Annotated in this window: 51 protein-coding genes and 1 riboswitch (2 of these 52 cut by a window edge); of the genes, 14 read left to right on the forward strand and 37 right to left on the reverse strand. The window is 63.9% G+C overall.

What is annotated here, in order from left to right:
• From hflC to K4A76_RS21240, 9 genes are all read right to left on the reverse strand, one after another.
• Positions 1-786: the 5' portion of a protease modulator HflC gene (gene hflC / locus K4A76_RS21200; protein ID WP_182389567.1), read on the reverse strand. The gene continues 84 nt to the left of window position 1, outside the view; 786 of the gene's 870 nt are visible here — the first part of the coding sequence; its start codon is at positions 784-786; its stop codon lies off the left edge, out of view.
• Complete coding sequence (gene hflK / locus K4A76_RS21205) at positions 786-1967, reverse strand: FtsH protease activity modulator HflK (RefSeq protein ID WP_009681304.1); 1182 nt, start codon at positions 1965-1967, stop codon at positions 786-788. The genes hflC and hflK overlap by 1 nt, the downstream gene beginning before the upstream one ends.
• Before the next feature lie 96 nt (positions 1968-2063).
• Positions 2064-3365: a ribosome rescue GTPase HflX gene (hflX, locus tag K4A76_RS21210; protein WP_009681305.1), complete on the reverse strand. Its 1302-nt coding sequence runs from the start codon at positions 3363-3365 to the stop codon at positions 2064-2066.
• Between the two features lie 12 nt (positions 3366-3377).
• Entirely contained in the window at positions 3378-3638 is a 261-nt protein-coding gene (gene hfq / locus K4A76_RS21215) for an RNA chaperone Hfq (RefSeq protein ID WP_003258160.1), read from the reverse strand.
• A 94-nt stretch (positions 3639-3732) separates the two neighbouring features.
• Positions 3733-4704 (reverse strand): tRNA (adenosine(37)-N6)-dimethylallyltransferase MiaA, encoded by a 972-nt coding sequence (gene miaA, locus K4A76_RS21220; RefSeq protein ID WP_274411086.1) that lies wholly within the window; start codon positions 4702-4704, stop codon positions 3733-3735.
• Between the two features lies 1 nt (position 4705).
• Positions 4706-6604, reverse strand: coding sequence for a DNA mismatch repair endonuclease MutL (gene mutL, locus K4A76_RS21225; RefSeq protein WP_274411087.1), 1899 nt, complete (start codon positions 6602-6604; stop codon positions 4706-4708).
• Complete coding sequence (locus K4A76_RS21230; protein WP_009681308.1) at positions 6601-8031, reverse strand: N-acetylmuramoyl-L-alanine amidase; 1431 nt, start codon at positions 8029-8031, stop codon at positions 6601-6603. Before K4A76_RS21230 ends, mutL begins: the two co-directional genes overlap by 4 nt.
• 11 nt (positions 8032-8042) lie before the next feature.
• Entirely contained in the window at positions 8043-8516 is a 474-nt protein-coding gene (tsaE, locus tag K4A76_RS21235) for a tRNA (adenosine(37)-N6)-threonylcarbamoyltransferase complex ATPase subunit type 1 TsaE (protein WP_009681309.1), read from the reverse strand.
• Positions 8504-9364, reverse strand: a complete 861-nt coding sequence (locus K4A76_RS21240; RefSeq protein WP_009681310.1) for an NAD(P)H-hydrate dehydratase — start codon at positions 9362-9364, stop codon at positions 8504-8506. Before K4A76_RS21240 ends, tsaE begins: the two co-directional genes overlap by 13 nt.
• A gap of 65 nt (positions 9365-9429) precedes the next feature.
• On the opposite strand from K4A76_RS21240, the gene queG reads away from it, so the two are divergent.
• Positions 9430-10494, forward strand: a complete 1065-nt coding sequence (gene queG, locus K4A76_RS21245; RefSeq protein ID WP_274411088.1) for a tRNA epoxyqueuosine(34) reductase QueG — start codon at positions 9430-9432, stop codon at positions 10492-10494.
• A gap of 481 nt (positions 10495-10975) precedes the next feature.
• Here the strand turns inward: queG and K4A76_RS21250 are convergent, their stop codons facing one another.
• Together K4A76_RS21250 and orn are read right to left on the reverse strand one after the other, a co-directional pair.
• Positions 10976-11587: a trimeric intracellular cation channel family protein gene (locus K4A76_RS21250; RefSeq protein ID WP_003249516.1), complete on the reverse strand. Its 612-nt coding sequence runs from the start codon at positions 11585-11587 to the stop codon at positions 10976-10978.
• Between the two features lie 91 nt (positions 11588-11678).
• Positions 11679-12221, reverse strand: a complete 543-nt coding sequence (gene orn, locus K4A76_RS21255; protein WP_274411089.1) for an oligoribonuclease — start codon at positions 12219-12221, stop codon at positions 11679-11681.
• A 152-nt stretch (positions 12222-12373) separates the two neighbouring features.
• Here orn and rsgA point away from each other — a divergent pair, with 152 nt between their 5' ends.
• A complete protein-coding gene (rsgA, locus tag K4A76_RS21260) occupies positions 12374-13405 on the forward strand; it encodes a small ribosomal subunit biogenesis GTPase RsgA (protein ID WP_009681313.1) in 1032 nt (343 codons plus the stop codon).
• A gap of 76 nt (positions 13406-13481) precedes the next feature.
• Here the strand turns inward: rsgA and motB are convergent, their stop codons facing one another.
• Together motB and motA are read right to left on the reverse strand one after the other, a co-directional pair.
• On the reverse strand, positions 13482-14504 hold the full coding sequence (gene motB / locus K4A76_RS21265; RefSeq protein WP_054912833.1) for a flagellar motor protein MotB: 1023 nt from the start codon (positions 14502-14504) through the stop codon (positions 13482-13484).
• 3 nt (positions 14505-14507) lie between these two features.
• Positions 14508-15359, reverse strand: coding sequence for a flagellar motor stator protein MotA (motA, locus tag K4A76_RS21270; RefSeq protein WP_009681315.1), 852 nt, complete (start codon positions 15357-15359; stop codon positions 14508-14510).
• A 130-nt stretch (positions 15360-15489) separates the two neighbouring features.
• On the opposite strand from motA, the gene K4A76_RS21275 reads away from it, so the two are divergent.
• The 3 genes from K4A76_RS21275 to asd are packed head-to-tail and all read left to right on the forward strand — an operon-like array spanning position 15490 to position 18752.
• Positions 15490-17025 carry an HDOD domain-containing protein gene (locus K4A76_RS21275; RefSeq protein ID WP_029887863.1) on the forward strand — a complete coding sequence of 512 codons (1536 nt, stop codon included), beginning with the start codon at positions 15490-15492 and terminating at the stop codon, positions 17023-17025.
• A 44-nt stretch (positions 17026-17069) separates the two neighbouring features.
• Positions 17070-17879 (forward strand): rhodanese-like domain-containing protein, encoded by an 810-nt coding sequence (locus K4A76_RS21280; RefSeq protein ID WP_274411090.1) that lies wholly within the window; start codon positions 17070-17072, stop codon positions 17877-17879.
• A 9-nt stretch (positions 17880-17888) separates the two neighbouring features.
• Positions 17889-18752 (forward strand): archaetidylserine decarboxylase, encoded by an 864-nt coding sequence (gene asd, locus K4A76_RS21285; RefSeq protein ID WP_274411091.1) that lies wholly within the window; start codon positions 17889-17891, stop codon positions 18750-18752.
• A 129-nt stretch (positions 18753-18881) separates the two neighbouring features.
• Here asd and serB read toward each other — a convergent pair whose 3' ends face one another.
• A complete protein-coding gene (serB, locus tag K4A76_RS21290) occupies positions 18882-20096 on the reverse strand; it encodes a phosphoserine phosphatase SerB (RefSeq protein ID WP_009681320.1) in 1215 nt (404 codons plus the stop codon).
• 134 nt (positions 20097-20230) lie between these two features.
• Between serB and K4A76_RS21295 the strand changes: the two genes are divergently transcribed.
• A complete protein-coding gene (locus tag K4A76_RS21295) occupies positions 20231-21697 on the forward strand; it encodes an AhpA/YtjB family protein (protein WP_274411092.1) in 1467 nt (488 codons plus the stop codon).
• A gap of 147 nt (positions 21698-21844) precedes the next feature.
• On the opposite strand, the gene K4A76_RS21300 is transcribed toward K4A76_RS21295, so the two are convergent.
• From K4A76_RS21300 to K4A76_RS21340, 9 genes are all read right to left on the reverse strand, one after another.
• Positions 21845-22555 (reverse strand): PqiC family protein, encoded by a 711-nt coding sequence (locus K4A76_RS21300; RefSeq protein WP_009681322.1) that lies wholly within the window; start codon positions 22553-22555, stop codon positions 21845-21847.
• Between the two features lie 172 nt (positions 22556-22727).
• Positions 22728-24986: a DNA topoisomerase IV subunit A gene (gene parC, locus K4A76_RS21305; RefSeq protein WP_274411093.1), complete on the reverse strand. Its 2259-nt coding sequence runs from the start codon at positions 24984-24986 to the stop codon at positions 22728-22730.
• A gap of 10 nt (positions 24987-24996) precedes the next feature.
• Positions 24997-25515, reverse strand: a complete 519-nt coding sequence (locus K4A76_RS21310) for a retropepsin-like aspartic protease family protein (RefSeq protein ID WP_009681325.1) — start codon at positions 25513-25515, stop codon at positions 24997-24999.
• On the reverse strand, positions 25512-26498 hold the full coding sequence (locus K4A76_RS21315) for an esterase-like activity of phytase family protein (RefSeq protein WP_274411094.1): 987 nt from the start codon (positions 26496-26498) through the stop codon (positions 25512-25514). The genes K4A76_RS21310 and K4A76_RS21315 overlap by 4 nt, the downstream gene beginning before the upstream one ends.
• Positions 26495-28399 carry a DNA topoisomerase IV subunit B gene (parE, locus tag K4A76_RS21320; protein ID WP_009681328.1) on the reverse strand — a complete coding sequence of 635 codons (1905 nt, stop codon included), beginning with the start codon at positions 28397-28399 and terminating at the stop codon, positions 26495-26497. The genes K4A76_RS21315 and parE overlap by 4 nt, the downstream gene beginning before the upstream one ends.
• 35 nt (positions 28400-28434) lie before the next feature.
• Positions 28435-29043 carry a YqiA/YcfP family alpha/beta fold hydrolase gene (locus K4A76_RS21325; protein ID WP_274411095.1) on the reverse strand — a complete coding sequence of 203 codons (609 nt, stop codon included), beginning with the start codon at positions 29041-29043 and terminating at the stop codon, positions 28435-28437.
• A 275-nt stretch (positions 29044-29318) separates the two neighbouring features.
• Positions 29319-30116, reverse strand: a complete 798-nt coding sequence (gene cpdA, locus K4A76_RS21330; RefSeq protein WP_274411096.1) for a 3',5'-cyclic-AMP phosphodiesterase — start codon at positions 30114-30116, stop codon at positions 29319-29321.
• A gap of 1 nt (position 30117) precedes the next feature.
• Positions 30118-30570 (reverse strand): DUF1249 domain-containing protein, encoded by a 453-nt coding sequence (locus K4A76_RS21335; protein ID WP_009681331.1) that lies wholly within the window; start codon positions 30568-30570, stop codon positions 30118-30120.
• Positions 30561-31178 (reverse strand): NUDIX domain-containing protein, encoded by a 618-nt coding sequence (locus tag K4A76_RS21340; RefSeq protein WP_274411097.1) that lies wholly within the window; start codon positions 31176-31178, stop codon positions 30561-30563. Before K4A76_RS21340 ends, K4A76_RS21335 begins: the two co-directional genes overlap by 10 nt.
• A gap of 186 nt (positions 31179-31364) precedes the next feature.
• Between K4A76_RS21340 and K4A76_RS21345 the strand changes: the two genes are divergently transcribed.
• The gene (locus tag K4A76_RS21345) at positions 31365-32111 is read left to right on the forward strand and encodes an RsiV family protein (RefSeq protein WP_009681333.1); all 747 of its coding nucleotides are present in this window, start codon (positions 31365-31367) and stop codon (positions 32109-32111) included.
• On the opposite strand, the gene cytX is transcribed toward K4A76_RS21345, so the two are convergent.
• Positions 32080-33363, reverse strand: coding sequence for a putative hydroxymethylpyrimidine transporter CytX (gene cytX / locus K4A76_RS21350; protein ID WP_274411098.1), 1284 nt, complete (start codon positions 33361-33363; stop codon positions 32080-32082). The two genes, K4A76_RS21345 and cytX, sit on opposite strands and share 32 nt — an antisense overlap.
• A gap of 137 nt (positions 33364-33500) precedes the next feature.
• Entirely contained in the window at positions 33501-35381 is a 1881-nt protein-coding gene (thiC, locus tag K4A76_RS21355; RefSeq protein WP_274411099.1) for a phosphomethylpyrimidine synthase ThiC, read from the reverse strand.
• A gap of 156 nt (positions 35382-35537) precedes the next feature.
• Positions 35538-35644, reverse strand: a riboswitch (TPP riboswitch).
• A gap of 161 nt (positions 35645-35805) precedes the next feature.
• Here thiC and K4A76_RS21360 point away from each other — a divergent pair.
• On the forward strand, positions 35806-37242 hold the full coding sequence (locus K4A76_RS21360) for a TolC family outer membrane protein (RefSeq protein ID WP_125854904.1): 1437 nt from the start codon (positions 35806-35808) through the stop codon (positions 37240-37242).
• 153 nt (positions 37243-37395) lie between these two features.
• Here the strand turns inward: K4A76_RS21360 and waaA are convergent, their stop codons facing one another.
• Together waaA and K4A76_RS21370 are read right to left on the reverse strand one after the other, a co-directional pair.
• Entirely contained in the window at positions 37396-38667 is a 1272-nt protein-coding gene (gene waaA, locus K4A76_RS21365; protein WP_274411100.1) for a lipid IV(A) 3-deoxy-D-manno-octulosonic acid transferase, read from the reverse strand.
• A gap of 11 nt (positions 38668-38678) precedes the next feature.
• Positions 38679-39569 carry a LysR family transcriptional regulator gene (locus tag K4A76_RS21370; RefSeq protein ID WP_009681339.1) on the reverse strand — a complete coding sequence of 297 codons (891 nt, stop codon included), beginning with the start codon at positions 39567-39569 and terminating at the stop codon, positions 38679-38681.
• Between the two features lie 85 nt (positions 39570-39654).
• Here K4A76_RS21370 and K4A76_RS21375 point away from each other — a divergent pair, with 85 nt between their 5' ends.
• The 4 genes from K4A76_RS21375 to K4A76_RS21390 all read left to right on the forward strand — a co-directional run bounded on the left by K4A76_RS21375 (position 39655) and on the right by K4A76_RS21390 (position 43114).
• The gene (locus tag K4A76_RS21375; protein WP_009681340.1) at positions 39655-39987 is read left to right on the forward strand and encodes a DMT family transporter; all 333 of its coding nucleotides are present in this window, start codon (positions 39655-39657) and stop codon (positions 39985-39987) included.
• Positions 39988-40108: 121 nt separating this feature from the next.
• The gene (locus tag K4A76_RS21380; protein ID WP_009681341.1) at positions 40109-41284 is read left to right on the forward strand and encodes an NAD(P)/FAD-dependent oxidoreductase; all 1176 of its coding nucleotides are present in this window, start codon (positions 40109-40111) and stop codon (positions 41282-41284) included.
• Entirely contained in the window at positions 41281-42093 is an 813-nt protein-coding gene (locus tag K4A76_RS21385) for an aldo/keto reductase (protein ID WP_029887211.1), read from the forward strand. The genes K4A76_RS21380 and K4A76_RS21385 overlap by 4 nt, the downstream gene beginning before the upstream one ends.
• Positions 42094-42145: 52 nt before the next feature.
• Entirely contained in the window at positions 42146-43114 is a 969-nt protein-coding gene (locus K4A76_RS21390) for a metal ABC transporter ATPase (protein WP_274411101.1), read from the forward strand.
• Positions 43115-43269: 155 nt separating this feature from the next.
• Here the strand turns inward: K4A76_RS21390 and hldE are convergent, their stop codons facing one another.
• Positions 43270-44691, reverse strand: a complete 1422-nt coding sequence (gene hldE, locus K4A76_RS21395; protein WP_009681344.1) for a bifunctional D-glycero-beta-D-manno-heptose-7-phosphate kinase/D-glycero-beta-D-manno-heptose 1-phosphate adenylyltransferase HldE — start codon at positions 44689-44691, stop codon at positions 43270-43272.
• 130 nt (positions 44692-44821) lie between these two features.
• Positions 44822-46630 (reverse strand): lipid A export permease/ATP-binding protein MsbA, encoded by a 1809-nt coding sequence (msbA, locus tag K4A76_RS21400; protein WP_009681345.1) that lies wholly within the window; start codon positions 46628-46630, stop codon positions 44822-44824.
• Between the two features lie 215 nt (positions 46631-46845).
• Between msbA and K4A76_RS21405 the strand changes: the two genes are divergently transcribed.
• Positions 46846-47451 (forward strand): hypothetical protein, encoded by a 606-nt coding sequence (locus K4A76_RS21405; RefSeq protein WP_009681346.1) that lies wholly within the window; start codon positions 46846-46848, stop codon positions 47449-47451.
• Positions 47452-47537: 86 nt separating this feature from the next.
• Here K4A76_RS21405 and K4A76_RS21410 read toward each other — a convergent pair whose 3' ends face one another.
• The 8 genes from K4A76_RS21410 to putP all read right to left on the reverse strand — a co-directional run bounded on the left by K4A76_RS21410 (position 47538) and on the right by putP (position 57259).
• Positions 47538-48311, reverse strand: a complete 774-nt coding sequence (locus K4A76_RS21410) for a glycosyltransferase family 2 protein (RefSeq protein WP_274411102.1) — start codon at positions 48309-48311, stop codon at positions 47538-47540.
• Positions 48312-48376: 65 nt separating this feature from the next.
• Positions 48377-49333, reverse strand: coding sequence for a glycosyltransferase family protein (locus K4A76_RS21415; protein ID WP_029887216.1), 957 nt, complete (start codon positions 49331-49333; stop codon positions 48377-48379).
• Between the two features lie 37 nt (positions 49334-49370).
• Positions 49371-50774 (reverse strand): PIG-L deacetylase family protein, encoded by a 1404-nt coding sequence (locus tag K4A76_RS21420; RefSeq protein WP_274411103.1) that lies wholly within the window; start codon positions 50772-50774, stop codon positions 49371-49373.
• A complete protein-coding gene (locus tag K4A76_RS21425) occupies positions 50771-51667 on the reverse strand; it encodes an antimicrobial resistance protein Mig-14 (RefSeq protein WP_009681351.1) in 897 nt (298 codons plus the stop codon). Before K4A76_RS21425 ends, K4A76_RS21420 begins: the two co-directional genes overlap by 4 nt.
• Positions 51667-52797, reverse strand: a complete 1131-nt coding sequence (locus K4A76_RS21430) for a glycosyltransferase (RefSeq protein WP_029887218.1) — start codon at positions 52795-52797, stop codon at positions 51667-51669. Before K4A76_RS21430 ends, K4A76_RS21425 begins: the two co-directional genes overlap by 1 nt.
• Positions 52781-54538 carry a carbamoyltransferase family protein gene (locus K4A76_RS21435; protein ID WP_054906200.1) on the reverse strand — a complete coding sequence of 586 codons (1758 nt, stop codon included), beginning with the start codon at positions 54536-54538 and terminating at the stop codon, positions 52781-52783. Before K4A76_RS21435 ends, K4A76_RS21430 begins: the two co-directional genes overlap by 17 nt.
• A 237-nt stretch (positions 54539-54775) precedes the next feature.
• Entirely contained in the window at positions 54776-55612 is an 837-nt protein-coding gene (locus K4A76_RS21440; protein ID WP_054914014.1) for a 23S rRNA (adenine(2030)-N(6))-methyltransferase RlmJ, read from the reverse strand.
• Between the two features lie 168 nt (positions 55613-55780).
• The gene (putP, locus tag K4A76_RS21445; protein WP_274411104.1) at positions 55781-57259 is read right to left on the reverse strand and encodes a sodium/proline symporter PutP; all 1479 of its coding nucleotides are present in this window, start codon (positions 57257-57259) and stop codon (positions 55781-55783) included.
• Positions 57260-57616: 357 nt separating this feature from the next.
• Between putP and putA the strand changes: the two genes are divergently transcribed.
• On the forward strand, positions 57617-57671 hold the 5' portion of the coding sequence (gene putA / locus K4A76_RS21450; protein ID WP_274411105.1) for a trifunctional transcriptional regulator/proline dehydrogenase/L-glutamate gamma-semialdehyde dehydrogenase. 3899 nt of this gene lie beyond the right edge of the window; 55 of the gene's 3954 nt are visible here — the first part of the coding sequence; the start codon lies at positions 57617-57619; its stop codon lies beyond the right edge, outside the window.

A 57671-nucleotide genomic window follows, 5' to 3' on the forward strand; every position in this document is an offset into this window, starting at 1 on the left:
GCGGTACGCCTGCAGGCTACGGTAGAACGCATAGAAGTCCGCGTCCTGGGTGTAGGCCTTGGCATAGATGGCGGCCGCCTGGGCGTCACCGTCACCGCGGGTTTCTTCCGCTTCGCGGTACGCTTCGGCCAGCAGCACACGGCGCTGGCGGTCGGCGTCGGCACGAATACCTTCGGCCAGCTCGTTACCCTTGGCGCGGTGCTCGCGGGCTTCACGCTCACGCTCGGTACTCATGCGGTCGAACACGCTGCGGTTGACTTCCTTCGGCAGGTCGATGGCCTTGACGCGCACATCGATCACCTCGATGCCCAGCTCCTTGTTGGCCATGCGGTTCAGCGATGCGGTGATGTCAGCCATCAGTGCGTCGCGTTCACCGGAAACCACTTCGTGCAGGGTACGTTTACCGAACTGGTCACGCAGGCCGCTTTCCAGGCGACGCGAAAGCCGCTCGTCGGCGATCTGCTTCATGCCCGACGTGGCGGTATAGAAGCGCTCGGCGTCCTTGACGCGCCACTTCGCGTAGGCGTCGACCATCACCGCTTTCTTCTCCAGGGTCAGGAACCGCTGGGTCGGGGCGTCGAGGGTCATCAGGCGGGCGTCGAACTTGCGTACCTGGTTCACGTACGGGATCTTCACGTGCAGGCCTGGCTCAACATCAGCCTGGACCACCTTACCGAAGCGCAGCAGCACTGCACGCTCGGTCTGGGACACGATGTAGAAGCTGTTCCAGGCCACGATGGCCAGGACCACGGCGGCGATCAGGGCGATCAGCGATCTGTTGCTCATCAGCGGCTCTCCCTAGTGCGCAGCGGCTGCTGTTGCTGTTGCATGTCCTGCGCCGCACGCGCGGCCGCATCGTTGGCCGATGGCGATACGCTGGTGGTTGGCGCGGACGCGTTGCGGCTGCCTTCGACCATTTTGTCCAACGGCAGGTAGAGCAGGTTGTTCTGCCCATCCTTGGTTGCCACCATGACCTTGCTCGAATTGCTGTAGACCTCTTGCATGGTCTCCAGGTACAGACGCTGGCGGGTCACGTCAGGTGCCTTGCGGTACTCACCGAGCAACTTGCTGAAGCGATCGGCCTCACCCTTGGCGCGGGCGATGACTTCGTCGCGGTAGCCGTTGGCATCTTCGATGATGCGCTGCGCCTGACCACGGGCTTCCGGCACCACGCCATTGGCATAGGACTCGGCCTGGTTGCGGGCGCGCTGCTCGTCTTCACGGGCACGGATCACGTCATCGAAGGCTTCCTGCACTTCACGCGGGGCTGCCGCGCTCTGTACGTTGACCTGGGTAACGGTGATACCCGTGCGGTAGTTGTCGAGGAAGCGCTGCAGGCGCTCGCGGATATCCACGGCCATCTGCTCACGGCCTTCGGTCAGCACCTGGTCCATCGAGGTGGAACCCACCACGTGGCGCAAGGCACTGTCGGTGGCGTGCTGCAAGCTCACCTCAGGCTGGTCGACGTTGAGCACGAAGTCCTGCAGGTTGCTGATCTTGTACTGCACGGTCAGCGGCACCTCGACGATGTTCTCGTCTTCGGTCAGCATCTGGCCCTGCTTGGTGTAGGCACGCTCACGCGTGACGTTCTCCATGTACTTGCGATCGATTGGCGGGAAGTAGATGTTCAGGCCGGGACCGACCGTTTCATAGTACTTGCCGAAGCGCAGCACCACGGCCTGCTCCTGCTCGTCGACCACATACACGGCGTTGTACAGCCAGATGGCAGCCAGCACCGCCAGGCCGATGCCCAGCAGACCGAAGCCACCGCCCTTGCCGATGTTGCGGTCACCGCCGCCACGTTTCTTCTTGCCGCCGAACATGCCATTGAGGCTGTCCTGCAGTTTGCGGAAGGCCTCGTCCAGATCCGGCGGACCTTTCTTGTCACCACCGCCGCCACCGCCACCACGGCGGCCGCCCCAGGGATCCTGATTGTTCGAGTTGCCACCCGGCTCGTTCCAAGCCATAGCGCTCTCCATCTGATAAAGCAAAGACGCGCCCACGGCGCGCCGTCCAATGCTACAGAATGCCTGTCACTGCTGCCCGGCGACCTCGACGGGCATTTATTGCAAAGTGTGTTGCTCGACAAACACTTGCGGCTCCATGCCTTCGCGGCTGACCAGGCGATTCAGTTCGACCATGGGCAGTCGCACGCTCAGCAGGCTGCGCCCTTCTTCATCATGCTCTTCACTCTGCACCGCACCCAAGGCAAAGAATTGCGCGCGCAAGCGGGCAAAACGCTGCTCCAGGCAAAGGGTACCGACAAACAGATCTTCCCCCAGCAACTCGGCAATCGCCTGGCCGACCAGCTCCAGGCCACGCCCATCGCGTGCCGATACCCAGACCCGTTCCGGCTTGCCATCGGCATTGCGCTGGATCTGCGGCTCGACATCTTCGAGCAGGTCGAGTTTGTTATACACCTCGAGGATCGGCAAGCCTTCGGCGCCAATCTCGCCCAGTACCGCCAGCACTTGCTCGATCTGTTCCATGCGCTCGGGCTCATGTGCATCGATCACATGCAGCAACAGGTCGGAGTTGCTCGACTCTTCGAGCGTAGCGCGAAATGCCTCGACCAGCTTGTGCGGCAAATGGCGAATGAAGCCCACGGTGTCGGCCAGCACGATCGGGCCAAGGTCGTTGAGCTCGAGCCGGCGCAAGGTCGGGTCGAGGGTAGCGAACAGCTGGTCCGCGGCGTACACCTCGGATTCGGTCAGGGCGTTGAACAGCGTGGACTTGCCGGCGTTGGTGTAACCCACCAGCGACACCGAAGGGATGTCTGCACGCTTGCGCCCGCGCCGTGCCTGCTCGCGCTGGCTACGGACCTTTTCCAGGCGCGACTTGATCTGGCGGATGCGCACGCGCAACAGGCGCCGGTCGGTTTCCAGCTGGGTTTCACCCGGGCCGCGCAGGCCGATACCACCTTTTTGCCGCTCCAGGTGAGTCCAGCCACGCACCAACCGCGTGCTCATGTGCTCCAGCTGGGCCAGTTCGACCTGCAGCTTGCCTTCATGGGTACGCGCCCGTTGGGCGAAGATATCGAGGATCAGCCCGGTGCGGTCGAGCACACGACACTCGAACACGCGTTCAAGGTTGCGCTCCTGGCTGGGCGTGAGGGTGTGATTGAAAATCACCAGGTCTACCTGTTCGGCATGGACCAGGTCGTGTAGCTCTTCGACCTTGCCACTGCCAATCAGGTATTTGGCGGAAGGCTGATGCCTTGTCACCGTGACCAGCGAAATGATGTCGGCACCGGCCGACAATGCCAGTTCCTGAAACTCCTGCGGGTCTTCGCGCGCCTCAGGGTTCTGACCTTCCAAGTGAACGAGCAACGCCCGCTCACCACCACCGTGGCGCTCAAAGAACAATGCAGGCTCCTATCAGGCGTTGCCTGGCTCGCTGTCACCGTGCTCGGAATCGGACGGGCTTGGCAGGCGAACCGGACGGGCTGGCACCACGGTCGAAATGGCGTGCTTGTAGACCATCTGGCTCACGGTGTTCTTCAGCAGTACCACGAACTGGTCGAACGACTCGATCGAACCCTGCAGCTTGATGCCGTTGACCAGGTAAATGGAAACCGGGACCTTCTCTTTTCTCAAAGTGTTCAGGTAAGGGTCTTGTAGCGAATGCCCTTTTGACATATGCCGCACTCCTGTAAGGATAAATAATAGAAAATCAATGAAATCGATAAATTAGGCCGCCCCTTCGCAAGAATAGACGGCAATCAGCAGGGACTCAGCTCAATATGGAGATGGGCCCCAGGTATTTCAAGGTGCGGGACAGATTGTCGCAGGCCAGGCTGTCTAGCCAGTGTACGTCAGGCCAGCCACGCAACCAGGTGAACTGCCGTTTGGCCAGCTGCCGGGTCGCGATGATACCGCGTTCACGCATTTCACTCTCTGACAGCTTGCCGTCCAGGTAATCCCAGACTTGCCGATACCCCACTGCCCGTATAGACGGTAACCCGGCGTGCAAGTCACTTCTGGCTCGCAGTGATCGGACCTCGTCGATAAAGCCCTGTTCCAGCATCTGCGAAAATCGTAACGCAATTCGCTGATGCAAAATGTGACGATCTGTAGGAGCAATCGCCAAGCTGGCGACAGTATAGGGCAAATGCCCGCCAGCGCCTGCGTCTGCGCCGCGACTTTCAGCGAATTGACGTTGCCGGTGAGCCGTCATGCTCTCACCGCTCACCCGGTAGACCTCCAGGGCGCGGATCAACCGCTGCGGGTCGTTGGGGTGAATGCGCGCCGCCGACACCGGGTCGACCTCGGCCAGTTGGCGGTGCAACTCGCCCAGCCCCAAGGCCGCCGCCTGGGCTTCAAGCTCGGCACGCACACCCGCATCGGCCGCTGGCATGTCGGCAAGGCCGTCGACCAACGCCTTGTAATACAGCATGGTACCGCCGACCAGCAGCGGGATTTTGCCGCGCCCGCTGATCTCGGCCATGGCCTGCAGTGCGTCGGTGCGAAACTGCGCGGCCGAGTAGCTTTCGGCCGGGTCGCGGATGTCGATCAAGCGATGCGGGTGGGCGGCAAGGACTGCTTTCGACGGTTTGGCCGAGCCGATGTCCATGCCGCGGTAGATCAGCGCCGAATCAACGCTGATCAGCTCGCACGGCAGCACGCTGGTCAGTTCGATGGCCAGGTCAGTCTTGCCGGCGGCCGTCGGACCCATGAGGAATATCGCTGGGGGCTTGCCGCTCATTTCATCGACCGCGCAGGAAAAGTTTGTCCAGGTCGTCCAGGCCCATCTGGGTCCAGGTGGGACGGCCGTGGTTGCACTGGCCGCTGCGCTCGGTGTTTTCCATATCGCGCAGCAGGGCGTTCATCTCGGGAATGGCCAGGCGCCGGTTGGCGCGTACCGCGCCGTGGCAGGCCATGGTGCCGAGCAGCTCGTTGAGGTGGGCCTGAATACGGTCGCTGGTGCCGTATTCCATCAGGTCGGCCAGCACATCCTGCACCAGGCGGTTGGCCTCGGCCTGCTTGAGCAAAGCCGGGATCTGGCGGATGGCCAGGGTTTCCGGGCCCAGGCGCTGCAGTTCGAAGCCCAGGCGCTGGAACCACTGCGCGTGCTCTTCGGCGCAGTCGGCTTCGCGCTGGCTCAGGGCCAGGGTTTCCGGCACCAGCAGCGGCTGGCCGCTGAGGCCCTCGCTGGCCATGGCTACCTTCAGGCGCTCGTACATGATGCGCTCGTGGGCGGCGTGCATGTCGACCAGCACCAGGCCGACAGCGTTCTCGGCCAGGATGTAGATACCCTTCAGCTGCGCCAGGGCGTAACCCAGCGGCGGAATGTCGCCCTGGCTTTCCGGCAGGGTGGCTGCCGGGGCGGCGCCATTGTCCAGCGGCTTGTAAAACTCGCGGTACACCGCTTGCGCCTCGGCCGCCGGCAGCGGTGGCGAGGGCCGCGGGGTGTACTGGTACTGGTAACCGGCACCACTGCCGCCATTGCTGGCCGTGTGTTGCGGTGCACGTGGCTGCTCGAGCACGGGCGAAGCCAGGCGCATTTCCCCCTGCGGGCCGAACTCACCGGCCTGCTGGCCAGTGGCGCGAATCGCTTCAGGCATCGCAGCCGGGGCGGCCAGTTGGTCTTCCGGGCGCACATCGGCCAGGGCCCGGTGCAGGGTGCCGTACAGGAAATCGTGCACCGAACGCCCTTCGCGGAAGCGCACTTCATGCTTGGTCGGGTGCACGTTCACATCGACGCCGTTGGGTTCCAGTTCAAGGAACAGCACAAAGGTCGGGTGCCGGCCGTTGAACAGCACGTCACGGTAGGCCTGGCGCACGGCGTGGGCCACCAGCTTGTCGCGCACCGCACGGCCGTTGACGAAGAAGTACTGCAGGTCGGCCTGGCTGCGCGAGAAGGTCGGCAGCCCAACCCAGCCCCACAGGCGCAGGCCGTTGCGCTCGACGTCGATCGGCAGCGCCTGCTCCATGAAGCCCGGGCCGCAGATGGCACCCACCCGCCGCGCACGCGCCACTTCATCATGGGCCTCGTGCAGGCTGAGGATGCTCTTGCCGTTGTGGCGCAAGTGGAAGCCGACGTCGAAACGCGCCAACGCCAGGCGCCGGATGACCTCCTGCAGGTGATCGAACTCGGTTTTCTCGGCCTTGAGGAACTTGCGCCGCGCCGGGGTATTGAAGAACAGGTCACGCACTTCGACCGAAGTACCCACCGGGTGGGCCGCCGGCTGCACCCGCGGGAGCATGTCGCGGCCTTCGGTTTCAACCTGCCAGGCTTCTGTGGCACTGGCGGTACGCGAGGTCAGGGTCAGGCGCGCCACCGAGCTGATCGAGGCCAGGGCTTCGCCACGGAACCCCAGGCTCAATACGCCTTCAAGGTCTTCCAGCTCACGGATTTTGCTGGTGGCATGACGGGCCAGCGCCAGCGGCAGGTCGTCGGCAGAAATACCGCTGCCATCATCCCGCACCTTCAGCAGCTTGACGCCGCCCTGCTCCACTTCTACATCGATGCGCCGGGCACCGGAGTCCAGGCTGTTTTCCAGCAGTTCCTTGGCTACCGAGGCCGGCCGCTCGACCACCTCGCCAGCGGCGATCTGGTTGGCCAGCCGCGGGCTGAGCAGCTGGATGCGCGAACCACCACTCATTGCGAAGCCAATGTGGTGGCAGGGATATCCAGACGCTGGCCGACCTTCAGCTCATCGGACTTCAGGCTGTTGGTGTTGCGCAAGCTGGCCACACTGACCTGGTAGCGCACCGCCAGCATTGCCAGGGTTTCGCCTGGGCGCACCGTGTGCTCACGTGGGCCGGCGGCAATCTTGCCGGTGTCGCGCAGCCAGGCGATATAGGTGCCAGGCGGCGGGTTCTGCTGGAAGAACTGGCGCACCCCGGTATGAATCGACCGCGCAAGCGCTTGCTGATGGCTGCGACTGGCCAGCTTGGCCGCCTCGCTGGCGTTGGAGATGAACCCGGTCTCTACAAGGATCGACGGAATATCGGGCGACTTCAGCACCATGAAGCCAGCCTGCTCCACACGCTGCTTGTGCAGCGAGGTGATGCGGCCCATGTTGCCCAGCACTTTCTGCCCGACATTCAGGCTGGAGCTGAGCGTGGCCGTCATCGACAGGTCGAGCAGCACACCCGCGAGCATGCGGTCCTTGTCGTCGAGGCTGACGTTGCCGGCGCCCCCGATCAGGTCGGAACGGTTTTCCGTGTCTGCCAGCCAGCGTGCGGTTTCGGAAGTAGCGCCACGGTCGGACAGGGCAAACACCGATGCGCCGAACGCAGCCTTGGACGGCGCGGCGTCGGCGTGGATCGAAACGAACAGGTCGGCGCCCTTCTTGCGGGCGATTTCGGTGCGTTTGCGCAGCGGAATGAAGTAGTCACCGGTGCGGGTCAGCTCGGCGCGGAAGCCCTTTTCCGTGTTGATCTGGCGCTGCAACTCCTGGGCAATCTGCAGCACGATGTCTTTTTCATGCTGGCCGCGCGAGCCGGAAGCACCCGGGTCCTCGCCGCCATGACCGGCGTCGATGGCAATGACGATGTCGCGCTTGCCGCTAGGTACCGGCGGCAGCTTGATGGCTGGCTGGGTCGGCGTGACCGGGACCGCTGGCGTGGTGGCAGGCGTTTGCACCGGGGTCGGTGGTGGGGTTGGCGCCGTGGCCGCGATGGCATCGGCTTCCTGGTCGTACAAGTCGACCACCAGGCGGTTGCCGTACTGGGCATTGGGCGCCAGGGTAAAGCTCTTGGGGGTGACCGACTTCTTCAGGTCAACGACCACACGCAGGTCGGTCGGCGTGCGCTGGGCCGAACGCACGCTGCTGATCGGCGTGTTGGAAGTCGCCACTTTCAATGGCGCCGCCAAGGTCGCGCCATTGATGTCGATAACCAGGCGATCCGGTGCGCTCAAGGTGAAGACGCTGTGCTGCACGGGGCCAGACAGGTCGAAGACCAGCCGCGTGTTGTCTGGCGCGCGCCACAGGCGCACGCTCTTGACTTGAGTGACGGCCAGAGCGTCAACGGTCACCGTTGTCAGCAGCAGCCCAACGATGGCGACCAGTGCGCGTATGCGCATACCTACCCCACTTACTGTTTATAGTGTTTGGCCAGTGCCACGCACCAGGCCTCGCCGCGAGCCCCCTGCGGCGACAGGTTCAGCGAGCGTCCGCCCGCTTGGGGGCTTATGGTAATGGTCAGGTCGGGCTTTGGCAAAACGCCCGCACCCTTTTGTGGCCACTCGAACAGGCACAACGGGTCGCCCTCGAAATAGTCACGAATCCCCATGAACTCCAGCTCCTCCGGATCGACCAGCCGATACAGGTCGAAGTGAAAAGCTCGGACAGCGCCGATCTCGTAGGGTTCGACCACGGTGAACGTCGGGCTTTTCACTGCACCAGTATGGCCCAGGCCACGGATCAGGCCACGCGAGAGCGTGGTTTTACCCGCCCCCAGGTCGCCTTCCAGGAAAATGACACCGCGACCACCGGTCACTTCGGCCATTTTTGCACCAAAGTCGACTGTAGCCGCTTCATCGGCCAGAAACAGATTTAAGCCACACACGCAGAATGCTCCTCCAACAACGCTCGAATGACCGGCGCCAGATCGCTGGCCGCCAGGCCCCTGCCTTCAACCCCCAGACGCTCACCGGCACAGGCGTGAAGCCAGGTACCCAGGCAGCCGGCACTCCAGGCGTCCAGCCCCTGGGCCAGCAACGCCGCCAGCACCCCGGTCAGCACATCGCCCAAGCCCGCGCCGGCCATCGCCGGGTGCCCGCGCTCGCACAGCATCAACTGGCCGGACGGGTGCGCCACCAGGGTACCTGCCCCTTTGAGCAGGCACACACTGTTGTAGCGCCGCGCCAGCTTGCGCGCAGCGCCCGGCCGGTCGGCCTGCACCGCTTCGGTGGAAATGCCTAGCAGCCGCGCCGCTTCCCCGGGGTGAGGGGTGAGAATGCTACCGCTGGGCAGGGCCAATGGGGTGCCTGCCAGCAAATTCAGGGCGTCGGCGTCCCATACCTGCGGGCGCTCGGCGTTCGCCACTGCCGACAACAGGCTCCGGCCCCAGGCAGCCTGCCCAAGGCCGGGGCCCACCACCAGTACCGTGGCGCGCTCCAGCACGCCGACCAACTGGTTGGCCGACTGTACCCCCAGGCACATCACCTCAGGCAGGCGGGCCAGGCTCGCGGGTAGATGTTCGGGCCGGGTCGCCACGCTGACCAGGCCGGCGCCGCAGCGCAAGGCGGCTTCGGCGCTGAGCAGCACAGCGCCACCGGTGCCCAGGTCGCCGCCCACTACCAGCACATGGCCGAAGTCGCCTTTGTGCGCATGCGGGTGCCGTGCCGGCAGGTGTGCGACAGTCACGCTGCTGAGCAGTTGTAGGGTGTTGCCAGGGTGTTTGGTCTGCGGCATGGGGTCAAAGGCTCCAATGTCTGGCAGAATTATACGCACCTGAGCCCGTATTGCCTTGCCCATCCATGCCTGCCTCTACACCTGACCTCGCCCAACTGGCCCAATCGATCAAGATATGGGGCCAGGAACTCGGTTTTGCCCACGTCGGCATCGCCGGGGTCGACCCCGGCGAACACGAACAGCACCTGCAACGCTGGCTAGACGCCGGTTACCAGGGCGAAATGGAGTACCTGGGTGCCCATGGCAGCAAACGGGCGCACCCCGACCAACTGATCCCCGGCACGGTACGCGTGGTCTCGCTGCGCATGGACTACCTGCCCGGCGATACGCAGATGGCGCAACGCCTGGCGCAACCGGAAAGAGCCTACGTGTCACGCTACGCCCTGGGCCGTGACTACCACAAGCTGGTGCGCAAGCGCGTGCAATTCCTGGCAGACCGTATCCAGCAAGCCATCGGCCCGTTCGGCTACCGCGCCTTCGTCGACAGTGCCCCAGTGCTGGAGAAGGCCCTGGCCGAGCAGGCCGGGCTGGGCTGGATCGGCAAGAACACCCTGCTGCTCAACCGCAAGGCCGGCAGTTACTTCTTCTTGGCCGAACTGTTCGTTGACCTGCCGTTGCCGGTGGACGAAGCCACCACCAGTGAACACTGCGGGCGTTGCCAGGCGTGCCTGGACATCTGCCCGACCCAGGCGTTCGTCGGGCCCTATGTGCTGGACGCGCGGCGTTGCATCTCGTACCTGACCATCGAGCTGAGAGGGCCGATTCCTGTCGAACTGCGCTCGATGATGGGTAACCGTGTATTCGGTTGCGACGACTGCCAGATCGTCTGCCCGTGGAACCGCTTCGCCAAGCACAGCCAGGAGCAGGATTTCCAGCCGCGGCATGGGTTGGAGAATGCCGAGCTGGCCGAGATGTTCCTGTGGGATGAGCGTACTTTCCTGCGCAAGACCGAGGGCGGGCCGCTACGCCGGGCAGGCTATGAGCGGTTCTTGCGCAACCTGGCCGTGGGCTTGGGCAATGCGCCGCCGACGATACCGGTGATCGAGGCGCTGAAGGCGCGGCGCGAGGATGCGTCGGAGCTGGTGCGCGAGCATGTCGAGTGGGCGCTGGCCCGGCACGGCATTCAATAGCTACTCGGCCCACTGTGGGAGCGGGCGCGCCCGCGAAGCAGGCAACTCGGTGGCTGGCACCGGCTGCGCCGGTGTTCGCGGGCATGCCCGCTCCCACAGGGACCGCGCCGGGCCTGGGGCAGGTTTACTGCTGGTGGGAGCGGGCGCGCCCGCGAAGCAGGCACCGCGGTGGGTGGCACCGGCTGCGCCGGTGTTCGCGGGCATGCCCGCTCCTACAGCGACCGCGCCGGGCTTGGGGCAGGTTTACTGCTGGTGGGAACGGGCGCGCCCGCGAAGCAGGCACCGCGGTGGGTGGCACCGGCTGCGCCGGTGTTCGCGGGCATGCCCGCTCCTACAGGGACCGCGCCGGGCTTGGGGCAGGTTTACTGCTGGTGGGAGCGGGCGCGCCCGCGAAGCAGGCAACGCGGTGGCTGGCACCGGCTGCGCCGGTGTTCGCGGGCATGCCCGCTCCTACAGGGACCGCGCCGGGCTTGGGGCAGGTTTACTGCTGGTCGTTGTAGTGGAACTTGGGCATTTCCCAATGGAAACGAATCGCCAGCAAGCGCACCAGGAACCCACCAAAGAGGGTCAGCAGCATCGCCTGCTCCGCCGGCACCTTGAAATACACGCAGCCGAGGTAGAACCACGCCGCGGCGAACGACACGCTGGCGTAAAGCTCGCGGCGGAACACCAGCGGGATGTCGTTGCAGAAGATATCGCGCAAGATCCCACCGAACACCCCCGTGATCACCCCGCTGATCGAAGCCACCAGCATGCCCTGCCCCATTTCCAGCGCCGTCATGCAGCCAATCAGGGTAAACGCCACCAGCCCCAGTGCGTCTAGCACCAGGAACAGCGAGCGCAGGCGGCGCATCATTGGCGCGATGAAAATGGTCAACAGGGCAGCAAAGCTGGTCAACACCAGGTACTCAGGGTGTTTCACCCAGGTCAGCGGGTAGTGCCCGAGCAACACATCGCGCACCGACCCGCCACCCAGGGCGGTAACACAGGCGATCAGCACCACGCCGAACCAGTCCATGCCGCGACGTCCGGCAGACAACGCACCGGTCATGGCTTCGGCAGTGATGGCAATGAGGTAGAGCATCAGCAACATGGTGCGGGTCCGTGCGGGAAAGGCGCGCAGTCTAACCAGTTGCCCAAGGCACCAAAAGGGGGCGCAGCCAGAATATCTGCGCCGTAACGGTTCACACCTTGATGAAATGTTCGCGGTAGTGGCGCAACTCGGCAATCGATTCGCGAATGTCGTCCAGCGCCAGGTGCGTATTGCCCTTCTTGAAACTGTCACGCACGTCCGGGGCCCAGCGCGCTGCCAGTTCTTTCAGCGTCGAGACATCCAGGTTGCGGTAGTGGAAGTATTTTTCCAGGTTGCGCATGTGCCGGTAGAGGAAGCGACGGTCCTGGCAGATGCTGTTGCCGCAGATCGGCGATTTGCCTTTGGGCACCCACTGTTCGAGGAATGCAATGGTCTGGGCCTCGGCCTCGGCCATGCCGATCTTGCTGTCGCGCACACGCTGGGTCAGGCCAGACGCGCCATGGGTGCGGGTGTTCCACTCGTCCATGCGGGCCAGTACTTCATCGCTGTGGTGGATGGCGATCACCGGGCCTTCGGCCAGGGTGTTCAGCTCGCTGTCGGTGACAATCGTGGCCATTTCGATGATGACGTCGCTGTCCGGATCGAGGCCGGTCATTTCCAGGTCGATCCAGATCAGGTTCTGTGGGTTTTGCATGCAGAAGCTCCTCATATAGCCCGTCATATTAGCCTAGTGGCCCAGCCACGCCCATTCACCGCCACAAGGTAAGGGCAATGGTGCAACGCCTGGCGTGCTAAACTGCCTGCCGTTTTCAATGCCCTGACCCGGGCCCTTCTCACGGAATGTTCATGGCCAAACGCCAGCTCAATCGCCGCCAGAACTGGCGCATCGAAAAAATCCAGGGCGAGCGTGCTGCTCGCGCGGCCAAACGCGAGCAGCATGTGCTGCAGGAACTGGAAGGCGGCGACCTGGGGCCGGAACAACTGGGCCTGGTGATTGCCCACTTTGGCGTGCAGGTCGAGGTGGAGGCCCAGGATGGCGACGTTGCAGGCCAGGTGTTCCGCTGCCACTTGCGCGCCAACCTGCCAGCACTGGTCACTGGCGACCGCGTGGTATGGCGTGCAGGCAACCAGGGCATAGGCGTGATCGTGGCGCAGATGCCACGCAGCACCGAACTGTGCCGGCCAAACAACCATGGCCAGTTGAAACCGGTCGCAGCCAACGTCGACCTCATCGTGATCGTGTTTGCCCCGGCCCCGGAACCGCACCCGAACCTGATCGACCGTTACCTGGTCGCTGCCGAGCATGCAGGCCTGCGCCCGCTGCTGCTGCTGAACAAGGCCGACCTGATCAACGCCGAGAACGGCCCCGGCCTGCAGGCGCTGCTGGAGGTCTACCGCGAGCTGGGCTACCCGCTGCTGGAGGTATCTGCCCACCACGGTGATGGCATGCAACGCCTGCAGCAACAACTTGACGGGCACATCAGCGTGTTCGTCGGCCAGTCGGGTGTGGGCAAGTCTTCGCTGGTCAACAGCCTGCTGCCAGAGGCCGGCACCCGCGTCGGCGACCTGTCGGAATGGTCGGGCCAGGGCACCCACACCACCACCACCGCGCGGCTGTACCATTTCCCCAATGGCGGCGACCTTATCGACTCGCCGGGCATCCGCGAATTCGGCCTTGGCCACGTCAGCCGCAGCGATGTGGAGGATGGCTTCATCGAGTTCCGCGACCTGTTCGGCACCTGCCGCTTCCGCGATTGCAAACATGACCGCGAGCCAGGCTGCGCGTTGCTCAAGGCGCTGGACGATGGCCGGATCTCGCAGCAACGCATGAACAGCTACCGCTCGATCATCGCCAGCCTGACGGAAGACAGCTACTGACCGGGCTGTAAGCCTTCCTCCGCGCTGAGGCCCACCTGCACGGCCCTGCAAAACGCCGTGCAAGGTTCCGCGGGGCCTACTGCTCCTTGCTCTCGTCCATCTTCAGCGTGCCATCCTCGAAGATGTTCAGCTTCTGGCGCAGTTCACGTGGTTGCATCGGCGCCTGATCGGCCCCGGCACCGGGCGCCGCGCCACTGGCCGGCGGGGCCGCAGGCGGGGCTGCCGGCGCTTGCGGTGCACCCTGTTCGCCCTGCTCACCCTCGATGTTGCGCTGGGCCTTCTTGGTCAGCACGATGATGTCGATGCGGCGGTTTACCGGGTTGAACGGGTTCTTGCGGTCGAACAGCGATGACGATGCATACCCCACCACCCGAGCCACCTGGCCGTCCGGGTACCCACCTGCCACCAATGCCCGGCGTGCGGCATTGGCGCGGTTGGCCGACAGCTCCCAGTTGCCGAACTCGCCAGTGCCGGCATACGGTTTGGCGTCGGTGTGGCCGCTGATGCTGATCTTGTTGGGCACTGCCTTGATGGTATCGGCCATGGCCAACAGAATGTCTTCGAAATATGGCTGCAGGCGCGCACTGCCGATATCGAACATCGGACGGTTCTCGGCGTCCATGATCTGGATACGCAGGCCATCCTGGGTGATCTCGAACAGGATCTGGTCCTTGAACTTCTGCAGTTGCGGGTTCTCTTCGACCTTGTTCTGCAGCTCCTGCAACAGCAATTCAAGGCGCTCGCGCTCGACCTGCTCGGCCATGGTCTCCACCTGGTCCTTGTCCAGCTGGGTAGGCGACGGCTGCGTGGGCTCGGTTTTCACTTCCGGGTTGATGGTTTTGTCCGGCGCCATTTCGGGGGAACCACCCAGGTCGATGACGTAGGGCGTACCACTTTCGGAGAACCCGATCGGGTCCTGGAAGTAACCGGCAATGGCGATCTTCTGCTCAGGCGTGGCCGTGGACAACAGCCACAGCACCAGGAAGAACGCCATCATCGCCGTGGCGAAGTCGGCAAAGGCGATTTTCCAGGCGCCACCGTGATGGCCGCCGCCAAAGCGCTTGACGCGCTTGACGATGATGGGCTGATTGTTCTCCATGAATCAGCGACCGCGAACCGCTTGTTCCAGCTCGGCGAAGCTTGGGCGGTGCTTGGGGTACAGCACCTTGCGCCCGAACTCGACCGCCAGCGACGGCGGCATGCCCGAAGCCGAGGCCACCAGCGATGCCTTGATCGACTCGTACAGGTTCAGCTCTTCCTTGGCGTCGTGCTCCAGGCACTTGGCCAGCGGGCCGAAGAAGCCGTAGGCCGCGAGAATACCGAAGAACGTACCGACCAGCGCCGCACCCACGTGCATGCCGATGGCCGCCTGGTCCCCATCGCCCAGCGAGGCCATGGTCACCACGATACCCAGCACCGCCGCTACGATACCGAAGCCGGGCATGCCATCGGCGATGCCGGTCACCGCATGGGACGGGTGCTCAAGCTCTTCCTTCATGCTCAGCAGCTCCATGTCGAACAGGCCCTCGAGCTCGTGCGGGGCCATGTTGCCGGTAGACATGATGCGCAGGTAGTCGCAGACGAACGCGGTCATGCGCTCATCGGCCAGTACCGTGGGGTACTTGGCGAAAATCGGGCTGGCGGCGGCGTCTTCGATGTCGGCCTCGATGGCCATCATGCCTTCGCGACGGCTCTTGTTGAGGATTTCGTACACCAGCCCCAGCACTTCAAGGTAGAACGCATGGCTGAAGCGCGAGCCGAACATCTTCATCGACTTCTTGATGACGTGCATGGTCATGTAGCCAGGGTTGGCCTGCAGGAATGCACCAAAGGCCGCACCGCCGATAATCAGTACTTCGAACGGCTGGATCAGCGCCGCGATCTTGCCGTGGGAAAGCACGTAGCCGCCGAGCACGCTCGCGAATACGACGATGATGCCGATAATTTTAGCCATAGGTTCAAAGCACTTGCTGTCGTGGTCAGGGGAAGAGACGAGAGCTGTAAAACTCTTCTTCTACTTATCGGCAGAACTGCGCCAGACTATAGCCACACAATGCGAAAAGCCAGTTCGGACTGATGTCAAAATGCCAATTGAAACCAAGGTGCCCGCTCAGGCTCCGCGAACGCTAGAGGCCTGGGTCAAGCTGCTCGAGAGTGTTCGCATCCCGGTGCCGAAGCACAGCTACGACCGGGTCATGGCGGCCATCCACGATAGCCGCCGCTCGCTGCGCGACATCGCCGAACTGATGCAAGATAGCCCGGCGCTGGTGTTGTCGGTGATGCGTGAGGCCAACCACGCCACCAACGCCAGCATGGCCGAACCGGCCGAAAGCCTTGAAGTGGCCCTCAACCGGCTCGGCCTGGAGCGCAGCGAGCTGTTGCTCAAGCGCCTGCCGGCAGTGCCTGTTGAAGAAATCCCGCCGGTTCTGTGCCAGTTCCAGATGATCAGCCAGCACGCAGCGCAGCAGGCCAGCGGCCTGTTCGCCAGCCGCCTGGCGCGGCTGTGGCAGGAAATCCACTGGGGTAGCCTGCTGTTCCTGTCGCCCCTCTGGCCGCTGGCACTGGCCTACCCGAAGCTGCTCGACACCTGGGAGCTGCGGGTGATCCACAAGGGTGAAGAGGCCGCCCATGTCGAGGAAGAACTGTTTGGCGTGCGCATAATGGCGCTGTGCCAGACCATGGCCGAATACTGGCGCCTGCCGCAATGGGTGACCCAGGGTTACCGCCTGCTGCTGGAAGAGCGCGAGCAACTGGCCCAGGTGCTGAGCATCGCCCGCGACGAAGACCTGCTCAGCCAGCAACACCGCCTGGACGCAGAGCCCGGCCTGCGGCGCTGGTTCAACCAGCCGGCCAATACCGTATTGCTGGCCAACAACCTGGCCCTGGCGGCGCAGGTCGGCTGGGACAACCCGCACTTGTTACGCTGGCAGCTGCTGACCGCCCTGTACCTGCAGACTTCGCTGGAAGACGTGCAGCAGCAAGTTCACCAGCAGGCGGCCGCCAGCGCCCGTCGCCATGCCCGGCATGCACTGTTCCACCCGGCCGAGGCGCTGATATGGCCGTGGCACCAGCGCCGCCCGCACCCGGACATGCTGGCGGTGCCACCGCCCAGCAGTGAAGAGTTGGCGCGCTGGCGCACACTGTGCCAGCACCTGCTGGCGCAACCCAGCCCGTTCACCAATACCGTGCACCTGGCCACCCAGGCACAAGAGGCCCTGCTGGCCTGCGGCATGCAACGCATCATGCTGCTGAGCCTGGACAAGAGCACCGACACCCTGCGCGTGCAGCAGACCGCCGGTTTGCCCAAGGAAGCCGGGGGCCTGGCCCTGCAAGTGGCGCAGAACAAACTGCTGCAAAAACTGATGAGCCAGGCCGGGCAGCTGCGCATCACCCCGCAGAACCACAGCCAGTTCGCCGCGCTGCTGCCAGCCCCGCTGCGCGCCCTGTTCCGCAGTGAGCATGTGCTGCTGCGCTCGCTGGCAGTGAACGATCAGGTGCTCATGCTGCTGGTGGCCGACCAGGCTTGCAGGCCCATGGCCGACATCAGCGTGCAAGCCTTCGGCAAAACCGTGCAATGCATCGAGCGGGCACTGTCGCTGTTCGCCAACCGCAAAGCCTGAGCCTTGCGCTACAATCGCTCCTCTTTCCACTCTGGAGACCGTGGATGACCGACTTTTCCGGCCTGCCCCTGGTGATCGAAGCTGCAGACCTGCTGCCGCGCCTGGATTCACCGCAGTTGATCCTGGTCGACCTGAGCAGCGCCAACCGCTATGTCAGCGGGCATATCCCCGGCGCCCGCTTTGTCGAGGGCAAGCGCACCCAGCTCGGCCAGCCACCCGCCCCTGGTCTGCTGCCGCCCCTGGGCGAACTGGAAAAACTGTTCAGCGAACTCGGCCACCGTGATGATGCCGTCTACGTGGTGTATGACGATGAAGGCGGTGGTTGGGCGGGGCGTTTCATCTGGCTGCTCGACGTGATCGGCCATACGCGCTACCACTACCTCAATGGCGGTATCCAGGCCTGGCCAGCCGACAAGCTGTCCACCGAAGTGCCTGCACCCAGTACCGCCCCGGTGCACCTGCACCTCGACACTGCACCTACAGCCACCCGCGAGTACCTGCAAAGCCGCCTGGGCGCCGAAGACCTGGTGATCTGGGACGCCCGCGCCCCACAGGAATTCAACGGCGAAAAAGTGTTGTCGGCCAAGGGCGGTCACATCCCTGGTGCGGTCAACTTCGAGTGGACCGCCGGCATGGACCTCAACGACCACCTGCGCATCCGCAAGGATATCGCCGAAGTGTTGCAAAGCCTGGGCATCACCCCCGACAAGGAGGTGGTTACCCATTGCCAGTCCCACCGCCGCTCCGGTTTCACCTATTTGGTGGCCAAGGCCCTCGGCTACCCACGCGTCAAGGCTTATGCCGGCTCGTGGAGCGAATGGGGCAACCACCCGGACACGCCTGTAGAAGTTTAAGGAACCTGCATGAAATCCCGTCTGTTCATCATCAGCCAGTACCTGCTGCCGCACCACCTGCTGTCGCGGTTGGCCGGCTGCGTCGCCGAGTGCCGCGTGCGCTGGTTCAAGAACGCCTTCACCGCCTGGTTCGCCAAGCGCTACCAGGTCGACATGAGCCAGGCGCTGGTCGAAGACCTGAGCGCCTACGAGCACTTCAACGCATTCTTCACCCGCGCCCTGAAGCCGGGCGCCCGCCCGCTGGATGAAACCCCGGGGGCCATCCTGTGCCCCGCCGACGGCGCCGTGAGCCAGCTTGGCCCGATCGAGCATGGCCGCATCTTCCAGGCCAAAGGCCACGGTTTCAGCGCGCAGGAGCTGCTGGGCGGTGACCCGGCGCTGGCCGCCCCGTTCATGGGCGGTGAGTTCGCCACCATCTACTTGTCGCCCAAGGACTACCACCGCGTCCACATGCCGCTGGCCGGCACCCTGCGCGAGATGGTCTACGTGCCGGGCCGGCTGTTCTCGGTGAACCAGACCACTGCCGAAAACGTGCCCGAGCTGTTCGCCCGCAACGAGCGGGTGGTCTGCCTGTTCGACACCGAACGCGGGCCGATGGCCGTGGTGCTGGTGGGTGCGATGATCGTTGCTTCGATCGAGACCGTGTGGGCCGGCCTGGTGACGCCGCCCAAGCGCGAGCTGAAGACCTTCCGATACGACGACGCCAGCCGTGCGCCGATCCACCTGGAGAAAGGTGCCGAGTTGGGGCGCTTCAAGCTGGGTTCAACGGCCATCGTGTTGTTCGGGCCGCAGCAGGTGAAGTGGGCCGAAAGCCTGGGTGCCGGGTCTGCCGTGCGCATGGGGCAGCTGCTGGCGGCGCCTGTGCAGGCTTGAAGGCCTTATAAAACCTGGGCCGCTTTGCGGCCCTTCGCGGGCATGCCCGCCCCACAGAGTGAGGTCGCGTTCAACCTGTGGGAGCGGGCATGCCCGCGAAGGGCTGCAAAGCAGCCCCAAATTTCCGGATCAGCCGCGCGCGTCGCGGTCGCGCAAGCCCAACAGGTACAACACGCCATCCAGGCCCAGGGTAGAAATCGCCTGCTTGGCCGACTGGCGCACCAGCGGCTTGGCGCGGAATGCCACGCCCAGGCCGGCGAGTGCCAGCATTGGCAGGTCGTTGGCGCCATCGCCCACGGCAATGGTCTGTTCCAGTTGCAAGCCCTCATCGCTGGCCAGTTTCTGCAGCAGTTCGGCCTTGCGCTGGGCATCGACGATCGGCTCGACCGCCACACCAGTCACCTTGCCATCCACCACTTCCAGCTCGTTGGCGAACACATAGTCGATACCCAGGCGCGCCTGCACCTGGCGGGCAAAATAGGTAAACCCACCGGACAGGATGGCAGTCTTGTAACCCAGGCGCTTGAGCTCGGCGAACAGGTTTTCCGCGCCTTCGGTCAGGCGCAGCGAGGCGCCGATTTCGTCCAGCACGCCCACATCCAGGCCCTTGAGCAGCGCCATGCGCTCCTTGAAACTGGCGCGGAAGTCCAGCTCGCCACGCATGGCCCGTTCGGTGATCGCCGCCACCTGCTCACCCACGCCAGCCGCCTTGGCCAGCTCGTCGATGACTTCGGCCTCGATCAGCGTCGAATCCATGTCGAATACCGCCAGGCGGCGGTTGCGGCGGAACAGGTCGTCTTTCTGGAAGGCAATGTCGACGCTCAGCGCCTGCGCCAGGGCGAAGAAATCGGCACGCAGGGCCTGGGCATCGCTCGGCACCCCACGCACGGATATCTCGACCGCCGCCTTGCCCTTGTCGGTGTCGGCGTCCAGCGCCACCCGGGCCGACAGCCGCTCGATGCGTTCGATCGTCAGGCCGTACTGGCTGATCACCGCACTGACCCGCTGCAGTTGCTCGGGGGTGATCTTGCGGCTGAGCAGGGTCACCACATGGCGCGCCTCACCATGGCCGTCGGCCCAGTGCTGGTAGTCCGCCTCGGAAATCGGCGTATAACGGGCCTGCAGGTTCAGCTCGTGGGCCTTGGCTTGCACACCCTGCAGCAAGGCAGTTGCCACTTCGTTGTCAGGGATATCGACCAGGATGCCGAACGACAGGGTGCCGTGCATGACCGCCAGGCCGATGTCGAGGATACTCACACCGCCCTGCAGCAGGACGCCGGTGATTGCCGCAGTGAGACCGGGACGGTCCTCACCGGTGATGTTGATCAGGACGATTTCGCGCACAACCTGGCTCCGACTTCGATGAAAAATGCGCATTCTACCGACTTTCCATGACCATCGGGCGCCAACGATACTTTGCCGACAAAACCCGGCTCGCTATACTCCCCCCACTTTCTTGCCATTAAGAGCCGAGCTCTGTGAACCGGCCCACGCCCGTCAAACCAGACAACTTCTTCCTGATGATCTATCGTGCCCTGAGTCAACGTCGCGTGCCGCTGGCACTGCGCATCGCCTGCACCAACATCTTCCTGGTGGCGCTGGCACTGGTGATCTACGCCTGTGTGATGGGCCTGCAGTTCAAGCAGGCCATGCACGAGCAGGCCGACGCCCTCGGCCAGAGCCTGACCACGCAAACGGCCACTTCGGCGACCGAACTGCTGGTAGCCAACGATATCCTCAGCCTCAACGTGCTGCTGGGCAACCTGGTGAAAAACCCGCTGGTGGCCCACGCGGCCATCTACAGCGTGGACAACCGCATCCTCGCCGAAGCCGGGCAACGCCCGCGCAATAGCCTGCTGGGCGAGGCCGAAGGCGTGTACCAGACCAAGATCAGCTTCCAGGACGTGGCTGCCGGGCAGCTGCGCATCAGCCTGGACATGAGCCAATTCCAGCAACCCATGCTGATCAGCCTGCAAAGCATGGGCATTCTGGCGGCCATCCTGCTGGCGCTGGCCTTGGCCCTCAGCTTGCGCCAGGGCCGCTACATCACCCTGCCATTGCTGCAGTTGCGGGTATGGCTGCGCGACCCGCAGTACTACACCCCGGCCACCGACCGCCAGGATGAAATCGGCGACATCGCCCGCCAGCTGCATGCGCGCCTGGCGCCACCGCCGCCACCAGAGCCGGAGCCAGAGCCTGAGGAAGACGACGATGAACCGTACGACGACCCGCATCACGCCAGCCCGGCACCCAAGGCCGCGCCGCGCGCCAAGGTCGCCGCAGTGCCAGACGAGGAAGATGACGAAGCGTTCGCCGGCCTGCTCGACGACGACACTGCACCAAGAACCGCAGTGGTAGACGAGTCCGACGAACCGCACTTCAGCGCCATCCTCGCGGTGCAGCTGGGCTCCCAGGAGCAACTGCGCCGTCTGCCGCGTACCCGCCTGACCGAACTGACCGAGCGTTACCGTGACTGCCTGGAGCATGCGGCATCGCTGTACGACGGCGAAACGCACACACTCAACGATGGCAGCACCCTGGTGCTGTTCCACAGCCGCGTATGTGGTGAGGACTACCTGACTAACGCAATCTGCTGCGGCGAGCTGTTGCGCGCCCTGGGCCATGCCCTGCAGATCGAAGTGGCCGACAGCGGCATCACCTTGCAATTGCAGCTGGGCCTGGTATTGGGTAACGATCTGCACGGGCTGGAGCTGGTAGACGTGTTGATCGCCGAAAAAGCCCAGGATGCCCTGGCGCTGTCGCAGCACAGCCGCAACCTGTTGCTGGTGGAGCGGCAGATCAGCGATGACGCACTGATTCGCCAGCGCGCACGCATTCGCCCGATTGCCAGCCCTGAGGGCGCCTGCTGCGTGGAGCGCCTGCTGGAACCTTACCCGTCGATGCTGGAACGGCAACTGGCGCGCATGCACGAGCGTAGGGCCTGACAGGCTGCGCTGGGCACTGGGGCTGCCGCGCAGCCTCTTCGCAACGCCAGGCCGCGCCTACAGGGCCCGGGCCCAGCCTCGCAATGGTTTGACGCAGACATGAAAAAGCCCGCAGCATCGCGGGCTTTTTTGCACCTGACGGTTAGGTCAGAACCGATAGACTTCCATATCGGTGCGGATCGGCGAGGCCATCGGGATTCTGGACTTTTCCGGCGCCTTCTTCACCTGCACCGGTGCAGCCGGCTTTTTCGGCGTTTCTTCAGCGATTGCCGGCTGGTTGGCCAGCGGCTTCACCGCCGTGCTCAGCTGCTCGGCCAGCTTCTGCAGCAATTGGCCCTGGGCCTGTACCTGCGACGACTCGCTGCCCTCATGTGGCTGTTCGAGGTGCACGATACGGTTGTCACGTACGCGGCCACGGCGGTCCAGCAGGCGCCACTGGGCGTCGAGGATGGCCGGTTGGTCCTTGCCCGAGTCCAGGCGGGTAATCGACAGCAGCACCTGTACATCCGGCGTGAAACCGGCCGTTGCCGGGGCCAGTACCACACGCTGGCTGTCCAGGCGCCAGGCCAGCTGGCGCACCAGCAACTGGTCGATGTCCGACGACAGGCTCCCCGCCCAACGACCGTCGGTCGCCGCGCTCAGGCTGCCATCGGCCTGGCGCTGCAGGAACGTCTCGCGCTGCAGGTAATCGGCCACCGATACCGGCCCGAGTACAACGGCCATGCCCGCACTCTGCGACGGCTGGCCAGGATCACCACTGTCGAGCTGGTACAAGGCGACAGGCTGGTGCATGGTGCACCCGCCCAGCCCCAGCAGGCCAGTCATCAACAGCGCAAGTGGAAGGCGCAGAAATTTCATCATCCCATCCAGGCGGCTGCCTACAGGCACACCGCAGTGATACATATAAATTCAAACGGGCACACGACCACGCCGGCGCCGCAAGGGCCATATCATCCGCGAAATAACCGTCCGACTCCAGTGTTTCTGCCCGGAACGGCGCTGTAATTGCCGTTCCAGACATTTCCACCGGTTACGCCGGCACTTCCACCTGCAAGCTATCGACGCGCTGGAACCCACGCGGCAGCTTGCTGCCACGCCGGCCACGCTCGCCCTTGTAGTGTTCCAGGTCGTCGGGCTTCAGAGACAGGGTACGCTTGCCGGCCTGCAATACAAGGGTCGCCCCGTCGGCGATCACGGCCAGGTCGGTGACGAACTCTTCGCGGCTGGCGACCCGGTCGCCGGGTACACCGATGATCTTGTTGCCCTTGCCTTTACCCAGCTGTGGCAAGTCGCTGACCTTGAACACCAGCAGGCGGCCTTCCGTGGTCACCGCCGCCAGCCAGTCCTGCTCACGGTTGGCCACCGGCCGCGGCGTCATGACCTTGGCGCCGTTGGGCAGGCTGAGCAAACCCTTGCCGGCCTTGTTCTTGGCCTGCAGGTCTTCACCCTTGACCACGAAGCCGTAGCCGGCGTCGGAAGCGACCACGTACAGCGCATCGTCCTCTGGCAGCAGCACGCAATCGAAGGTGGCCCCAGGCGGAGGCGTCAGGCGCCCCGTCAGCGGCTCACCCTGGCCACGCGCCGAAGGCAGGCTGTGGGCGGCCAGCGAGTAGCTGCGCCCGGTCGAGTCGATCAGCACGGCAAACTGGTTGGAGCGGCCAGCAGCAGCGGCCTTGAAGCCGTCGCCTGCCTTGTACGACAAGCCGGTCGCGTCGATGTCGTGGCCCTTGGCACAGCGTATCCAGCCTCTTTCCGACAGCACCACGGTGACCGGCTCGGTCGGCATCAGCTCGTTTTCCGACAGCGCCTTGGCTTCGGCGCGCTCGACAATAGGCGAGCGGCGGTCGTCGCCATAGGTTTCGGCATCCTTGATCAGCTCGCTGCGCACCAGCTTGCGCAGTTTGGCTTCGCTGCCCAGCAGCGCCTGCAACTTGGCTTGCTCTTTCAGCAGTTCGTCCTGCTCGCCGCGGATTTTCATCTCTTCCAAACGCGCCAACTGCCGCAGGCGGGTCTCGAGGATGTATTCGGCCTGGATTTCGGTCAGGCCGAAGCGTGCGATCAGCGCCTGTTTTGGGTGGTCCTCGGTGCGGATGATGTGGATCACTTCATCCAGGTTGAGGAACGCAGTGAGCAAACCATCCAGCAGGTGCAAGCGCTTCTCGACCTTGTCCAGGCGGTGCTGCAGCCGGCGACGAACGGTATGGGTACGAAACTCCAGCCATTCCACCAGGATCGTGCGCAGGTTCTTCAGCTGCGGCCGGCCGTCGAGGCCGATGATGTTGACGTTGACCCGGTAGCTGCTTTCCAGGTCGGTGGTGGCGAACAGGTGCTGCATCAGTTCGTCGGCATCCACACGGTTGGACCGCGGGATGATGACGATGCGGCAAGGGTTCTCGTGATCCGACTCGTCGCGCAGGTCGGCCACCATCGGCAGCTTCTTGGCCTGCATCTGCGCCGCAATCTGCTCCAGCACCTTGGCCCCCGAGACCTGGTGGGGCAACGCGGTTACAACGATGTCGCCGTCCTCGACGCGGTACACGGCGCGCATGCGGATCGAGCCACGGCCACTTTCGTACATCTTGAGGATTTCGGCCCGCGGCGTGACGATTTCGGCCTCGGTCGGGTAGTCCGGCCCTTGAATATGCTCGCACAACTGCTCGATGGTGGCCTTGGGCTCGTCGAGCAGGCGCACGCAGGCGCTGGCCACTTCACGCAGGTTGTGCGGCGGCACATCGGTGGCCATGCCCACGGCGATACCAGTGGTGCCGTTGAGCAGAATGTTGGGCAGGCGTGCCGGCAACACGGCGGGCTCCTGCAAGGTGCCGTCGAAGTTGGGCACCCAGTCGACGGTGCCCTGGCCGACTTCGCTGAGCAGCACTTCGGCATAGCGGGACAACCGCGCTTCGGTGTAGCGCATCGCCGCGAACGACTTCGGATCGTCCGGCGCACCCCAGTTGCCCTGGCCATCGACCAGTGTGTAGCGGTAGCTGAACGGCTGCGCCATCAGCACCATGGCTTCATAGCAGGCCGAGTCGCCATGGGGGTGGAACTTGCCGAGCACGTCACCGACGGTACGCGCCGACTTCTTGTGCTTGGCATCGGCATCGAGCCCCAACTCGCTCATGGCGTAGACAATGCGCCGCTGCACTGGCTTGAGGCCATCGCCGATATGCGGCAGGGCGCGGTCCATGATCACGTACATGGAGTAGTTGAGGTAGGCCTGTTCGGTGAAGTCAGCCAGTGAGCGGCGTTCTACGCCGTCCAGGCTGAGTTCCAGTGAGTCGCTCATGCGGGCCTCGTCATTTCAGGTTCTGGCGCAGCAGCATGGTGCCACCGCGCTGGGTAAATTCAAGTTGTTGCAGGGCACTCATGCCCAGTAGCACGGTGGGGCCATCCAGGCCCGGCACGACAATGGCGCGTACGTTCTGCAGGTGGATGTCGCCCAGTTGCAGGCTGGCCAGCCTCGTGCGGTAGCCCTCGGTGCGGCCATTGGCGGTACTCAGCAGCACCGGGCTGCCACGCGCCAGGTTCAGGTCGCGGGCCAGCCCTTCGGGGATCGCGACGTCGGTGGCCCCGGTGTCCAGCATGAAGTGCACCACTTGGCCATTGATCGCGCCATCCACCACGAAATGCCCCTGGCCATTACTCAGCAGGCGCACCTCGATGAAACCTTGGCCGTGCTCCGACTGCACCTGGCGGTTGGGGTTACGTTGGCTGTCTTCCCACTGGCCGAAAAAGCGCGTGGCCAGAAACAGCGCAGCCGCCCAGGCAAGCACCATCAGCACCCGCCCTGCGCGCTTGCCCGGTGCCTGGCTCACGGTTTGGCGCCCCAGCCGCCCTGAGGCGCCTCGAAGCGCCATACGATCGGGCGCCGCTCGCCGTCGGCACGGTCAGCGTTGTTGTTGTCCAACCCAACCCAGGCGCCTTTGCCGTCGATCACCAGCGCCTCGGCCAAGCCGAACGGCTGATCGTAGCGGCGCATCGGCTCCAGCGCCTCGGCGGCGAACGACCAGCAGCGCTCGACCTCGCCGCTGTCAGCGTCCCGCCGGCATATCCGGTAGGCGTTGCGCTCAAGGGTGAACAGCTTGCCCTCGAACCAGGCGAGGTCGGAAAAGTCGCGCGACAGGGCCCGGGCCTCTGGCATTTGCGGCGGCTGCATCTCGACCCCAGCCTCGCTCAGCAGCACGCAACCGCGCCCGCAGGTCCATACCGACTGCTGCCGTTCGATGGCCACCAGGCCACGCCGCTCGCGCTCGGCCGCCAGCCACAGGCGGTCACCCGCCGGGTTGATTGCCAGCCCTTCGAACAGCGCATTGAAGTTCAGCAGCATGCCACTGGCCCGCGCCTGACGGACCATGGCCGGGTCGATCTTGAGCCAGTCGGGCTCGCCTTCGGGCGGCAGTTGCAGCACCGCAGCGTGTGCCTCGCTGACCAGGTACAGGTTGTTAGCCTGGTCGCAGGTGATGCCTTCGAAGTCCAGCGCGCCGCCGCGAATGTACGACGCCGCCCAGTTGCGTGACTTCAGGCCCCACGGCAGGCCGCTTTCCGGCACCGGCGGCGCAGTGAAGACAAGCGCCTGCGCGCGCCAGGTAGCGCTCTGCTGGTCGAAGCGGTAGATGCGGTCATCGTCGCGGTCGGACACACCCCACAACGCCCCCCGGCAGAACGCCAGGCCAGACAGGTTGCCACCGCGCATACCGTCTATCGGGTGCTCGGCAGTCATCTTCAGCTCTGGCCAGTCGCCCGCCAGGCCCGGCAGGGCAACCAGCGCCAGCCAGGCCGCCAGAAGCAGACGAATCAAACCATGACCTCGGCGAGGTTACCTTTGGTTTCCAGCCAGTTCTTGCGGTCACCGGCGCGCTTCTTGGCCAGCAGCTTGTCCATCAGCTCGCAAGTCGCCTGCACGTCGTCCAGGGTCAGTTGCACCAGGCGCCGGGTATTCGGGTCCATGGTGGTTTCACGCAGTTGTGGCGGGTTCATTTCGCCCAAACCCTTGAAGCGGGTGACTTGGGGTTTGCCGCGCTTCTTCTCGGCCACCAGGCGGTCGAGAATGCCATCACGCTCGGCTTCGTCGAGGGCGTAGTAGATTTCCTTGCCCAGGTCGATGCGGTACAGCGGCGGCATGGCCACATACACGTGCCCGGCCTCGACCAGTGCACGGAAGTGCTGCACGAACAGTGCGCACAACAGCGTGGCAATGTGCAGGCCGTCGGAGTCGGCGTCGGCGAGGATGCAGATTTTGCCATAGCGCAGTTGCGCCAGGTCGGTGGCACCGGGATCGACGCCGATGGCGACGGCAATGTTGTGCACTTCCTGGCTGGCCAGGACTTCGCCGCCGTCCACTTCCCAGGTGTTGAGGATCTTGCCGCGCAGCGGCAGGATGGCCTGGAATTCCTTGTCCCGGGCCTGCTTGGCCGAGCCACCGGCCGAGTCACCCTCGACCAGGAACAGCTCGGCACGCATCGGGTCCTGGCCGGCGCAGTCGGCCAGCTTGCCGGGCAATGCCGGGCCCTGGGTGATGCGCTTGCGCTCGACCTTCTTGCTGGCCTTGAGGCGGCGGCCGGCATTGCTGATAGCCAGCTCCGCCAGTTGCATGCCCAGTTCAGGGTGGGCGTTGAGCCACAGGCTGAAGGCATCCTTGACCACGCCAGAGACGAATGCCGCCGCCTCGCGTGAAGACAGCCGCTCTTTGGTCTGCCCGGAGAACTGCGGGTCCTGCATCTTCATCGAGAGGACGAAAGTGATGCGCTCCCAAACGTCTTCCGGTGCCAGCTTGACCCCGCGCGGCAGCAGGTTGCGGAATTCGCAGAACTCGCGCATGGCATCCAGCAGGCCCTGGCGCAGGCCATTGACGTGGGTACCACCCTGGGCGGTAGGGATCAGGTTGACGTAGCTTTCCTGGATGCTGTCGCCGCCTTCGGGCAGCCACAGCAAGGCCCAGTCCACCGCTTCCTTGTTACCGGCCAGGCTACCGCAGAACGGCTCATCGGGCAGGCGCTGGAACTCGTTGACCGAATCGACCAGGTAGGAACGCAGGCCATCCTCGTAGTGCCATTCGACCTTTTCGCCGCTGGCCTTGTCCTCGAAGCTGACCAGCAGGCCTGGGCACAGCACGGCCTTGGCCTTGAGCACGTGCTTGAGACGGCTGATGGAGAATTTCGGCGAATCGAAATACTTGGGGTCGGGGCTGAAATACACGCTGGTGCCGGTGTTGCGCTTGCCGACCGAACCCACAACTTCCAGCTCGCTGGCCTTGAAGCCGTCGGCGAAAGTCATCTGGTACTCGTTGCCGTCGCGTTTGACACGCACGCGCACCTGGGTCGACAGGGCGTTGACCACCGAGATGCCAACGCCGTGCAAGCCACCGGAGAACTGGTAGTTCTTGTTGGAGAACTTGCCGCCGGCGTGCAGCTTGGTCAGGATCAGCTCGACCCCGGACACGCCCTCTTCGGGGTGAATGTCAACCGGCATGCCACGGCCGTCGTCGCTGACTTCCAGCGAGTGGTCGGCATGCAGAATGACCTGCACGGAGCGGGCATGCCCGGCCAGGGCTTCGTCGACACTGTTGTCGATCACTTCCTGGGCCAGGTGGTTGGGGCGGCTGGTGTCGGTGTACATGCCCGGCCGCTTGCGGACCGGGTCAAGGCCCGAGAGGACTTCGATGGCGTCTGCGTTATAGGCGCTAGCGCTGGGATTGGCCATAGGGTCTCGTCGTCAGTCTGGTGAGTGCAAAAAAGTCAAAATACAGAAAAATCGAGCGCTGCATACTGCCCGCGCGCAATACCGGCAAACGCCAGCAGGGCCGGCAGGCGCTCGGCAAAGCCCTGGAAACTGTGGTCACCACCGGCCTGGATGAGCAGGGCACAAGCACGGTAATAACGTTCGGCATGGCGGTAATCCAGGGTTTCGTCGGCGGTTTGCAGCCACACCTGATAGCGGCTGGCATCGACCGGCGCTGGCACTTCCAGCTCGGCCAGGGCCTGCACGTGGTCCAGGGTCAGCTCCCAGGTTTCATCGGTGTAGTGGTTGCGCTGGGTACCCAGGTAGCCGTCAAAGTGCTTGTGCGGGGTAACCGCCGGGTTGACCAGCAAGGCCTTGAGGCCATGGCGCTCCGCCAGACAGGTGGCATAGTAGCCGCCGAGCGAACTGCCCACCAGTAATGGCGCGCCCAGTTCGGCGATGGCCGCCTCAAGCTGGGCGATGGCCTGGCGTGGGTGATGGTGCAAGGCGGGCACCCGCAGCTGGTCGGCCAGGCCGAGCTGCTGCATGACCGCTTCAAGCTGGCGCGCCTTGGTGGAAAGCGGCGAGCTGTTGAAGCCATGGATATAGAGGATGGAACCCGACATGCTGCCCCCGGAATCTTTGGCTTCGCGCCTGATGATGCGGGCGCAGGGACGCGCAGTGTAGCGCGTTAGCCGGGTTTTGACGCAGTGTCACGGGTTTCGCAACAATTTCTTCACCATAGCCCGCTGCAACAGGGCACCCTGTAGGAGCGGCCTTGTGTCGCGATGGGGGTGCGAAGCAACCCCCAAGAATGTCAGCTTCGCCGAAGATATTGCCAGGGCCGCTTTGCGGCCCTTTCGCGACACAAGGCCGCTCCTACAGTTGAACGCGCAACCCGCTAATAACCTGGGCTATCGAAGTCGAGCTTCACTTCAAAGTCCCACGCCCGCTCCACCCCGGTCTCCAGCCGCCCGTCGGCATGCAGGCGCAGCCAGCGGTACCCAGGCTGCTCTTCGCTCACCTTGAAGTCCTCGCTGCGGGCCGCGAACTGAATGCAGGTCGAAGGCGTAGCCAGCAGGCGCCGGCCATCGCGCACTTCATCCCACTCCTGGTGAACGTGCCCCCACAGCAATGCCCGCACCTGTGGGTACCCTTCAATGATGTCAAACAGCGCCTGGGCATTGCGCAAGCCGATCGGGGCGATCCAGGCGCAGCCGATGTCTACCGGTTGATGGTGGAAGCACACCAGGCAATGGCGCCCGCCCGCCCCTTTCAGCGCGGCCTCCAGCACTGCCAGCTGGTCATCCCCCAGCAAGCCATGTGTGGCGCCGTGCACCGCCGTGTTCAGCATCACAATACGCCAGGCGCCGATATCGGTTACCGCCTGTACCAACTCCGGCGCCACTTCGGCCATGATCCGGGCCTCATCATGGTTGCCCGGCAGCCAACGGCTTGGTACGCCAAACGGCGCAGTCAGCTCACGAAATGCTTCATAAGAAGCAACGCTGGCATCCTGGGACAAATCGCCCGTGCACAACAGCAAGTCGACAAGCGGTTGCTCGCGCCGCACCTGGGCTACCACATGGCCCAAACTTTCACGGGTCTTGAGGCCCAGCATGCTGCCGGCCGGGTCGGCGAAAAGATGGGCGTCGGTCAGTTGCACCACATGTACTGGGCGCGGGTGGTCTACATGCATGTCAGCGAACGCTTGCCAGTTCGTGGCCACAGGCCAGGCAGTGACTCAGCCATTCACCGAGGAACAGGTTGAGCTGCGCCTTTTCGTCTGGCTGGTGCATGGCCTCGTTCGGGTAGGGGTAGATGCTGCGCAGGCGCCGGGCATGTTCGGCGCTGATCACTTCGGCCATGCGCGCATCGTGATACACCTGCACCTCCAGGTGCGGCACCGGCAGCCACGGCAAGCTGTGCTCCTGACGTATATGCAGGGTGGTGGTGTACGGGCAGGCCAGCACCACGTCGAGCACCAGCACGCCAAGCATCTGGTCGCCCTGGGTCATACCAATGCGGCGCGAGCTCTGGGTAGTACGCATGTCCGGCAGCAAGCGCATCAGCCGGGCATAGTTGGCCTCACAGGCAGCCTGCAGCCCGGCCAGGTCGACTCGATAGCGCTCGCGCAGCAGGTTCACTTCCACATACCTCGTACTTCGTCACGGTTCAGCGCCAGCCATTGCAAGCCGATGATGGTCGCCGCGTTGCAGATGCGCCCATCGCGCACGGCCTGCAAGGCATCTTCGAACGACCAGACCCGCACGCGAATGTCTTCACCCTCGGCCTCCAGGCCATGCAGCCCGCCTGCCCCTTCGCTGCTGCAGTGGCCAAGGAACAAGTGCACGTATTCATCGCTGCCGCCAGGCGACGGGAAGTAGCGGGTCATCGGCCACAGGGCACTGAAAGTCAGGCCCGCCTCTTCCTCGGCTTCGCGGTGGGCAACTTCCTCGGGTTGCTCGTCCTTGTCGATCAGCCCGGCGACCATTTCGATCAGCCAGGGGTTTGCGCCCTTGCCCATTGCACCGACGCGGAACTGTTCGATCAGCACCACTTCATCGCGCAGCGGGTCGTAGGGTAGTACACACACCGCATCGTGACGCACGAACAGTTCACGGCTGATCTCGCGCCCCATGCCGCCCGCGAACAGCTCGTGGCGCAAGTGCACCTTGTCGAGCTTGTAGAAGCCCTGGAAGCAGTTTTCCCGCTTGACGATCTCGACCGCCCTGGGCACTGAGTTCAACGTGTCTGACATGGAAATCCTCGCTACCTCAATCACAGCATCGCGCCATCCTACTCCGCACGCCAGCGCGTTTCACCCCTTTCCAGCAACCATTCGCACAGTCGGGACAGCACGTGCGCACTCTGTTAGCTTAGTGGCGAACCGAAGGCCGCGCAGACGGTCAAAGGCCGACTTTTCCCTGTTTTTGCAAGGATCATCATGACCATTGTCAAACTGACTTCCGTGGCCGTGCTGGCACTCGCTCTGGGCGCCTGCCAGAGCCTGTTCACGCCCAACTACCGGACCCCGCTTGAGGTCAAACGCGACGCCTGGGAGCATGTAAAACCCGGTTGCAGCGAAAGCGATTGCCCGCTGGTGAACATCGACATGGTGCACTTCCCGGCCCTGCCCAAGCTTGACGGCATCGTCGAAAAGCGCTTGCTGCAACTGACCGAAGACAATCAGCATGGCACCGCGCCGGCCACCCTGCAGGCCTATGAACAGCAATACCTGGCCAGTGCCGACAAACGTAACAGCAGCTACCTGCAAGCCAAGGTACGCGAGCAGCATGACGGCCTGGTGATCATCGAACTTTCCAGCTACCTGGACAGCGGTGGCGCACACGGCATGCCTGGGCGTGGTTTCATCAACTACTCCCGCAAGCTGGACAAGGTGCTGACCCTGCAGGACATGCTGCTGCCTGGCCAGGAAGAGACGTTCTGGAAAACCGTCGAAGAGTCGCACCGCGCCTGGCTGATGAGCGTGGGCATGGACAAGGACGCCGAGTTCGTCAAGACCTGGCCGTTCAAGAAGTCGCCGCACATCGCCCTGACGTACGGCGCACTGGTGGTCAAGTACGAGGTCTATGCCATCGCGCCCTATTCCATGGGTCACGTGGAACTGAAGATCCCTTACCCGCGCCTCAATGGCGTGCTCAAGCCTGAACTGTTCCCCGGCCGCGGCTGAGGCTCAACAGCCCGTGCAGCACCCCTGCCAGCAACAATGCTGGCAGGGTGGCGCCCAGCTCGGGTGCATTGGCGGCAATCAGGTGGTAGGCCGCCACCCCCACGAACCAGGCCAGTAGCGCCTGCCAGTGCAAACCCTTGACCTGTACCGGCAGGCCACGGCGACGCACTACATAGTGGTCGACCAGCACTACGCCGAACAGCGGCGCAAACACCGAACCGATCAGCAACAGGAAGTTCTCGTACTGAGCCAATGGCGCCAGCAAGGCGATCAGGGTGCACAGCACGCCGATGGCCAGTGCCAGGTGCTCCACCTTCAACGGCAGCAGCACCCCGGTGGAGACCGCCGCCGAGTGGATGTCGGCGAATGCCTTTTCCGACTCGTCGAGCAGAATCAGCAGCAACGGAACCCCCATGCCGGCGCCAGCCAAGGCCAGCAACAACGCGTTGACTTCGCCACTGGCGGCGAAGGCCAGGGTGTAGGCCACGCCCAGGCTCATCAGCCAGGTATTGCCGATGAAGTAGCCCAGCACGGTACCGCCGAACACGTGCCTGCCATTGCGGGCGAAACGTGAATAGTCGGCGATCAGCGGCAGCCACGACAGCGGCATGGCAATGACGATGTCGAAGCCTACTGCCAGCGACATAGAGCCATCCCCGGCGCGCCCCGACAACTCAGCCAGGTCGGCCTTGGCGAACAAGTTCCAGGTCAGCCAGACGCAGGCGCCCAGCAATAACCAGATACCCCAGGCGCGCAACACCTTGCGCACGAATGCCAGTGGCCCGCTCACCGCCAGCAAGGTCGCCAGGGCACCAAAGCACAGGGTCCACAGCATCGGGCTGTTCCAGGCGCTGTGCTCACCGAACGCACGTGCGCCCAGCAGGCTAGCGGCATCGCGCATGACGATGATCTCGAACGCCCCCCAGCCCACCAGTTGCAGCAAATTGAGCACCGCCGGCAAGCGCGTGCCATGGCTGCCCAGGCTGAGCTTCAGGGTGCCCATGGCCGACAGGCCGGTGTCACTGCCGATGACCCCGGCGGCGCCCAGCAACAGCACGCCCACGCCGGTGCCCAGGGCAATGGCCAGTACGGCGCCAGCAAGGCCCAGGCCCGGCGCGAGCATGGCGCCGACTTGCAGCACCATCAGGCCGATGCCCAGGGAAAACCAGAGGGAGAACAGGTCACGCGCGCCGAAGATGCGCTGGTGGGTGGGGACCGGGTGGTCGGGGGAGAACGGGCTGGGTGATGTCATGGTTGGCGCTCGCCGGCAATGTTGTTGGTGTTCCTGGCGAGGACTTCGTCCTCGTATCGCGACGCAAGGCCGCTCCCACAAAAAACGCCCTGGCCTTGAGCCTGGTGCGGTTCCTGCGGGAGCCGGCCCCAGCGTTCTCAGACCTTGTGGTACAGCTGGCTGCCTTCCTGGCGGAACCGCTCGGCCTGCTCACGCATGCCTTGCTCGACCGTGACGTCCACGGCTTCGATCTTGGCGGCGTACTCCCGCACTTCCTGGGTGATCTTCATCGAGCAGAACTTCGGCCCGCACATTGAGCAGAAGTGCGCGACCTTGGCCGACTCCTTGGGCAGCGTCTCGTCGTGGTAGGCGCGGGCAGTGTCAGGGTCGAGGCCGAGGTTGAACTGGTCTTCCCAGCGGAACTCGAAGCGCGCCTTGGACAGGGCGTTGTCGCGGATTTGTGCGCCGGGGTGGCCTTTGGCAAGGTCGGCAGCATGCGCGGCGATCTTGTAGGTGATGATGCCGGTCTTGACGTCATCCTTGTTCGGCAGGCCCAGGTGCTCCTTGGGCGTCACGTAGCAGAGCATGGCGCAGCCGAACCAGCCGATCATTGCCGCACCAATGCCCGAGGTAATGTGGTCATAACCCGGGGCGATATCGGTGGTCAGCGGGCCGAGGGTGTAGAACGGCGCCTCGTCGCAGCATTCCAGCTGCTTGTCCATGTTCTCCTTGATCAGCTGCATCGGCACGTGGCCAGGGCCTTCGATCATGCACTGCACGTCATGCTTCCAGGCAATCTTGGTCAGCTCGCCAAGGGTTTCCAGCTCACCGAACTGCGCAGCGTCGTTGGCGTCGGCGATCGAGCCGGGGCGCAGGCCATCGCCCAGCGAGAAGCTGACGTCGTAGGCCTTCATGATTTCGCAGATTTCGTCGAAGTGGGTGTAGAGGAAGTTTTCCTTGTGATGGGCCAGGCACCACTTGGCCATGATCGAGCCGCCACGGCTGACGATGCCCGTGACCCGCTTGGCGGTCAGCGGCACGTAGCGCAGCAACACCCCGGCATGGATGGTGAAGTAATCCACACCCTGCTCGGCCTGCTCGATCAGGGTGTCGCGGAACAGCTCCCAGGTCAGGTCTTCGGCCACCCCGTTGACCTTTTCCAGGGCCTGGTAGATCGGCACGGTACCAATCGGCACCGGCGAGTTGCGGATGATCCACTCGCGGGTCTCATGGATGTGCTTGCCGGTGGACAGGTCCATGACCGTGTCCGACCCCCAGCGGATGCCCCAGGTCAGCTTGGCCACCTCTTCCTCGATGGACGAGCCCAGGGCGCTGTTACCAATATTGCCGTTGATCTTCACCAGGAAATTACGGCCGATGATCATCGGCTCCAGCTCCGGGTGGTTGATGTTGGCCGGGATGATCGCACGGCCACGGGCAATTTCCTGGCGCACGAACTCGGGGGTGATCTCTTTCGGAATGTTGGCACCAAAGCTATGCCCGGCATGTTGCGCGTCGAGCAGGCCAGCGGCGCGCGCCTCTTGCAGCTTCATGTTCTCGCGGATGGCCACGTATTCCATCTCGGCGGTAACGATGCCCTGGCGGGCATAGTGCATTTGCGAAACATTGGCGCCGGCCTTGGCCCGGCGCGGGTTGCGCACGTGGGCAAAACGCAGCTTGGCCAGCTCGGCGTCGTTCAGGCGCTGCTGGCCGAAGTCGGAGCTCAGCCCGGCCAGGCGCTCGGTGTCGCCACGCGCGTCGATCCAGGCCGACCGCACGTCGGCCAGGCCTTTGCGCACGTCGATGATCACACTGGGATCGGTGTAGGGGCCGGAGGTGTCGTAGACCAGTACCGGGGCATTGGACTCGCCACCGAAATCGGTCGGCGTGTCGGCCAGGCTGATTTCCCGCATGGGTACGCGGATATCCGGGCGCGAGCCCTGCACATAGACCTTGCGCGAACGCGGGAACGGCTGCACGGACTGCTGATCGACTTTTGCCGATTCGCTGAGGTTGAACGTTTTTTCTTGTTGGGTCATCACAGGCTCTCCAGACGGCTTCCTAGCAGTGGAATGTCGGGGTGAACCTGAATGGCGCGGACGCATCCATTAGTGGATGCAGTGCCGGATATGGGGGTGCCTTGAAGCTGCATGCAGCTGTGACAATCCCGGACCTGGCACAAGAGGCTCCCCGGGAAGGCGAGCAATCTTGTTCCCTACGCAGGCGCTAACCTGATCAGGTTCAACGGGATCCGCACCTCTGCGATCTCAGCCTTTGCTTCAAGGCACCCCGACAAGAACCTGCGCAGTCTAGACTGCTGTGGTCGGCAAAGCCAAGCGGGTTTCTGCGCAGATGATGAAAGGCGCGCCCGGCGATTGTTGCCGGGGGGCACATGGCACTAAACTGGCGCATCGCCAAATACTCAACGGTTCAGTAATTCAATTTCGTACAAGGATTGCCTTTATGCTGCGCAAACTCTCACTGGCAATAGCCGTGTCTTGTGCGTCCAACGGAGTGGCCTGGGCAGCGGACGCGCCCCAGACGGTCAAGACCGACCTGGTCAGCGTGTACCAGGAAGCGGTCGACAACAACGCCGACCTGGCAGCAGCACGCGCCGACTACGGAGCACGCCGTGAGGTGGTACCGCAGGCCCGCGCCGGCTTGCTGCCGAACCTGTCGGCCGGGGCCGAGATGATGAATACCCGCACCAAGCTGGACGAGCCGTCGATTACCTCCAACCGCAGCGGCAACGCCTGGAGTGCAACCCTGGCCCAGCCCATTTTCCGCGCCGACCGCTGGTTCCAGTTGCAGGCCGCCGAGGCGGTCAACGAACAAGCCGCCCTGGAGCTGTCGGCCACTGAGCAGAACCTCATCCTGCAAACAGCCCAAAGCTACTTTGCCGTGCTGCGCGCCCAGGACAACCTGGCCGCGACCAAGGCTGAGGAAGCCGCGTTCAAGCGCCAGCTCGACCAGTCCAACGAACGCTTCGATGTCGGCCTGTCGGACAAGACCGACGTGCTGCAGTCGCAGGCCGGCTACGACACTGCCCGGGCCAACCGGATCATCGCCGAACGCCAGGTACAGGATGCCTTCGAAGCGTTGGTAACGCTGACCAACCGAGAGTACAGCTCGATCCAGGGTGTGGTGCATAGCCTGCCAGTGCAGGTACCTACGCCGAACGATGCCAAGGCCTGGGTGGAAACGGCCGGGCGCCAGAACCTCAACCTGCTGGCGACCAACTATGCGGTGTCTGCCGCCGAAGAAACCCTGCGCCAACGCAAGGCCGGCCATGCGCCCACCCTGGATGCGGTGGCCAAATACCAGAAGGGTGACAACGACAGCCTCGGCTTCACCAACCCTGCTCCCCAACAGAACGTTCGCTACAGCGGCGACGTCGAGCAGACCAGTATCGGCCTGCAACTGAACATCCCGATCTACAGCGGCGGCCTGACCAGCTCGCAGGTACGCGAGGCTTACCAGCGCCTGAGCCAGAGCGAACAGCAGCGCGAGAGCCTGCGCCGCCAGGTGGTGGAGAACACCCGCAACCTGCACCGCGCGGTGAACACCGACGTGGAACAGGTCCAGGCACGCAAGCAGTCGATCATTTCCAACCAGAGCGCACTGGAAGCGACTGAAATCGGCTACCAGGTCGGCACCCGCAACATCGTCGATGTGCTCGATGCCCAGCGCCAGCTGTACACTTCGGTGCGCGACTACAACAACAGCCGCTACGACTACATCCTCGACAACCTGAGCCTCAAGCAGGCCGCAGGCACCCTGAGCCCGCAGGATTTACAGGACCTGGGGCGGTACCTGAAGGCCGACTACAACCCGGACAAGGACTTCTTGCCACCGGATCTGGCGGCTGCTGCAGCCAAGAACTTCGAGCGCCGCCCTTGAACTCAGGGAGCACGCGGTGTAGGAGCGGCCTTGTGTCGCGAAAGGGGGCGCAGCGCCCCCGGGATTTTCGCACGACCGCAAGATTGTCGGGGCCGCTGTGCGGCCCTTTCGCGACACAAGGCCGCTCCTACAGGTATCGCGCCGCTGCGAATATCAGCGCATTAGCGCAGCCAGCCCATCGAGCAAGCGCTGCAATGCACCTTGGTTGGCCTGCATCACCGCCCTGCCCGCCGCACCCATGCGCTGGGCATCCTGCGGTAACTCGACCAACCGCCGCACGGCCTCGGCCAGCCCGTCGGCATCGTCCACCTGCTGCAACGCCCCTGCCTCTACCAGCATTGCGCTGATTTCGAGGAAGTTGAACACGTGCGGCCCCATGATCACCGGCAAGGCCAGTGCTGCCGGCTCCAGCGGGTTATGCCCGCCGGTCGGCACCAGGCTGCCGCCCACGAAGGCGATATCGGCCAGCGCATACAGAAACAGCAATTCGCCCATGGTGTCGCCCAGCAATACCCGGGTTTGTGCGTCGACGGGCGCGCCAGTGGAGCGGCGAACGGTGCTGAACCGTTCGCTGCAAAGCGCATGCACCGCATTGAACCGCTCAGGGTGGCGCGGCACCAGGATCAGCAAGGCATCGCCATGCACGTGCAACAACTGCTGATGCGCCTGCAGCACCAGCGCATCCTCCCCCTCATGGGTGCTGGCAGCAATCCACACCGGGCGCTGCGTAGCGCCCCATTGCTCGCGCAACACCCGAGCCCGTGGCAACAGCTGCTCATCGACCTTCAGGTCGAACTTGATCGAGCCGGTCACCTGCACGCAGTGCGGGCGGGCGCCCAGCTCACGAAAGCGTTGCGCCTCGGTTTCGGTCTGCACGGCAATCAGGTTCATCTCCGCCAACATCGGCCGCGTCAGCCTGGCAAAGCGCCCATAGCCACGGGCCGAGCGCGCAGAGAGGCGGGCATTGGCCAGTGCCACCGGAATACCGCGCTTGGCGCACTGATGAATATGGTTGGGCCACAGCTCGGTTTCCATGATGATGCCCAGTTTCGGCTGCACATGGTCGAGGAAGCGCCCCGCCGCCCACGGCAGGTCGTAGGGCAGATAACAGTGCTGCACACGGGGTTCGTCGGCGAACATGGCGCGAATGCGCTCGGAACCGGTAGGGGTCATGCAGGTGAGCGTGATCGGCAGTTGCGGGTAGGCCTTGAGCAAGGCGCGCACCATAGGCGCCGCGGCAATGCTTTCGCCGACCGACACCGCGTGCACCCAGATACCGCCCTGGCGCATGGCCGGCAGCCTGAAGGCAAACCGCTCGCCGATACGCTGGCCATAGGCCGGCGCCTTGCGTGCGCGAAGGTACAGGCGCAGCGCGACCAGCGGCAGGCCCAGGTGAAAGAGCAAGGTATAGAGGGTTCTGTTCATGGCAGCGGAGTTTACCCGATCGCGCGCAAGTGCACTGCAAAGCGCTCGGCCAACCATTGCGCAGCAGGGCCCAGGGGTTCATCACGGCGCCAGGCCAGTTCCGCCACCAACGCCGGTGGGCGCCACTCACTGTCCAGCTCCACCATGTGCGTCTGGTATGTGGGGTACTGCACGACATGCCGTGGCAACCAGGCCCAGCCCAGGCCGCGCATCAACAGCTCCGCCAGGACGTAGAAGCTGTCGGCACGCCACACCTGCGGGCTGATGGCCTCGCCACCGGGGTAACCGCTTTGCTGCGGGGTGATCAGCAATTGACGATGGCGGGCCAGCTGTTGGCGAGTAACCCGGCCACGACCCGCCAGCGGGTGGTCGACCGCACAGACCGTGACCATTTCCACGCTGCCCAGGGCGCGCCGCTCCAGGGTTGCCGGGATGCTCTCGTGGTGAAAGAACAGCCCCAGGTCGGCGCGCCGCTCGACCAGTTTGCGCGCCACATCACCCTGGGCCCCGCTGGCCAGTTGCACCTCCAGCAGCGGAAAGCGGCTGGCCAATTCATCGAGGCTGTCAATCACCGGCTGGTAGGGCATGGCTTCGTCCTGCGCCACGCGCAGCAAGGCCTCCTGCCCGCGCATCAACGCCAGCGCACGGCCATCCAGGCGTTCGCACTGGCGCAGCAGTTCACGGGCATCTTCCAGCAGCGCGCTGCCGTTTTGCGTCAGTTTCGGCTGCCGGCCACTGCTGCGCTCGAACAGGGTGACGCCCAGGTCGGTTTCCAGCAAGGCGACCGCGCTGCTGATCGCCGACTGGGCCTTGCGCTGTTCACGGGCCACGGCAGAGAACGAGCGCAATTCTGCAACGCGCACAAAGGTTCGCAGTTGTTCGAGGTTCCACTGCTCGGCCATTGGCCTATCTCCAAAATTGATAGGTAATGACTTTACCGCATCCAGGTTGAGCCTAGAATGCCCGCCAGAACCGGAGGATCCCACCATGAATGCCTACACCTATCTCGCCATTGCCATCTGCGCCGAAGTCATCGCCACCGCTTCGATGAAAGCGGTAAAAGGCTTGAGCACGCCGTTGCCGCTGCTGCTGATGGTGGTGGGCTACGGCATTGCGTTCTGGATGCTCACCCTGGTGGTGCGCAGCATTCCGGTGGGTATTGCCTATGCCATCTGGTCGGGGCTGGGCATTGTGCTGATCAGCGTGGCGGCGCTGGTAATCTACGGGCAGAAACTGGATGTGCCGGCGATGCTGGGGATGGCGATGATTGTCGGCGGGGTGGTGGTGATTCAGCTGTTCTCCAAGACCACCGGGCATTGAGCTGTGCCCCGCGAGGCAAGCCAGCGCCCACGGGGTAGCACTGGCCGGGTTTGCCGGCGGTAGGGCCCGCTGGGGGATACCCTGTATACTTGCCAGCTGTCCCAGTCTTCGAGGTACCGCCATGCCATCTGCCATTTCCACTGACGTGCTGATCGTCGGCGCCGGGGTCGCAGGCCTCTGGCTCAACGCACGCCTGCGCCGCATGGGGTATTCGACAGTGCTGGTGGAGCGCGCCAGCCTTGGCGGTGAGCAGACTATCAAGTCCCAGGGCATTATCCATGGCGGCACCAAGTACGCCCTGCACGGTGCCCTGACCGGCGCGTCGGAAGCCATTGCCGACATGCCGCGCCGCTGGCGCGAAGCCTTGAGCGGCAGCGGCGAGCTGGATCTTGCCGGCACCCGCCTGCTGTCCGATGCCCACTACCTGTGGTCGCCAGGCACCCTGGCCGGCAACCTCACCAGCTTCTTTGCCAGCAAGGCCGTGCGCGGCCGGGTCGATCAGGTAAAGGGCGAGCAACTGCCACCCGCCCTGCAAGACCGCGCGTTCAAAGGCAAGGTCTACCGCCTGGCTGAACTGGTCATCGACGTGCCCAGCCTGCTGGCCAACCTGGCCGAACTGGCAGGTGACAGCCTGCTGGCTGGCGAGCACATCGAACCGCTGCGCGAAGGTGAAGAACTGGTCGGCCTGCGCGTGGACGGCCGTGACATCCGTGCGCAACGCATCGTACTCAGCGCCGGCGCCGGCACCGCCGACCTGCTGCATGCCGTGGGGCTGCAGCAGCCGGCCATGCAAACCCGCCCGTTGCACATGGTGCTGGCCAAAGGCGCCAACCTCAAACCGCTGTACGCACATTGCCTGGGCAGTGGGCCAAAGCCCAGGGTCACCATCACCACCCACCCCGCGGCCGATGGCCAGTGGGTCTGGTACCTGGGTGGCGACCTGGCCGAAGCCGATGGCGTCGCCCGCGAGCCCGCGGCACAAATAGCCGCCGCCCAGAAGGAAATCGCCAGCCTGCTGCCTTGGGTCGACCAAAGCCAACTGCACTGGGCCACACTGCGGGTCGACCGCGCAGAACCGGCACAGTCCGGCCTGGTACGCCCGGACAACGCCTTCCTCGCCGAGCAACACCGCCTGCTGGTGGGCTGGCCGACCAAACTGGCGCTGGCACCGGACTTCAGCGACCGCGTCATCAGCCACCTGCAACGCGACGGGATCCGCCCACAGGCGCATGCCGAGCTAGGCGACCTGCCTCGGCCGGTGCTGGGTGTGCCGGCCTGGGAGCGCCTGCTGCCATGAGCCTGCCCACCCTGCACGGTTTGCACCGCCCGCTGGGCAGCACCGGCTTTCAGGTTTCGCCACTCGGCCTGGGTACGGTCAAGCTGGGCCGCGATCAGGGCGTGAAATACCCCAATGGGTTCACCATCCCCAGCGACGACGAAGCCCGCATGCTGCTGGCCCAGGCCCGTGAACTGGGCATCAACCTCATCGATACCGCCCCCGCCTATGGCCGCAGCGAGGAACGCCTGGGCCCGCTGCTGCGCGGCCAGCGCGACGCGTGGGTGATCGTGAGCAAGGTCGGGGAAGAATTCGACGACGGCCAGTCACATTTCGATTTCACCGCCGCCCACACCCGCCGCTCGGTGGAGCGCAGCCTGCGCCGCCTGGAAACCGACCGCATCGACCTGGTGCTGGTGCATTCCGACGGCAACGACCTGGCCATTCTTGAACAGCAAGAGGTGTACCAGACGCTGGCCGCGCTCAAACAAGAGGGCAAGATCCTTGGCTACGGCCTGTCCGGCAAAACCGTCGCCGGCGGCCTGAAAGCCCTGGAGCAAGGCGATTGCGCCATGGTCACCTACAACCTCAGCGAGCAGGCAGAACGGCCGGTGCTGGACTACGCTGCCGAGCACGGCAAGGCCATCCTGGTGAAAAAGGCGCTGGCCAGCGGGCACCTTTGCCTGGCGCCGGGTGTCGACCCTGTGAAGGCCAGTTTCGAACTGCTGTTCGCCCACCCGGGCGTCAGCAGTGCTATCGTCGGCACCATCAACCCGTTGCACCTGGCCCATAACGTGGCCACCGTTGCCCGTATTCTGGGCCAGCACTGAGTTACCCACGGCCCCTGGGCCTGGAAACTGACCCGACGCAAGGAGGAGCCTCGTGGCGCGAACGCTGATCCGCAAGAACCCGAGCAACTTCAAGACACTGCCATTGCACGTCGAGGCGAGCGCCGAAGGGCTGATTTACCAGAGCATCGGCATGCCGCTGAATTTCGCCCAGACCCAACAGCGGCGCAAAGCCATCGAACTGCCCGACCCGCAGCGCTTCGTGGCCGAACTAGCAAACCTGGGCGTATCGGTGCGCCTGACGCTGCATTGGCAGAACCGCGATTACTGGGTGCTGGTGCGCCAGCGCCGGCAAGACCGGGGCGATGTGGTACTGAAACTGATTTCCGGCTACGTGCCGGCGCAGGAGCTGAACCTGCCCCTGCATACTGCCGTGCAGGAAGTAGCCGAAGAATGCCTGCTGGAAACGCCGGAAGGCTGGCTGGGCGGGCGCTTCAACGACACCTGGCTACCCGTCCCCTACGCTGCCGCCCTGCACTACCGCGAAACCCCGCACTTCGTGCTGGCCCCGCAATCCGGTGCCGCCCGGCCCGTACACTGTGGCCAGCTGCCCCTGCTGGAGCGGCCGCGGGCCTATGTGCACTTGCCCACTGCGTCGTTGCAACTGATCTATGACATGCGTTTGCAGGTGCCGCGGGACGCCAAGAAACTCAGCTTGTTCCACGTTGACGAGCGTTTGGAAGGCGACCAACTGGTGGCGAGGCTCAACCGCAAGCGCCCTGACCTGTACCTGATGCCGTTGCAGGACGGCCAACCGCTGGCAGAGCTGTACACGTTGAAGAAGGACGAATTGGTGCCAGCGAGTACGCGCGGCCTTTACCTGGCCGAAAGCTTTGCCAAGCAGGAAGGTTGGGTAGTGGCGGACGAGCGGGTGCGCTGGAGGGATTGGGTCAAGCAGCAAGGCCTGGTGGAAAGCAAGCCGGCGCGGGCCTCACGCCTGCAACGTTTCGGCGACAAGGCGCGGGCGTTGCTGCAGCGGGCGCGCACCTCACTTCACAAATAAGATTCTGAAGCCTGCGTGGCCCCTGTAGGTGCGGCCTTGTGTCGCGAAAGGGCTGCGCAGCAGCCCCAGCTATTTGTGCGTTTGCAGTGGAATCCTGGGGCTGCTACGCAGCCCTTTCGCGACACAAGGCCGCTCCTACACAGGCCAGTGAACGATCAGTGCTTGCGGATCTTCTCGACAATAGCCGTGGTCGAGCTGTTCTCGACCAGCCCCAGCACCTTCACGGTGCCGCCGTAGGCCTTGACGATGTCGGCGCCGACCACCTGGTCGATGCCGTAGTCTCCCCCCTTGACCAGCACATCCGGCTTGACCTGGCTCAGCAGGTTCTCCGGGGTACCCTCGGAGAAGCTGATCACCCAGTCCACCGCACCCAGCCCGGCCAGCACGGCCATGCGCCGGTCGACGCTGTTTATCGGCCGGCCCGGCCCTTTCAGGCGGCTGACCGAAGCATCGTCGTTGACGGCCACGATCAGGCGATCGCCTTGGGCCCGCGCCTGCTCCAGGTAGGTTACGTGCCCGGCATGCAGGATATCGAAGCAACCGTTGGTGAAAACGATTTTCTCCTTGTGCGCCCGCGCGTCATCGATGGCCAGCAGCAGCTGTTCCAGGCCCAGCACACCGCGCTCGGAGCCTTCCTCACGCTGGATCGCACGGCGCAGTTCAGGGGCGCTGATGGCGGCGGTACCCAACTTGCCGACCACGATACCTGCCGCCAGGTTGGCCAGGGCCACTGCGTGGGGCAAGTCCTCACCGGCGGCAATCGCGGCGGCCAGGGTGGAGATGACGGTATCGCCAGCCCCGGTAACGTCGAACACTTCGCGCGCCCGCGCCGGCAAATGCAGCGCTGGCTGGCCAACGCGCAGCAGGGTCATGCCGTGCTCGCCACGGGTGACCAGCAAGGCGCCCAGATCCAGGTCCTGAAGCAGCTGCAAACCCTTGGCGACCAGGTCGCCCTCATCGACGCATCGACCTACGATGGTCTCGAACTCGCTGAGGTTGGGGGTGATCAGGCTGGCGCCACGGTAGATGGAAAAATCCTTGCCCTTGGGGTCGGCCAGCACCGGAATGCCCTTGCCCCGGGCCGCCTGGATCAGGGCCTGGTGGTTTTTCAGCGCACCCTTGCCGTAGTCGGACAAGACCAGCACCTTGACCCCCTCGAGCAGGTTGTCGACCTCGCTGGCCAGCGACAGCGGGTCGGTGGCGAAGGGCTCTTCGAAATCGATACGCAGCAGTTGCTGGTGTCGGCTCATGACCCGGAGCTTGACGATGGTCGGCTGGTGGGCAATGCGCTGGAACACCGAGCGCACACCGGCAGCCTGCAGGCTGTTGGCCAGGCTGTCGGCGGCCTCGTCCTGGCCGGTGACGCCGATCAGCGACGCGGGTGCGCCCAGCGCGGCAATGTTCAAGGCAACGTTGGCCGCACCGCCGGGGCGATCCTCGATCTGATCGACCTTGACCACCGGCACTGGCGCCTCGGGCGAAATACGCGAAGTACCGCCATGCCAGTAGCGGTCGAGCATGACATCGCCGACCACCAGTACCGGGGCTTGATCGAAACGCGGCATGGACAACTTCATGGGCAACCCATATGGAAATAATGAACAGGGGCAGGATATTAGCACAGGGTCGTCAATGGCTTTACGGCCAGATAGCCCATGGAAAATTCCCGTGACAATCGGGGCCATGACGGCCCCGATCAAGGAGGGTTCAGGTGATGTCGGCCTTGGCCGGCTCATCCAGGCCCATGGCATGCAGGCGGGCATAATGGCCATTTGCCGCAAGCAACTCGGCATGGGTACCGCGCTCCACCAACCGGCCCTGATCCATCACCAGGATCTGGTCGGCCTTCTCGATGGTGGACAGGCGATGGGCGATGACCAGCGTGGTCCGCCCCTGCATCACGTGGTCCAGCGCCGCCTGGATATGCCGCTCGGACTCGGTGTCCAGGGCAGAGGTGGCCTCGTCGAGAATCAGCAGTGGGGCGTTTTTCAGCAGTGCACGGGCAATTGCCAGGCGCTGGCGCTGACCGCCGGACAGCAGCACGCCGTTTTCACCCACTTCAGTATCGAAGCCCTTCGGCAGACGGTCGACGAACTCCTTGGCGTAGGCATCGGCCGCAGCGGCTTCGATGTCTGCGCGCGGGGCGCCGGCCAGGTCGCCGTAGGCGATGTTGTTGGCCACGGTGTCGTTGAACAGGGTGACATGCTGGGTCACTTGCGACACATGGCGGCGCAGGTTGCGCAGGCGGTAGTTCTCGATCTCCACGCCATCGAGCAGAATCTGCCCTTTGCTGTGGTGATAGAAGCGCGGGATCAGCGCAGCCAGCGTCGACTTGCCACTGCCCGAGCGGCCAACCAGGGCGATCATTTGCCCGGGCTCGGCAGTGAAGCTGATGTCGCTCAGCACCTCGCGGTCGGTACCGGGGTAGGTAAAGCTGAGGTTGCGCACTTCCAGGTGCCCTTCCACGCGCTCCTTCTCGACCGTGCCGGTGTCCAGCTCAGGGGCTTCGTCCAGTTGCTCGAAGATGCTTTCGGCACCTGCAAGGCCCTTCTGGATGGTCGAGCTGACTTCCGACAACTGGCGAATCGGCTTGGGCAACAGGCCGGCAGCAGTGATGTAGGCGACCAGGTCGCCGGCGGTGGACTCGCCCCGCAGGAACAGCACCAGGAACATCAACGCGGCCATGGCGGTGTAGATAACCAGCTGCAACACCGGCGTGTACAGCGAACCGGTCTTGGTCATGCGCAGCTGCTTGTCGGTGTTGCTCAGGCTGGCCTTGCCGAAACGCTGTTCCTCATAGGCCTCGCCACCGAAGCTGCGGACCACGCGATAGCCCTGGATGGTTTCAGAGGCAACGTGGGTGACGTCGCCCATGGCGACCTGGATCTTCTTGCTCTGCTTGCGGAATTTCTTGCTGGCGACGCTGACCATTACCGCGATGACCGGCAGGATGGCGACCATCACCAGGGTCAGGTGCCAGTTCATCCACAGCAGGTAGGCGAACAGGAACACCACGGTCAGGCCTTCGCGGATCACTACCTTGATGGCATCGGTGGCAGCGCCGGTAACCATGGTCACGTTGAAGGTGATGCGTGAAATCAAGTGCCCGGAGTTGTGGTTGTCGAAGTAGCGGTTAGGCAACACCAGCAGTTTGTTGAACAACTCCACCCGCAAGTCGTGCACCAGGCACAGGGAGACCTTGGCCAGGAAGTAGTTACCAAGGAACGAGCCCAGGCCTTGCCAGGCGGCGATCAGGATGATCAGCAGCGGCACGGCCTGAAGCAATTGCAGGTCGCGCAGGTACGGCACGTTGGGGAACAACACCGCTTCGGGGTTGCTCAGCCCATCGACGAAATATTTGAGGATGCCGGCCAGCATCGGCTGGGTCGAGGCGAAGATCACGAAACCGATGATGCTCAGCAGGAAAATACCGACGTAGGGTTTCACATAGCCCAGCAGCCGGAAGTAGATCTTCAGGCTGGATGTGTGCTCCGCCGGTCGCGGTGTTTCGGCCATTATCAAGCTCGCTGTTCAGGTTGAACCGGAAATTTTACCACAGGCGTCATTTTCGGCACGCCCCCATGGCAGCATCATCGCAAGGCCGAGCTACAGGGCTGTGTGGGCGAACCTGTTTCCTACCCGATGAATCGAAGACACCATGCATGGTGCTACCGCATTATTTTCGGCATTATTGCCGGTCATTTTGCTCGCCAGACGACAAGGCCCTATTCATGCAATGCTCGCGGCTCAACCAGGTCGACTTCGACCAGCTGACACACGGCGCCCAGGTGCTTGAGGCAGACAGCCATGGCGCCAAAGTCTACCTGCTCGCAGATGGTAATTTCCTCAAGGTTTTTCGTAGAAAACGTCTGATTTCATCTGCACTGCTGCGCCCCTACTCGCAGCGCTTCGTCGACAACGCTGCGCGCCTGGCACAACTGGGCATTCCCACCCTCGAGGTGATCAGCCAACACAAGCTCGACATGCCAGGCCGCACCGCGGTGCTGTATCGCCCTCTGCCGGGGCGCACCTTGCTGCAAATGTCTCGGGATGAAGGTTTCAGCTGGGATATCTACCTGCCGCGCCTGATCGAACTGATCCGCCAGTTGCACCGCAGCGGTGTGTATTTCCGCTCGCTGCACCTGGGCAACGTGGTGGTAACCCCTGACCAGCGCCTGGGCCTGATCGACGTAGCCGACATGCGCTTCCTGCGGCCGCCGCTGTCAGCGCGCATGATCCGGCGCAACGTGCAGCACATGGTGCGTTACATAGAGCGGGAAAACCTCGGCGAGCGCTTCCCCCTCGCTGCATTCGAGGGCGCCCTGCTCGCGCGTTGAGGTCAGCCGAGACATCGCTCGGCCAGCATCAATCGACGTTGTCGGGGGGGGGCTTGCTGCGGGCAATCGCGGGCATGAGTGCGTTGTTACTGTACAAAAACGGTAATACCTGCGCCGATCAAGGCCCCGGCCACCAGCGTCAATGCCAGCTTCATCCGGTCACGCTGACGGCGCTTGGCCTTGCGCTCCACTTCAATGGGCAGGGTCACGTGATTGCCAAACCCAGTGTGCAATACTGCATCACCTTCCAAGGTGACCGCTGTCAGATTTAACTCGGCATAACGCCGGGAAAGCGCCTTTTCTCCAGCATAGGCGGCAAATGGCGCACAGCGCTGGTAATCGCTCAACCGCCGCAGGCCGGGGTTCAACGAAAACGCCTGCCATTCGGCCTTGTCCGACAACAGGGGGTAGCACGGCACGCCGGCGATCACCTGACGATCCCCGAGGTGAATGTACGGGCTGTGCACGGCCAGGTCGTGGGCATGGCTGCGCAGCCACACCTGCAGCAGGTTGGGGCTGGCAGCCAGAATGGCCTGCGAGTCCTCGACGAAGCCTTGGCGATAGAAGTGCCAATCGTCCTCGCAGTGGAAGATGTAAGGCGTCTTGACGTGGCTGTAGGCCAGGTCGATAGACGCTAGTTGGCCTAGCTTGGGCCGGTTGACGAACACCTTGCAGTGCGGTTTCCAGTGCTCTGGCACAGCGTCATGCACGGCATCGTCACCTGAATCTTCGGTGATGAATACCTCGCGTATGGGCGCCGTGTTGTAGCGATCGAAACTCTCAAGGGTGTCTTTGAGCAGGTCGAACCGCCCACAACTGGTCACGACAAGCGTGACATCACTCTCATTTGAAAAGCGCACCGGACTCCCCCCGCGTTGCGACTGTCGGCTTTCAACGCCCGTTCCTGGGCGCCAAAGCTCTTATGTTAGAAGCCCAGCTTCAGGCGCAGCCGCTGCCATGCTGATAATGGCGGGCGGGGCCTGAGCGCTGGGCGCATGTGCTCGACGATGCTACGGCCTACAGCGCCGAAGCTGAAACGGGAAACCGCCAGATGGCGGCCGTTTTCGGCAATCTGCCGCGCCAGCTCAGGCTCGGCACGCAAGCGTCGCAGCTTGGCCTGAAGGGTCGGGATGGTGTCATACAACACCACGTTGTGCATGTCCTGTAGACCCAACGCACGGTTTTCCTGCTCGCCCTGGTCATAGGCCAGCAGTACACAGCCGCAGGCCATGGCCTCGAAGTTCTTGATCATGTATTCGCCCATGCCGACATCGGCGCTGACGAAAAACCGGATTCGGTTGAGCGTGTTGCAATAGTCTTCGCCCGACTTGGTGCGGGTTACCAGCAGGTCCTCGACCTGCCCCAACTCGTCCAGCAGCGCCTTGCGGCCGCTGTACGCCACGCTGTTGACACTGCCGACGAAGGCCAGTTCGATATCGCGCTCGCGCCCTTGGTCAGCCAGCAACTGCTCGTCATAACCCTTGGGCACGAATACCGCATCGAAGCCTTCCTGGCGCAGGCGCTCGCTGACCATGTAGCCAGAGCTGATCACACGCGCCCAGGGCAGTTGCCGGTAGTGGGCGCTGAACTTGCCGGTGTACTTGCACGGGATGTAGTTCTGGTAGGCGTCGTGCTCGAGTATGACCAGGTTCGGCACGGTACGAATGAACGCGACCTGGCGGATTTCCTGCTTGAAGCGCAGAAAGAAAACAATGCGGTCATAGCGCTCGACCTGCACGTGGCGCTTGAAGTAGCGGCGCAGGTTGCGTTGGTCTTCGCTGGTCAACCAGCGCAGGTCGCATTCGCAGTTGGCCGCGACGCCGTCGTACAGGCGATCCAGGATCGCGCGCTGTTCCTTCTGTACCAGAAATAGGACTTTCATCATGTTCCTTGGGCGCTCTGCGCCAACGCGGTCAGTTTTACAGCTCACGCCGCCAGAACAGCTCATGCCGGCGCACCGCCTTGCGGAAGAACTCGTTCTCCCCATAAGGCGACGGGCGGCGACCGGCCAGCCACCGTTGCAGCAAGCGGCGCAGGCGACGCTTGAAGGGGGCTGGCGGTTGCAGGTCGTGCATCATGCCCAGCGCCATCGCCTTGTCACGCTGGCTGGCAAGGTCCAGTACCAGGCTGCAGGGGGCCCAGGCCTGATCCGCGCTCAACTGCGGCGGCAACGCCACGCCGTCACCGCTATCGCCCATTGGCCAGCGATCGTTGTCATGCAGGTGGTTGGCGTAGCACAGCAGGGTCTGTGGCTTCCAGGCCAGCCCCTGCAAGGCTTCGAGCACCGCGGCCCGGGCGCAGACGTGATCGGGGTGCGGGTCCAGCTGGGGGTGCGGCAGCACCAGCACTTCGGGCCTGGCCAACTCGAGCACAGCCCGCAAGTCGGCCAACAGGTTGTGCCAGGTAGGGGCACCGTCCTGGTCGGCGGGCAGCGGGAACGGGTTGAACTGGCGGAACGGGCGGATATCGGCCATGTCGGCTTCACGAGACACCGCAGGCCGATCGGGCGCCGCCTGCATGGCAGGCAATTGCAGGCAGAAGTAGCCCAACTGCACACAACGAGACTCCGCCACCCCGGCCCAGCGCGGCACGGTAATGCTGTCCCAGGCGCGCAGGCGACCTTTCAGGCGAGCGGCTTCGGCCTTGCCCAGGCCCATCTGCCGATAATGCTCGGCCTCGATTTCACCGGCGGTCAGCGTGACCACCCAGGCTTCCTGCGCTTGGCTGTACAGCCCGTAGGCGGCCAACTCGGCGTCATCGGCATGGGGGGCAATCACCATTACCCGCCGCCGTTGCAGTTCGACCGCCGGGGTTATCCACAAGCGCGGCTGGCCCAGCAGCCGGCAATGCCGGCCACGCAAGCGCAGTGTGCCGGCCTGCAGGGGCGCGGCCAGGCCGGTGAGGTTGAGATAACGCAAGCCGGCGACACCGCGCTCGAAGGTTTGCTGGTCAGCCTGCTCGCCCGCCAGCAGTTCGACCCGCGGATCGAGAAAACGCCCCAGCCAACTGCTTTTTATGTGCAGTTCGAGCACCAGGGTTTCCCCGCCCTGCAGCACGCAGTCGGCCTTGAGCAGACCGGCCTGCAAGCGCGCGGCCACGGGCCGGGTGTGCTCCCCGAAGTCGTAGGCGTAATCTTCGCCCGGGGTGTAGAACAGATGGTCGGCAAACCACGCCTCATGCGCAGCCCACAGCAGCGGCAACAGCAAAAGCGGCAGCCACCACCAGGTGGCCAGGCCCAAGGCGACCAGCCCGGCCAGCCCAGCCAGCAGCGCCAGGCGTTTGTTGCGCCGGTGGCGCTTGAGCAACTGCTGCTTGCGACTCATGCCTGGTACACCGGCACGGGGTTGCACCAACGCTCCTTGTACTCGCGGTCGGCACGACCGAACGAGAACCGCAGCGGCTTGTTGCGCGCTCGGGCATCGTCCCAGGCCGCCTGGGTGTTGAGGAAGCTCAACACGCTACCTGGGCTGAAGGCCTTGGTTTCGGGGTCGACACCGCCGTTGATGTACTCCACGCTGACCCACTGCGGTGCCTCGACGCGGTACACCAGCTGGATCGCTATCGGCTTGCCGTCCAGCAGCAGTACCGAGCCGATCAGCAGCTCACGCAGCCGCTCCAGCACATCGGCCATGCGCTCGGCACCGGTGGCCGGGAAGCCCCAGCGGCGCTGGAACAGGTCGCAGTACATGCTGGCGATTTCCTGTGCGCTGAACGCGCTGATCGGGCGCACCACCCCGCCCGCCTCTTCCAGCAGGCGCAGCTCGCGGCGCTGGTTGTAGCGGAATTTCTTCGACAGGTCTTCGTGCGCGCGGGCCATGGCCAGCTGTTCCTTCTGCACCTTGAGCCCGCTGAAGCGGCCCTGGTTCAGTTCGGACAGGTAGCGCACGCTGTGACGCAGCGGTGCGCCGGCATCGGGTGCGGCCGGCAGGATGATTTCGGCGTTGCCGAGGTCGAACAGGGCTTTCTTGCCGGCGCGTTTGAGCACGTCCTTGGACAGCGCCAGGTGGCGCCCCCAGGTCGCAATGGCGGCTTTCAGCTCGCCATTCTGGTGCCAGCCAAGGTAGCGCACGGGTATCTGCGCCAGGTCAGCCAGTTGCTCGACCACCAGCGGGTGAGTCGCAACACTGCCGCCAAAGCGGGCCCACGCCTGGGCATAGGCGTGGGCGTCGATCACTTGCCAGCCGCGTTCGCGCCAAGCCTGAATACGATTGAGCATCACCCCTGCCCCACCAGCGCACGCACCTGCGGCAGTTGCCAGAAAGCCTCGCGCACGGCCTGGTCGGAAAAGCGCTCACGCAGGCGTTGCAGCATGTGTTCGGCACAGGCCTGGCGCTGCTGCCCGTCGAGCACGGCCATATGTTCCAGGCCCTGGGCCAACTGCCCGGGGTCGCCCAGCGGGAACAGCACGCCAACGCCCTCGACCACCTCGCGGGCACCGCCACAGGCGGTGGCCAACACGGGCACCCCGGCTACCATGGCCTCGAGCAGGACCATACCGAACGGCTCATGGTCGGAGCTCAGGGCGAACACGTCGAAAGCCCGGAAGTAACGGCGCGCGTCCGGCACCTGGCCAAGGAAGTCGACCTGCCCGGCAATACCCAGTTCGCCAGCCAGGGCCTTGAGCTTGCCTTCCAGCCGCCCCTTGCCAAGGATCGCCAGCCGGGCGCCGGCCGGCAGCCCAGGCAGTGCCTGGGCAAAACCGCGCAACAGCGTGGCCTGGTCCTTGTCCGGGTGCAGCCGGCCGACATTGCCGACGATCCATGCCTGCGCATCCAGGCCCAGCGCCTGCCGCGCCTCGGCGCGCGGCACCTGGGCCGCCTGCAGGGCCTCGATGTCGATACGGTTGTACAGCGTCTGGATGCGTTCGGCCGGCCACTGCGGCAAGCAACGACGCATGTCGTCGCGTACGGCATCCGACACCCCGAGCAGGCTCAGGCGTTTGCCGAACAGGTTGGCGAAAATGCGCCGCCCCTTGCGCTGATAGTCACCAAAGGCATGGTGCACGCCGATCACCGGCAGGCCAGTAGCCAGCAACGCCACATAGATCGGCTTGAAGCGGTGGGCGATGCAGAACGCAAAATTGCGCTCGGCCGCAATCCGCCGCAGGGCGCGGATCGCGCCGAGCTTGAGACCACGCACGGCCTTGGAGCTGAAGCCCAGGAACAACACCTCGTCCGAGGCGCAACCCGCCGCTACTTGCGGGTCGGCGGCACCCGTGAGGAACACCGTGGTCACCCGGTAGCCACGGCCTTGGAACAGGCTGGCGTACTGACGGGCACAGTCCAGAAACGGCCCGTCATAGCCATGGCAGAACTGCAGGATGCGCGGTTCAGAGCGGCTGGTCATAGGCGGCAGCGCCGTCCTTCACAACTAGGATGTCTTCCATGATCAGGTATTGCAGGTCCGAGCCGAAGAACATGTTCAGGGCGTCGGTCGGCGAGCAGATCATCGGCTCGCCACGGCGGTTCAGCGAGGTGTTCAGCGACACGCCGTTGCCGGTCAGGTCTTCGAGCGCCTTCATCATGTCGTAGTAGCGCGGGTTGTACTCGCGCTTGAGCACCTGGGCACGCGAGGTACCGTCCTCGTGGACCACCTCCGGCACACGGGTTTTCCACTCTTCAGCCACTTCGAAGGTGAAGGTCATGAACGGCGCCGGGTGATCGACCTTGATCATCTGCGGGGCGACAGTGTCGAGCATCGACGGGCAGAAAGGTCTCCAGCGCTCGCGGAACTTGATCTGCTCGTTGATACGGTTGGCGACGCCCGGCACACTCGGGCAACCGATGATCGAACGCCCGCCCAAGGCGCGCGGGCCAAACTCCATGCGGCCCTGGAACCAGGCCACCGGGTTGCCATCGACCATGATCTTGGCGATACGCTGCGGCATGTCGTCGAGCTTGCGCCACGCCGGTGCATTCGGGTGCCGAGCGCAGGCAGCGATCACGTCCTCGTTGGAATAGGACGGGCCGAGGTAGACGTGCTCCATCTTCTCGACCGGTACGCCACGGGCGTGGGACACGTAGGCCGCAGCGCCAACCGCAGTACCGGCGTCGCCGGAAGCCGGCTGCACGAACAGCTCTTTGACATCCGGGCGGGCGATGATCTTCTGGTTGAGCTTGACGTTCAGCGCGCAGCCGCCGGCAAACGCCAGCTTGCCGGTTTCGCGCAGGGTGTCGCCCAGGTAGTGGTCGATCATCTGCAGGGCGATCTTCTCGAACAACGCCTGCATGCTGGCCGCGTAATGGATGTACGGCTCGTCGGCGATATCGCCTTCGCGCTTGGGCCCCAGCCACTCGATCAGCTTGGGCGAGAAGTAGAAGCCCTTGCCCTTTTCTTTATGGCGGCGCAGGCCGATGACGTTGGCGTATTCGGTGTTGATCACCAGTTCACCGTTCTCGAAGCTGGCCAGGCGCGAGAAGTCGTATTTGCTGGCATCGCCATACGGCGCCATGCCCATGACCTTGAACTCGCCATCGAGCATCTCGAAACCAAGGAACTCGGTAATGGCACCGTACAGGCCACCCAACGAGTCTGGGTCGAAGAATTCCTTGATCTTGTGGATCTTGCCGTTTTCGCCGTAGCCAAAGAAGGTGGTGGCGTACTCGCCTTTACCGTCGATGCCGAGGATGGCCGTTTTTTCCTTGAAGCCCGAACAGTGATAGGCGCTGGAAGCATGGGCCAGGTGGTGCTCGACCGGCTCGATCTTGATCTTTTTCGGGTCGAAGCCCAGTTGCTCCAGGCACCAGACGATCTTCTTGCGGTAGCGCTTGTAGCGGCGGTTGCCCATCAGGATGGCATCGAGGGCGCGATCCGGGGCGTACCAGTAGCGCTTGGCATAGTGCCAGCGCGCTTTGCCGAACAGGCTGATGGGCGCGAACGGGATGGCAACCACGTCGACGTCGGATGGCTTGATGCCTGCCTGCTCCAGGCAGAACTTCGCCGACTCGTAGGGCATGCGGTTCTTCGCATGCTTGTCACGCACGAAGCGCTCTTCTTCGGCGGCGGCAATCAGCTTGCCATCAATGTACAGGGCCGCGGAAGGGTCATGGCTAAGGGCGCCGGACAGGCCAAGAATCGTCAATGCCAAGGGATTAGCCTCTTCATTCGGTAGAGATGCGCCAGCGGCCGCTTGGGCGGGTGGCGACTAAAAGGCGGGATTATAACGCAAAGATCACGAACTGCGCGGTCGTTGTAGGAGCGGCCTTGTGTCGCGAAAGGGGCGCGAAGCGGCCCCAGTTTCTCAGCTTCGCGGCAGAAATTGCCGGGGCCGCTTTGCGGCCCTATCGCGACACAAGGCCGCTCCTACAAGGGATCGAGGTGCAGCCTACTCGGCGATCAGCCAGTCCATGCGGTAGCTACCGGCAGTCTGCGCCAGCTCCTTGGCCAGCCACGGCAGCAACTCCTTGAGCTCGTCTTCCAGCCCCCACGGCGGGTTGGCGATGGCCAGGCCAGAACCATTGAGCCCCTGAGGGCTGTCCTGATGGTGCACATACAGCTCCACCCGCAGCAGCTTAGGTGCGCCGGTGCTGGTCAGGTCCTGGTAATAGCGTGTCAACGAACGCTGGTCCTTGATCGGGTACCAGATGGCTGCAACCGTCTGGCGCATGCGCCCAATGGCCTCTTTCATGGCCGTGGTGCAACGCTTGAGCTCATCGGCCTGCTCGAACGGCGGGTCGATCAGCATGATCGCGCGCTTTTCCTGCACGGGCAGCAAGGCCCGGGGCACGTGCCAGCCTTCACCCAGGTGCACGGTAACGCGCGGGTCTTTCTTCATGTTCTCCTTGAGCAGCGGCCCGTCTTCCGGGTGCTTCTCATTGAGCAGGGCACGGTCCTGCTGGCGCATCAAACGCCGGGCCAGCTCAGGCGAACCAGGGTAGTAGCGCAGCTCGCCGTCGGCGTTCAAACGCTTGATGACGCGCAGGTAGTCAGCGGCCATGGCCGGCAGGTCATCGCGGTTCCACAGGCGGGCCACACCTTGCTGATACTCGCCGGTGCGGCTTGCCTGGTCGCCCTGCAGGTCGTACAGGCCAAGCCCTGCGTGGGTATCGATGTAGGCGAACGGCTGCTCCTTGCGCGACATCAGGGCGATGAGGCGGGTCAGCACGATGTGTTTGAGGACGTCGGCGTGGTTGCCGGCGTGGAAGGCGTGACGATAGTTCATGGCAACTCCTGCGAAGGCGGCAAGTTTACCTCGCCTTGCAGGCGGCGTCAGGCCTGGCTGTCGGTCGGCGGCGGCTTCTTTGCGGGCTTGCCCGCTCCCACACGGATCGCACTGGTTTCAGGTTCCGTGCAAACCCTGTGGAAGCAGGCGCCGCCGGCTCAGCGGGTATTACTTGTCAGCGTGGTACGCCGCATCAGCCGTCTCGAAGCGCTGCACCATCGCCTGCGAAGGGCTGCCCAGTTTGCTCACCACGAAGATGGCAATGCTCGCCAGCAGGAAGCCCGGGATGATTTCGTACAGGCCCCAGACATCGATCTGCTTCCACAGGATCACGGTCAGTGCACCGACCACGATACCGGCCAGCGCGCCGTTACGGGTCATGCCTTTCCACAGGACCGAAATCAGCACCACCGGGCCGAAGGCTGCACCGAAGCCGGCCCAGGCATAGGCCACCAGGCCCAGCACACGGTTTTCCGGGTTGGCCGCCATGGCGATGGCGATCAGGGCCACCGCCAGAACCATCAGGCGGCCGACCCACACCAGCTCACGCTGCGACGCATGCTTGCGCAGGAAGACTTTGTAGAAGTCTTCGGTCAGGGCACTGGAGCAGACCAGCAACTGGCAGCTCAGGGTGCTCATCACCGCCGCCAGAATGGCCGACAGCAATACGCCGGCAATCCAGGGGTTGAACAGAATCTTCGCCAGCTCGATGAACACGCGCTCGTGGTTTTCGGTAACCGGGCCAGCCAGATCAGGGTTGGCCGAGAAATAGGCGATGCCGAAGAAGCCCACGGCGCAGGTACCGGCCAGGCACAGGATCATCCAGGCCATGGAGATGCGGCGGGCGTTGGCAATCGACTTCACAGAGTCGGCCGCCATGAAGCGCGCCAGGATGTGTGGTTGGCCGAAATAGCCCAGGCCCCAACCCATCAGCGAGATGATGCCGATGAAGGTTGCGCCTTTGAACATGTCGAAGTTGGCCGGATTGACCGCCTCGATGGCCGCAAAGGTAGTGTCGAAGCCACCTGTGGAGATCAGCACGATCACCGGTGTGAGGATCAGCGCGAAGATCATCAGCGACGCCTGCACCGTGTCGGTCCAGCTCACCGCCAGGAAGCCACCCACGAAGGTGTAGGCGATGGTAGCGGCAGCGCCAGCCCACAAGGCGGTTTCGTAGGGCATGCCGAAGGTGCTTTCGAACAGACGGGCACCGGCAACGATGCCGGAAGCGCAGTAGATGGTGAAGAAAACCAGGATGACGATGGCGGAAATGATGCGCAGCAAGCCGCTATTGTCGTCGAAACGGCTGGAGAAATAGTCCGGCAGGGTCAACGCGTCACCGTTGTGCTCGGTTTGCACGCGCAGGCGACCGGCCACGAACAGCCAGTTCAGGTAGGCACCCACGGTCAGGCCGATGGCGATCCAGGCCTCGGACAGGCCAGCGAAGTAGATGGCGCCCGGCAGGCCCATCAGCAGCCAGCCACTCATGTCGGAAGCACCGGCAGACAGTGCGGTTACCACGCTGCCCAGGCTGCGCCCGCCCAGAATGTAGTCGGAAAGGTTGTTGGTGGAGCGATAGGCGGCGAAGCCGATCAGCACCATTGCCGCGATGTAGATCACGAAGGTGATCGTTAGTGGGTTGCCCATGTGTGTGCCCTGGCGTTTGTTTTTATCTCATGCACAACCGCAGCGTTTGCGGTTGCACCCAGGCGGCGAATGCTATGCAACAACGCAAAGTGGGTGCAACCATTTTTCATTTGTAAGTTGCACCTGCCCGTGCATTTTCCGACAAAGCCTATTTCTTGCCCCTTTTTGGAGCGAGAAGGTCGTTTTCGTGATTGGACCGCGCCAAAAACGACCCTTCGTCCTATCCGAAAATCACTGTCGGACGAGTTGCACCTTTTCCTCGAAAAATTCGGGTTGCACCTGGTTGCACCCGAATTGTCCTACAGCTAATCTTGGCGCCAGCTTAGGCCACAGCCGTGGCAATAACGAGGATAAGAAATGGCGACGACCACCCTTGGGGTCAAACTCGATGACCCTACCCGTGAGCGACTCA

Origin of the sequence: Pseudomonas sp. NEEL19, assembly GCF_028751975.1 — a bacterium.
Classification (GTDB): domain Bacteria; phylum Pseudomonadota; class Gammaproteobacteria; order Pseudomonadales; family Pseudomonadaceae; genus Aquipseudomonas; species Aquipseudomonas juntendi.

Excerpts from the sequence above, each read along its gene's own strand:
- hflK (WP_009681304.1), bottom strand. The coding sequence starts at position 1,967 with ATGGCTTGGAACGAGCCGGGTGGCAACTCGAACAATCAGGATCCCTGG.
- hfq (WP_003258160.1), bottom strand. The coding sequence starts at position 3,638 with ATGTCAAAAGGGCATTCGCTACAAGACCCTTACCTGAACACTTTGAGA.
- miaA (WP_274411086.1), bottom strand. The coding sequence starts at position 4,704 with ATGAGCGGCAAGCCCCCAGCGATATTCCTCATGGGTCCGACGGCCGCC.
- mutL (WP_274411087.1), bottom strand. The coding sequence starts at position 6,604 with ATGAGTGGTGGTTCGCGCATCCAGCTGCTCAGCCCGCGGCTGGCCAAC.
- K4A76_RS21230 (WP_009681308.1), bottom strand. The coding sequence starts at position 8,031 with ATGCGCATACGCGCACTGGTCGCCATCGTTGGGCTGCTGCTGACAACG.
- K4A76_RS21240 (WP_009681310.1), bottom strand. The coding sequence starts at position 9,364 with ATGCCGCAGACCAAACACCCTGGCAACACCCTACAACTGCTCAGCAGC.
- queG (WP_274411088.1), top strand. The coding sequence starts at position 9,430 with ATGCCTGCCTCTACACCTGACCTCGCCCAACTGGCCCAATCGATCAAG.
- K4A76_RS21250 (WP_003249516.1), bottom strand. The coding sequence starts at position 11,587 with ATGTTGCTGATGCTCTACCTCATTGCCATCACTGCCGAAGCCATGACC.
- orn (WP_274411089.1), bottom strand. The coding sequence starts at position 12,221 with ATGCAAAACCCACAGAACCTGATCTGGATCGACCTGGAAATGACCGGC.
- rsgA (WP_009681313.1), top strand. The coding sequence starts at position 12,374 with ATGGCCAAACGCCAGCTCAATCGCCGCCAGAACTGGCGCATCGAAAAA.
- motB (WP_054912833.1), bottom strand. The coding sequence starts at position 14,504 with ATGGAGAACAATCAGCCCATCATCGTCAAGCGCGTCAAGCGCTTTGGC.
- motA (WP_009681315.1), bottom strand. The coding sequence starts at position 15,359 with ATGGCTAAAATTATCGGCATCATCGTCGTATTCGCGAGCGTGCTCGGC.
- K4A76_RS21275 (WP_029887863.1), top strand. The coding sequence starts at position 15,490 with ATGCCAATTGAAACCAAGGTGCCCGCTCAGGCTCCGCGAACGCTAGAG.
- K4A76_RS21280 (WP_274411090.1), top strand. The coding sequence starts at position 17,070 with ATGACCGACTTTTCCGGCCTGCCCCTGGTGATCGAAGCTGCAGACCTG.
- asd (WP_274411091.1), top strand. The coding sequence starts at position 17,889 with ATGAAATCCCGTCTGTTCATCATCAGCCAGTACCTGCTGCCGCACCAC.
- K4A76_RS21300 (WP_009681322.1), bottom strand. The coding sequence starts at position 22,555 with ATGAAATTTCTGCGCCTTCCACTTGCGCTGTTGATGACTGGCCTGCTG.
- parC (WP_274411093.1), bottom strand. The coding sequence starts at position 24,986 with ATGAGCGACTCACTGGAACTCAGCCTGGACGGCGTAGAACGCCGCTCA.
- parE (WP_009681328.1), bottom strand. The coding sequence starts at position 28,399 with ATGGCCAATCCCAGCGCTAGCGCCTATAACGCAGACGCCATCGAAGTC.
- K4A76_RS21325 (WP_274411095.1), bottom strand. The coding sequence starts at position 29,043 with ATGTCGGGTTCCATCCTCTATATCCATGGCTTCAACAGCTCGCCGCTT.
- cpdA (WP_274411096.1), bottom strand. The coding sequence starts at position 30,116 with ATGCATGTAGACCACCCGCGCCCAGTACATGTGGTGCAACTGACCGAC.
- K4A76_RS21340 (WP_274411097.1), bottom strand. The coding sequence starts at position 31,178 with ATGTCAGACACGTTGAACTCAGTGCCCAGGGCGGTCGAGATCGTCAAG.
- K4A76_RS21345 (WP_009681333.1), top strand. The coding sequence starts at position 31,365 with ATGACCATTGTCAAACTGACTTCCGTGGCCGTGCTGGCACTCGCTCTG.
- cytX (WP_274411098.1), bottom strand. The coding sequence starts at position 33,363 with ATGACATCACCCAGCCCGTTCTCCCCCGACCACCCGGTCCCCACCCAC.
- thiC (WP_274411099.1), bottom strand. The coding sequence starts at position 35,381 with ATGACCCAACAAGAAAAAACGTTCAACCTCAGCGAATCGGCAAAAGTC.
- K4A76_RS21360 (WP_125854904.1), top strand. The coding sequence starts at position 35,806 with ATGCTGCGCAAACTCTCACTGGCAATAGCCGTGTCTTGTGCGTCCAAC.
- waaA (WP_274411100.1), bottom strand. The coding sequence starts at position 38,667 with ATGAACAGAACCCTCTATACCTTGCTCTTTCACCTGGGCCTGCCGCTG.
- K4A76_RS21370 (WP_009681339.1), bottom strand. The coding sequence starts at position 39,569 with ATGGCCGAGCAGTGGAACCTCGAACAACTGCGAACCTTTGTGCGCGTT.
- K4A76_RS21375 (WP_009681340.1), top strand. The coding sequence starts at position 39,655 with ATGAATGCCTACACCTATCTCGCCATTGCCATCTGCGCCGAAGTCATC.
- K4A76_RS21380 (WP_009681341.1), top strand. The coding sequence starts at position 40,109 with ATGCCATCTGCCATTTCCACTGACGTGCTGATCGTCGGCGCCGGGGTC.
- K4A76_RS21385 (WP_029887211.1), top strand. The coding sequence starts at position 41,281 with ATGAGCCTGCCCACCCTGCACGGTTTGCACCGCCCGCTGGGCAGCACC.
- hldE (WP_009681344.1), bottom strand. The coding sequence starts at position 44,691 with ATGAAGTTGTCCATGCCGCGTTTCGATCAAGCCCCGGTACTGGTGGTC.
- msbA (WP_009681345.1), bottom strand. The coding sequence starts at position 46,630 with ATGGCCGAAACACCGCGACCGGCGGAGCACACATCCAGCCTGAAGATC.
- K4A76_RS21405 (WP_009681346.1), top strand. The coding sequence starts at position 46,846 with ATGCAATGCTCGCGGCTCAACCAGGTCGACTTCGACCAGCTGACACAC.
- K4A76_RS21415 (WP_029887216.1), bottom strand. The coding sequence starts at position 49,333 with ATGAAAGTCCTATTTCTGGTACAGAAGGAACAGCGCGCGATCCTGGAT.
- K4A76_RS21420 (WP_274411103.1), bottom strand. The coding sequence starts at position 50,774 with ATGAGTCGCAAGCAGCAGTTGCTCAAGCGCCACCGGCGCAACAAACGC.
- K4A76_RS21425 (WP_009681351.1), bottom strand. The coding sequence starts at position 51,667 with ATGCTCAATCGTATTCAGGCTTGGCGCGAACGCGGCTGGCAAGTGATC.
- K4A76_RS21430 (WP_029887218.1), bottom strand. The coding sequence starts at position 52,797 with ATGACCAGCCGCTCTGAACCGCGCATCCTGCAGTTCTGCCATGGCTAT.
- K4A76_RS21440 (WP_054914014.1), bottom strand. The coding sequence starts at position 55,612 with ATGAACTATCGTCACGCCTTCCACGCCGGCAACCACGCCGACGTCCTC.
- putP (WP_274411104.1), bottom strand. The coding sequence starts at position 57,259 with ATGGGCAACCCACTAACGATCACCTTCGTGATCTACATCGCGGCAATG.